Annotated in this window: 41 protein-coding genes and 1 other RNA gene (1 of these 42 running past the window's edge); 18 read left to right on the top strand and 24 right to left on the bottom strand. The window is 55.1% G+C overall.

Annotated elements, in window-relative coordinates; genetic code table 11:
• The 4 genes from EXW94_RS11040 to EXW94_RS11025 form a co-directional block, all read right to left on the bottom strand.
• The coding region (locus EXW94_RS11040; RefSeq protein WP_174340093.1) for a nucleotidyltransferase at positions 1-530 on the bottom strand (530 nt) is incomplete at its 3' end.
• 584 nt (positions 531-1,114) lie between these two features.
• Positions 1,115-1,531, bottom strand: coding sequence for a hypothetical protein (locus tag EXW94_RS11035; protein WP_174340092.1), 417 nt, complete (start codon positions 1,529-1,531; stop codon positions 1,115-1,117).
• A gap of 21 nt (positions 1,532-1,552) precedes the next feature.
• Positions 1,553-2,038, bottom strand: coding sequence for a hypothetical protein (locus tag EXW94_RS11030; protein WP_174340091.1), 486 nt, complete (start codon positions 2,036-2,038; stop codon positions 1,553-1,555).
• 42 nt (positions 2,039-2,080) lie between these two features.
• Entirely contained in the window at positions 2,081-2,407 is a 327-nt protein-coding gene (locus EXW94_RS11025; protein ID WP_000829091.1) for a hypothetical protein, read from the bottom strand.
• 173 nt (positions 2,408-2,580) lie between these two features.
• On the opposite strand from EXW94_RS11025, the gene EXW94_RS11020 reads away from it, so the two are divergent.
• On the top strand, positions 2,581-3,534 hold the full coding sequence (locus EXW94_RS11020) for a glutathione S-transferase family protein (RefSeq protein WP_174340102.1): 954 nt from the start codon (positions 2,581-2,583) through the stop codon (positions 3,532-3,534).
• Between the two features lie 231 nt (positions 3,535-3,765).
• Positions 3,766-4,131 (top strand): DUF805 domain-containing protein, encoded by a 366-nt coding sequence (locus EXW94_RS11015; protein WP_010435895.1) that lies wholly within the window; start codon positions 3,766-3,768, stop codon positions 4,129-4,131.
• A 75-nt stretch (positions 4,132-4,206) separates the two neighbouring features.
• Here EXW94_RS11015 and EXW94_RS11010 read toward each other — a convergent pair whose 3' ends face one another.
• Entirely contained in the window at positions 4,207-5,364 is a 1,158-nt protein-coding gene (locus EXW94_RS11010; RefSeq protein ID WP_174339330.1) for a DDE-type integrase/transposase/recombinase, read from the bottom strand.
• A 106-nt stretch (positions 5,365-5,470) separates the two neighbouring features.
• Positions 5,471-6,373 (bottom strand): DNA-binding transcriptional regulator YhaJ, encoded by a 903-nt coding sequence (yhaJ, locus tag EXW94_RS11005; protein WP_003862655.1) that lies wholly within the window; start codon positions 6,371-6,373, stop codon positions 5,471-5,473.
• Positions 6,374-6,477: 104 nt separating this feature from the next.
• On the opposite strand from yhaJ, the gene EXW94_RS11000 reads away from it, so the two are divergent.
• Positions 6,478-7,179, top strand: a complete 702-nt coding sequence (locus EXW94_RS11000) for a pirin family protein (protein WP_010435898.1) — start codon at positions 6,478-6,480, stop codon at positions 7,177-7,179.
• 62 nt (positions 7,180-7,241) lie between these two features.
• On the opposite strand, the gene EXW94_RS10995 is transcribed toward EXW94_RS11000, so the two are convergent.
• The 12 genes from EXW94_RS10995 to EXW94_RS10940 all read right to left on the bottom strand — a co-directional run bounded on the left by EXW94_RS10995 (position 7,242) and on the right by EXW94_RS10940 (position 22,393).
• The gene (locus EXW94_RS10995) at positions 7,242-8,543 is read right to left on the bottom strand and encodes a serine dehydratase subunit alpha family protein (RefSeq protein ID WP_174340090.1); all 1,302 of its coding nucleotides are present in this window, start codon (positions 8,541-8,543) and stop codon (positions 7,242-7,244) included.
• A gap of 20 nt (positions 8,544-8,563) precedes the next feature.
• Positions 8,564-9,895 carry an amino acid permease gene (locus EXW94_RS10990; RefSeq protein WP_120159666.1) on the bottom strand — a complete coding sequence of 444 codons (1,332 nt, stop codon included), beginning with the start codon at positions 9,893-9,895 and terminating at the stop codon, positions 8,564-8,566.
• 275 nt (positions 9,896-10,170) lie between these two features.
• The gene (gene pflB / locus EXW94_RS10985; RefSeq protein WP_174340089.1) at positions 10,171-12,465 is read right to left on the bottom strand and encodes a formate C-acetyltransferase; all 2,295 of its coding nucleotides are present in this window, start codon (positions 12,463-12,465) and stop codon (positions 10,171-10,173) included.
• Between the two features lie 15 nt (positions 12,466-12,480).
• The gene (tdcD, locus tag EXW94_RS10980) at positions 12,481-13,689 is read right to left on the bottom strand and encodes a propionate kinase (protein WP_174340101.1); all 1,209 of its coding nucleotides are present in this window, start codon (positions 13,687-13,689) and stop codon (positions 12,481-12,483) included.
• A gap of 30 nt (positions 13,690-13,719) precedes the next feature.
• A complete protein-coding gene (tdcC, locus tag EXW94_RS10975; RefSeq protein ID WP_010435911.1) occupies positions 13,720-15,051 on the bottom strand; it encodes a threonine/serine transporter TdcC in 1,332 nt (443 codons plus the stop codon).
• Positions 15,052-15,060: 9 nt separating this feature from the next.
• Entirely contained in the window at positions 15,061-16,050 is a 990-nt protein-coding gene (gene tdcB / locus EXW94_RS10970) for a bifunctional threonine ammonia-lyase/L-serine ammonia-lyase TdcB (protein WP_126815490.1), read from the bottom strand.
• Positions 16,051-16,146: 96 nt separating this feature from the next.
• On the bottom strand, positions 16,147-17,067 hold the full coding sequence (gene tdcA, locus EXW94_RS10965) for a transcriptional regulator TdcA (protein ID WP_108416148.1): 921 nt from the start codon (positions 17,065-17,067) through the stop codon (positions 16,147-16,149).
• A gap of 663 nt (positions 17,068-17,730) precedes the next feature.
• An RNA gene (rnpB, locus tag EXW94_RS10960) (RNase P RNA component class A) lies at positions 17,731-18,107 on the bottom strand.
• Positions 18,108-18,139: 32 nt separating this feature from the next.
• Positions 18,140-19,285, bottom strand: a complete 1,146-nt coding sequence (garK, locus tag EXW94_RS10955; protein ID WP_174340088.1) for a glycerate 2-kinase — start codon at positions 19,283-19,285, stop codon at positions 18,140-18,142.
• A gap of 76 nt (positions 19,286-19,361) precedes the next feature.
• Positions 19,362-20,252 (bottom strand): 2-hydroxy-3-oxopropionate reductase, encoded by an 891-nt coding sequence (gene garR / locus EXW94_RS10950; RefSeq protein WP_131635347.1) that lies wholly within the window; start codon positions 20,250-20,252, stop codon positions 19,362-19,364.
• A gap of 20 nt (positions 20,253-20,272) precedes the next feature.
• Positions 20,273-21,043 (bottom strand): 2-dehydro-3-deoxyglucarate aldolase, encoded by a 771-nt coding sequence (gene garL / locus EXW94_RS10945; RefSeq protein WP_010435924.1) that lies wholly within the window; start codon positions 21,041-21,043, stop codon positions 20,273-20,275.
• Positions 21,044-21,058: 15 nt separating this feature from the next.
• Positions 21,059-22,393: an MFS transporter gene (locus tag EXW94_RS10940; RefSeq protein ID WP_174340087.1), complete on the bottom strand. Its 1,335-nt coding sequence runs from the start codon at positions 22,391-22,393 to the stop codon at positions 21,059-21,061.
• 410 nt (positions 22,394-22,803) lie between these two features.
• Between EXW94_RS10940 and garD the strand changes: the two genes are divergently transcribed.
• The 8 genes from garD (at position 22,804) to EXW94_RS10900 (ending at position 30,852) form a co-directional block, all read left to right on the top strand.
• A complete protein-coding gene (gene garD / locus EXW94_RS10935; protein WP_174340086.1) occupies positions 22,804-24,375 on the top strand; it encodes a galactarate dehydratase in 1,572 nt (523 codons plus the stop codon).
• Between the two features lie 176 nt (positions 24,376-24,551).
• On the top strand, positions 24,552-25,406 hold the full coding sequence (locus EXW94_RS10930) for a tagatose bisphosphate family class II aldolase (RefSeq protein WP_174340085.1): 855 nt from the start codon (positions 24,552-24,554) through the stop codon (positions 25,404-25,406).
• 34 nt (positions 25,407-25,440) lie between these two features.
• Positions 25,441-26,712, top strand: a complete 1,272-nt coding sequence (gene gatZ / locus EXW94_RS10925) for a tagatose-bisphosphate aldolase subunit GatZ (protein ID WP_174340084.1) — start codon at positions 25,441-25,443, stop codon at positions 26,710-26,712.
• Between the two features lie 13 nt (positions 26,713-26,725).
• On the top strand, positions 26,726-27,193 hold the full coding sequence (gene gatA / locus EXW94_RS10920; RefSeq protein ID WP_174340083.1) for a PTS galactitol transporter subunit IIA: 468 nt from the start codon (positions 26,726-26,728) through the stop codon (positions 27,191-27,193).
• A gap of 28 nt (positions 27,194-27,221) precedes the next feature.
• Positions 27,222-27,506, top strand: coding sequence for a PTS galactitol transporter subunit IIB (gene gatB / locus EXW94_RS10915; RefSeq protein ID WP_021242240.1), 285 nt, complete (start codon positions 27,222-27,224; stop codon positions 27,504-27,506).
• A gap of 4 nt (positions 27,507-27,510) precedes the next feature.
• Positions 27,511-28,884 carry a galactitol-specific PTS transporter subunit IIC gene (locus tag EXW94_RS10910; RefSeq protein WP_108416141.1) on the top strand — a complete coding sequence of 458 codons (1,374 nt, stop codon included), beginning with the start codon at positions 27,511-27,513 and terminating at the stop codon, positions 28,882-28,884.
• A gap of 40 nt (positions 28,885-28,924) precedes the next feature.
• Positions 28,925-29,968 (top strand): galactitol-1-phosphate 5-dehydrogenase, encoded by a 1,044-nt coding sequence (gene gatD / locus EXW94_RS10905; protein ID WP_174340082.1) that lies wholly within the window; start codon positions 28,925-28,927, stop codon positions 29,966-29,968.
• Between the two features lie 110 nt (positions 29,969-30,078).
• Positions 30,079-30,852 carry a DeoR/GlpR family DNA-binding transcription regulator gene (locus EXW94_RS10900; RefSeq protein WP_100166503.1) on the top strand — a complete coding sequence of 258 codons (774 nt, stop codon included), beginning with the start codon at positions 30,079-30,081 and terminating at the stop codon, positions 30,850-30,852.
• Positions 30,853-30,907: 55 nt separating this feature from the next.
• On the opposite strand, the gene rsmI is transcribed toward EXW94_RS10900, so the two are convergent.
• Complete coding sequence (rsmI, locus tag EXW94_RS10895) at positions 30,908-31,771, bottom strand: 16S rRNA (cytidine(1402)-2'-O)-methyltransferase (RefSeq protein ID WP_063146524.1); 864 nt, start codon at positions 31,769-31,771, stop codon at positions 30,908-30,910.
• Positions 31,772-31,833: 62 nt separating this feature from the next.
• Here rsmI and EXW94_RS10890 point away from each other — a divergent pair, with 62 nt between their 5' ends.
• From EXW94_RS10890 to dolP, 4 genes are read left to right on the top strand one after another with little or no spacing between them, the layout of a single operon-like run.
• Entirely contained in the window at positions 31,834-33,975 is a 2,142-nt protein-coding gene (locus tag EXW94_RS10890) for a penicillin-binding protein activator (RefSeq protein WP_089599839.1), read from the top strand.
• Positions 33,933-34,328 carry a YraN family protein gene (locus EXW94_RS10885; RefSeq protein ID WP_120159677.1) on the top strand — a complete coding sequence of 132 codons (396 nt, stop codon included), beginning with the start codon at positions 33,933-33,935 and terminating at the stop codon, positions 34,326-34,328. Before EXW94_RS10890 ends, EXW94_RS10885 begins: the two co-directional genes overlap by 43 nt.
• Positions 34,329-34,348: 20 nt before the next feature.
• The gene (gene diaA, locus EXW94_RS10880; RefSeq protein ID WP_003861754.1) at positions 34,349-34,939 is read left to right on the top strand and encodes a DnaA initiator-associating protein DiaA; all 591 of its coding nucleotides are present in this window, start codon (positions 34,349-34,351) and stop codon (positions 34,937-34,939) included.
• Positions 34,940-34,948: 9 nt separating this feature from the next.
• Positions 34,949-35,524, top strand: coding sequence for a division/outer membrane stress-associated lipid-binding lipoprotein (gene dolP, locus EXW94_RS10875; RefSeq protein WP_089599837.1), 576 nt, complete (start codon positions 34,949-34,951; stop codon positions 35,522-35,524).
• 50 nt (positions 35,525-35,574) lie between these two features.
• Here the strand turns inward: dolP and EXW94_RS10870 are convergent, their stop codons facing one another.
• Together EXW94_RS10870 and EXW94_RS10865 are read right to left on the bottom strand one after the other, a co-directional pair.
• On the bottom strand, positions 35,575-36,612 hold the full coding sequence (locus EXW94_RS10870; RefSeq protein WP_174340081.1) for a permease: 1,038 nt from the start codon (positions 36,610-36,612) through the stop codon (positions 35,575-35,577).
• Positions 36,613-36,652: 40 nt separating this feature from the next.
• Positions 36,653-37,297 carry an NAD(P)H-binding protein gene (locus tag EXW94_RS10865; RefSeq protein WP_174340080.1) on the bottom strand — a complete coding sequence of 215 codons (645 nt, stop codon included), beginning with the start codon at positions 37,295-37,297 and terminating at the stop codon, positions 36,653-36,655.
• A 253-nt stretch (positions 37,298-37,550) separates the two neighbouring features.
• On the opposite strand from EXW94_RS10865, the gene EXW94_RS10860 reads away from it, so the two are divergent.
• The gene (locus EXW94_RS10860; protein WP_174340079.1) at positions 37,551-38,069 is read left to right on the top strand and encodes a type 1 glutamine amidotransferase domain-containing protein; all 519 of its coding nucleotides are present in this window, start codon (positions 37,551-37,553) and stop codon (positions 38,067-38,069) included.
• Here EXW94_RS10860 and EXW94_RS10855 read toward each other — a convergent pair.
• The gene (locus tag EXW94_RS10855; RefSeq protein WP_174340078.1) at positions 38,049-38,483 is read right to left on the bottom strand and encodes a YhbP family protein; all 435 of its coding nucleotides are present in this window, start codon (positions 38,481-38,483) and stop codon (positions 38,049-38,051) included. The two genes, EXW94_RS10860 and EXW94_RS10855, sit on opposite strands and share 21 nt — an antisense overlap.
• A 14-nt stretch (positions 38,484-38,497) precedes the next feature.
• Between EXW94_RS10855 and EXW94_RS10850 the strand changes: the two genes are divergently transcribed.
• Positions 38,498-38,827 carry a GIY-YIG nuclease family protein gene (locus EXW94_RS10850; RefSeq protein WP_174340077.1) on the top strand — a complete coding sequence of 110 codons (330 nt, stop codon included), beginning with the start codon at positions 38,498-38,500 and terminating at the stop codon, positions 38,825-38,827.
• On the opposite strand, the gene EXW94_RS10845 is transcribed toward EXW94_RS10850, so the two are convergent.
• The gene (locus EXW94_RS10845) at positions 38,814-39,317 is read right to left on the bottom strand and encodes a GNAT family N-acetyltransferase (RefSeq protein ID WP_010435964.1); all 504 of its coding nucleotides are present in this window, start codon (positions 39,315-39,317) and stop codon (positions 38,814-38,816) included. The two genes, EXW94_RS10850 and EXW94_RS10845, sit on opposite strands and share 14 nt — an antisense overlap.
• Entirely contained in the window at positions 39,311-39,835 is a 525-nt protein-coding gene (locus EXW94_RS10840) for an SCP2 domain-containing protein (RefSeq protein ID WP_042715095.1), read from the bottom strand. Before EXW94_RS10840 ends, EXW94_RS10845 begins: the two co-directional genes overlap by 7 nt.
• Before the next feature lie 220 nt (positions 39,836-40,055).
• Here EXW94_RS10840 and EXW94_RS10835 point away from each other — a divergent pair, with 220 nt between their 5' ends.
• Positions 40,056-40,674 carry the 5' portion of a peptidase U32 family protein gene (locus tag EXW94_RS10835; RefSeq protein WP_174340076.1) on the top strand. Its footprint extends 377 nt past the window's final position, so the window shows 619 of its 996 coding nt (coding positions 1-619); its start codon is at positions 40,056-40,058; its stop codon lies beyond the right edge, outside the window.

The following is a 40,674-nucleotide window of genomic DNA, read 5'->3' as shown; positions in this document are numbered from 1 at the left end:
TTCGAACCATAAGTTTCATCAGCGTCATAATTATTCACCCAGTCGATAAGCTCACGTGGCGCTGCTCTGGCCCACTCACGATTATCCTCAGTTGAATGTCTCTTGCCAACGGCCAATTCGTATTCGCCGTTATTGTACTTGCGGTAAATTGGGATATCGATATGAAGGTCATCAGCCTTGTAATCAGCAGTCACACAAGGTTTTTTGATCTTAGCATTTTTAAAACCTCGGCCTTCCAGCACTTCAAGTACAGCGAGTTTAGGCGTTATTGGGTTTTCCGGAGCCAGCTCCGCTTCGATTACGATTGCACGGTCAATATCGAAATCCTGCCCTTTTTCCCGGATCCCTGTGAAGGTCGCCAAAGACCCTTGAATGAAATCCTCAATAACCGGATATCCATCTTCTTTGAATCGTTCAACGATATCGGCAGTAATGCTATCGTCCTTGAGGCGGGCCGTCGTGTACTCCAGGTCCTTCCTTCCTAACTTGATAGCATCATGAAAATTCTTAAATTTGTTTTGAAGACTCATATTGGCCCCGCATTAGTTGTGAACATAACCTCAAATGGAGCCGCTTCGCTTGATTTCAAGTGATAAGGAAAAATTTAGTCTAATTCTGATTTACATAAGTAATAGTTTGCATTGTTAATTATTAACATTACTTTTCATCTGGTCTCACCCCTTCTTGCTTAAAGCGAAATTTACCTCAGAGTGCTACAAACTATCTCTGTAGGTGATGGTTCTCCGTGGCGGCGCAGAAAATCCAAAAAAAACCAGTGCTCACTGAATGGCAATGATATGGTAGATGTTTTAAAGACATGAGAGTCGCGTTCTGACGAAGATTTCGGTATAAGAAAATCACTTCAATGGCATTGATATACAAAGGAAAATCAAGAATTTCAAGGCTATAGCTGGGGATTTACATAGTTATGAACTAAAAATTAGCTCAAAAAAGTTTGATGAGCATTCAAAAAAATCATTTCAATACAATTGGTTATGATTGCTTTAGCAATAAGCTGAATTATGTACATCCATCAAACCCAGAATAGTTAAATAGGCCACTGCGAGAATCGAACACCGGCCTATGTACATATAAAGTCATTGCGCGAACCAAATCACCAGTAATAATTGTTACGTCTGTGGAAATAGTAAATAATTCCGTACCCGATCACATTTATTGCCAGGAAGATTACGAACTGCCAGAACGCGGTACCGTACCAACTAATGTTCATCTGAATAGGGAAGTCATCGCGAATGCCGGCGTTATAATCCAGCACCGGAAAAAGGCTGTACCAGAACATGCTAACCATAAACGGCGCTGTGAATTTGATTACGTTAAAATCTGAGTGGTGGCTCCAGAAAAGGGCACCAGTGACTGCCAGCGCCCAGACAACAATTTTGATGCCACTTTCAGTTGCTATGCCAAATGGTACATCAAACGTCTTCATGATCCAGACCGCAAAACCGACGAGCAGTAAACCACCCAGCACTACAAGCATCCCACCAATTTCATTATTACTTGAACGATTCATTTTTGCCTTCTATAAGCCTTTTTACACCAGATTTGATACCAATGAATAGAACAGCTCTTTAGTAAACGGGCGACGATTTCCTGCCCGGTTGTTACCATCAACGAGTGACCATACACCTGGTTCACTCTTACCGCCCCCAAATGAATCCTGCATGTACAGATTGAATTTCAAATTACGACTAACGCCAGTAAATCGAACCTCAACTTCGCCTTTCGACCCCATCAGATAAAGCGCTTCTGGACGAAATTCCAGGTGCTTATTTCCGTTTGAGATCTTCATGAAATCCATCGGGTAAGAATTTGTATTTCGCGTCGTAACATCATGAATATTCGTACGATTTCTTTCAATTTTCACAGGCATGTCTTCAAGCCATGAACGTAATTCGATGAAAAGAGTACGTACACTTTCCTGAAACTCTTTGATGTCATTGGCTTCTCGTGCCACACCAGCTTCTTGATCAGAAGCAGACTGGTGTAACATATTCATCAGGTCATCTTTGGAAGTCATTTTCAGTCCTTTACAATTATTCAACAAATAGTCTTGAAATATTCAGTCTGGTTTGAATGCATCTAGTGAACCGGGTTTCACAGTCAAACCGAACAACTCGTTATAGATCACCGGAACAATGCTAATGTTATCATAATGTTCCAACGCCATCATGACACCGAAGGCTTCACCCATATTGTCAGTCAGGAAGGCGTCGTCAAGATCACCGGTGTAAATGTCGGTGGGTTCGTAATCGCCATCAGTAAGGCTCACAAATGCACGTTTATCCTTGTTGAACAAGGCATAACCAACGACATTTGGATCGCCTGTTGTTAAGCCGTGTTTATCTTCGAATTTTTTAAGCCATTTATCGAGTTTACGTCTCTTCATTCCATTTATCTCAAAGGGGGGCCAGCACTGTTAAACCCCTTTCATGTATAAGGGTATCTCAGGATAACTCAGATTTTCGAGAGCTGCACCATCCCAAAATCGAGATACAAAATTAAACCATTGCATTGATATTCTTAATAATCGAGAGCTTTTTTTAAAAAAGTGTTGGGGTAATCTGGTATGACACCAAATCCACCGGGGGTCGCTTCAAGCGCTCTGTTTCGGCCTTCCGTAACTGGCTGACCGCCGACGGCGCACCTGGCCCGAGCGGCGAAGGCGGCTTCGCGGCAGAAAAAGACCGTTATCATCTCTATGTTTCTCTCGCCTGCCCGTGGGCACACCGCACGCTGATTGTGCGCAAGCTTAAGGGGCTCGAATCCTTCATTCCGGTTTCGGTGGTCAACCCGCTGATGCTGGAAAACGGCTGGACGTTCGACAGTGATTTCCCTGCCGCCACCGGTGACGACCTTTATCACCACGATTTTCTCTACCAGCTTTACCTGCGCGCCGATCCACACTACACCGGACGCGTCACCGTACCGGTACTGTGGGACAAGAAAAACCAAACGATCGTCAGCAACGAATCGGCGGAGATCATCCGCATGTTCAACACCGCGTTTGACGCGCACGGCGCCCGCGCCGGTGATTATTACCCGGTCGAGCTGCGCGATAAAATTGACGAGCTGAACGGCTGGATCTACGACAACGTGAACAACGGCGTCTACAAGGCCGGTTTTGCCACCAGCCAGGAAGCGTATGACGAAGCGGTTGGAAAGGTGTTTGAATCACTGGAGCGCCTGGAGCAGATCCTCGGCCAGCATCGCTACCTGACGGGCAACCAACTGACGGAAGCTGATATCCGCCTGTGGACGACGCTGGTGCGTTTTGATCCGGTGTACGTCACCCACTTTAAGTGTGATAAACACCGCATCAGCGATTATCTGAACCTGTATGGTTTCCTGCGCGATATCTACCAGATGCCGGGTATCGCCGAAACGGTCGACTTCGACCATATTCGCACCCACTATTTCCGCAGCCACAAGACGATTAACCCAACGGGCATCATCTCCATTGGGCCATGGCAGGATCTGGATGAACCTCACGGGCGCGACGTTCGTTTCGGATAAATATTCAGGGCATCAATCAATACCCAAAATAATTCAAGTTGCATGAAGGCGGCGACGCAGCGAATCCCCAGGAGCGTACATTAGTACGTGACTGGGGTGAGCGAGGAAAGCCAACGCCCAGGCAACTTGAAGTATGACGGGTAAATGCCCTTTTTTAATTCACAATCTCCATCTATCCTTACCTCGATCGCTTAGAAAACAAGTGATTGACTGACTAATGAGGCAAGGAAAATGGACTGGTATTTAAACGTACTGCGCAACTACATTGGATTTGGTGGCCGCGCCCGCCGCAAAGAGTACTGGATGTTCGTTCTGGTGAACTTCATCCTCGCCCTGGTGTTGAGTATTGTGGACAAAATTCTGGGCTGGGAGCGTGCCGGGGGAGAAGGCATTCTCACCACGATTTATGGCGTATTTATTATGCTGCCGTCCTGGGCGGTTCAGTTCCGACGCCTGCACGATACCGATCGTTCAGCCTGGTGGCTCTTGCTGCTGTTGATCCCGATCGTGGGCTGGATTGTGATCCTGGTCTTTAACTGTCAGAACGGCACGCCGGGTGAAAACCGCTTTGGTCCGGATCCGAAAGCTGGCATGTAAATCAGAGCCCGGTGGCGCTTTTGTATGACCGGATACATAGGTGACAGATCAGACCGGGAACATAGGTAACACTTTTCAGTCTATCCGGAGCACACTCTCGGTTTTTCGGTCGTAGTACGCAAGCGTTATTCCGTTAAAGATGATGGCCTCAAGGCCATCATCCTGTTCTTCCAGCATGATGTACTCATCAGTCAGCGCTTCACTCAGGAACACCGTCCCCTTTTTCCCCATATAGAGTGTCCCCCTCGATTTCACCCTGTAGACCGTACCGCCTTCCGGATACGCGTATTCAGGAACACGGCCATCCCAGTGTCGGTTCGAGGGGTGCCATACCGTTCCGGGCGTTGCACCCGCCAGAGCTTCATGCGGCCTTTCGTGGTTAAATTCTTCCCGGTAGTCACTGAACCACCGCTGTTGTTCTTCCATCGTCATGAAGGTGTTGCCCTGTTTCACCGCACTTTTCAGGGAGCGGTGCATTCGCTCATGACGGCCATTTTCTTCCGGATGCCCCTTCCTGATACGCTCAGGCCTGATGCCCAGCTTGATTAGCCAGACGGCAAGACGACTTAGTCCGGCTATCCCTGTTCCCGCGAAGGGCTGACCGTTATCGGTTCTGAGCACTTCCGGCAGACCGTATTCCAGGAACGCATCCGTCAGGCACTGTCTGACGAAGGGCTCACTCTCCCGGTCGGTTCCCCGGCAGCTCAGAAGATACCGGCTGTGATTGTCGGTCAGGGTGAAGGGATGGCAGTACTCTCTGCTCAGCAGCCTGAACTTGCCTTTAAAATCAGCGCTCCAGACCTGATTGTTCTCACTGATGGTGGTCAGGGGCTGGCGATTGCCCGGGGTCCTGCGTTTTCGCTTTTTATCCGGAACCAGGCCTTCACGCTTGAGGATATCGCCGATAGTGCTGGCAGCAGGTACGGTAAAATCGACATGATGATTGAGCAGCCACATCCGCAGTTTTTTCGGACCCCAGTCAGGGTGTTTTTGCCTCAGGGCCGTAAGCTGTCCGGCGATATCATCAGGAACCGTCCGGGAGTGGGAGTGTGGCGCGCGCGACCGGTCAGAGAGAGATGACAGGTCAGCGGGGTCAAAACGCTGAAGCCATTTATAGCCGGTTTTACGGCTGATGCCAAAAAGACGGCAAAGCGCGGAGAAGGAGTCCGTACCTGCATGGCAGGCACGGATAAAATCAAGGCGTTGCATAGGTCGGGTCTCAGTCCAGGGCATAGCGAGTCTCCTCTTCTATGCCAGTTATAACTGTTACCCATGTATCCGGTCTAAAGTGTTACCCATGTTTCCGGTTCATACCCTTTCGCTTACCGGGCCTACGATTTTATTTATTGTGGTGGGCAAAAAGCTTTGGTATTTCGCGCAGGCACCAGGATTTGGCTTCGCCCATGCTGTCGCGTCGCCACGCCATAATGATATCCACCTCGCTGGTGTATTCCGGGCTGACAACGCGCAGCCGCCCTTCCGCAATGTCCTTTTCAACAAAAGGATAAGGCATCGTCGCCACACCCAGCCCGGCCAGCAATGCCTGACGCTTATCTTCCAGCGACGTGACGGTTAAACGCGGCTGTTTATCCAGCAGCTGTACCGTTAACACCGGACGTTCACGGGCGGTATCCGCTACCGCAACGCCACGATACTTCACGCGCGTAACCTCCGAAAGCGGCTCCGGCTCCTGATGGATCGGGTGATCCGGCGCGGCGACATAAACGTTCATCACGCTATAGAGCTTGCGGGAGTTAATTTCTGACGAAGAACGGAAGTGCATGTCCGGCGCAATAACAATATCCGCCCTGCCCGTTTCCAGACGCTCCCACGCCCCTGCCAGCACCTCGGTAATGATCGACAGCTGCGTATTGGCTTTCGCAGCCAGGCGGTCCACCAGCGGGAACAGCGCTTCGGTCGGCACCAGCGCTTCGGTAACTAACGTCAGATGGGTTTCCCAGCCGCGCGCCAGCGCTTCGGCGTCCGTCGTGAGTTTATCCGCCGCTTCCAGCAGCACACGACCGCGTTCCAGCAGCATGCGGCCAACGTTCGTGAATTTTGTTCGATGGCCGGAGCGGTCAAACAGCACCACGTCCAGCTCTTCCTCCAGCTTCTGCATGGTGTAGCTCAGCGCAGACGGAACGCGCCCCAGTTCATCTGCCGCCGCAGCAAAACTGCCGCGTCGGTCAATCGCGTCCATGACGCGCAGCGCCTCAAGCGTCAATGCTCTCTCTTTAGCCATCTCGTTCTCATTCAGGAAATTTGAACATACCGGGCAGAATATCTGGCTAACAATGCAGCGTCCATACCTTTACCATTGTTTTAGTGTAAAGAGAGGTCAAGTTTATGATTACGACAAGAACAGCTAAACAGTGCGGACAAGCCGATTTCGGTTGGCTGCAGGCCCGCTACACCTTTTCCTTTGGACACTACTTTGACCCTAAACTCCTCGGTTACGCTTCATTGCGCGTGTTGAACCAGGAAGTGCTCGCTCCGGGCGCCTCCTTCCAGCCGCGTACGTATCCGAAAGTCGATATCCTGAACCTGATCCTGGAAGGCGAGGCAGAATACCGCGATAGCGAGGGCAATCATGTCCAGGCAAAGGCTGGCGAAGCGTTGTTAATTTCCACGCAGCCGGGCATCAGCTACAGCGAGCATAACCTCAGCAAAGACAAAACGCTGACCCGCATGCAGCTGTGGCTGGACGCCTGCCCTGAGCGGGAAAATCCGCTGGTGCAGAAGATAGATTTAACGGACGATAAACAGCAGCTGATTGCATCGCCGGACGGCAGCAAAGGCAGTTTGCAACTGCGTCAGCAGGTGTGGCTGCACCACATCGAACTGAAGAAAGGTGAACAGGCGAGCTTCCAGCTTCACGGTCCGCGCGCCTATCTGCAGTCGATTCACGGTACGGTGCATGCAGTGACGCACACGGAAGAGAAAGAAGCGCTCACCTGCGGTGACGGGGCGTTTATTCGTGATGAAGCGAATATCACCCTGGTGGCGGATACGCCGCTGCGCGCGCTGCTGATTGATTTACCGGTTTAGAGAACGCCCTCACCCTAACCCTCTCCCACAGGGAGAGGGAACCGATCGAGCCCCTGAACTCGCTACGCCTTACTCGCCATAATCTCAATAATCTGCCGGTCCGTTGCCTGCATTGAGCGGCAGGCTAACGCACAAAGGTTCGAAATGGACTGCTCCACGTCATGCGCCACAATGCCCTCATTGCCCGTCACAGCAGAATCATCCAGCGCCATCATCACCGCTTTCCAGGCGCTACTGACGCTGGTTGAGACCTTCATGGCGCAGCTGTTAGACGCTCCATCGCAGATCATCCCGCTGACGTCACCGATCATACTGCCTATCGCCATCGAAATAGTCTGGTAAGAACCGCCCATCAGCCACGCCATCCCCGCAGCAGCGCCCATCGCTGCCGTTGTCGCCGCGCAAAGCGCCGACAGGCGCGGAAGCTGGACGTGGATATAGATCGCCGACAGATGTGAGAGCATCAGCGCCCGCGCCAGCCGTTCGTCATCAGCCTGAAGGTGCTCAGCCACCACGACAACGGGCATGGTGGCCGTGATCCCCTGATTACCGGAGCCTGAGTTACTCATCGCTGGCAACGTCGCGCCGCCCATGCGGGCATCCGAGGCTGCGCTGGTACGAATGACAATGTCTGAGCCCAAATCCTGCGCCATCCATCCGCGCGAGCGCTGCTTACTGAGCGTTGCGCCAATGTGCAGCCCCCACTTCCCGCTGAGCCCTTCACGGGAGAGCGCATCGTTCAGTTGCCCTGCTTGCAGGATAAAGCGGATCGCCTCGAACGGCACCTGCTCAACAAATTCCAGGATCTGCGACAGCGTGCTGTTTGATAGCACCGCCAGAGGATCGGTATTTTCTTCAGTCAATTGTTCACCCAGCGTAAAGCGCGTTTCGCCCTGGCAAACCACTTCCACCACCCGCGTATGCCCACCGGCGATGGTCACCGTTGACGAGGTATCCCCGGCATGAACACGGGCGCGGGAGTAGAGGATCTCATCGCACGGTGCCTGCAGTTTGACCTGCACCTGTCCCGCCTCAAGCAGAGCTTTGGCGCGTATTAGCGCATCGGCGGTAGCATCTTTCAACACCTCCAGTCCGGCGTTCGCGTTACCGCCAGTCGCGCCCAGCGCCGCTGCAATGGGAAGACCGACCATACCGGTGCCTGGCACCGTCACGCCTAGCCCGTTTTTCATCAGGTTCGGCGATACCCACGCTTCAATCTGCGTGACCTCCCCCGGCAGATTTTCTGCGGCAATCGCACAGGCCAGCGCCAGAGAAATAGGTTCGGTACACCCAATCGCAGGTTTCACTTCTTCCTGCACCGCGCGAATAAATTGGTTCCATAAAGTTTGAGTTTGCTCAGACATCGTTACGACCTTATTTGCCCTCAGGAGAACGCGAGGAAAGGAGAAACACAAAGCAGCAACCCGGTGATGACGATAATCACCAGCGATACGCCTTTATATTTATGCAGTGCCGGGACTTTGTAGACCAGCCATGCAGGGATCAGGCAGCCCACCATGCCGAAGATGGGGCTGCAAATGGAGGTGAAGCTCAGTACCGGCGCGTTTAATACAATCGCACTCCAGGCCAGCAGGATGGCGAACAGCATAATCCCGCGCTGGACGGTGTTTTCATTGATTTTCTCTGCCGGCATTTTGCGGCGCAGGATGTTCATGACGATACCCTGCGTGGCCTCGCGAAAGCCGAGATAGACGCCGAAGAATGCGGTCATCACGGCAAAAATATTGAGGATCACGCTGACGATTTTGACCCAACCCGCGCCGTCACCGCTGATAAACTGCGCCGCAATCGCCAGAGCCGAAATGTTCTGCTCGTAGGCTTTAACCGCCTCATCGTGCCCCATCGCCAGGGTGAAAGAGACGGCATAGAAGAAGACCGTCACAAACAGCACACCAAAGGCAATGTTCATCGCCCGCAGCGCTTTATGGCGCGCAACCTCCACGGATTTTTCACGTGAACGATACGAGATCACCATCGGGCTTAAAGTCTGAATAAACAGAATGGAGGTTAAGGTAAAGGGCAGCGTAATAATGGCGTTTTTAATCAGCAGCCCCGCTGGCGGCAGCATGCCCACGTTGGCCAGATGCCAGAGCCCAATCATCGACAGCCCCAGCGCGGCCACCACCAGTAATTTGGTCAGCACCATCAGGCTGGAGACTTTAAACAGCAACTTTTCACCGCGCGACGAAATGGCCACCAGAATGCAGATCAGGCATAAACCGTAAAACGGATTGTCAGATAACAAACCGTCGGTCACGCCGAAGGTGTGCAAATACGAGGCGCTGTCGTTGGTAATGGCTGTGGAATAGACAAACATCCAGATCACCAGCATCACGAAATAGAGCGCGCCTAATAAGATGCCCCAGTTCTTACCCAAATAACCGCTAATGACGCTCGGGTAGTCTTTGCATTCCGGTGATTCCGCCAGGGTGTTAATAAACAGACGCTGGAATAAATACATGGCGGGATAGCCAATTATTGATGAGAGCAAAAATACCCACAGCCCCATTAACCCGACCTGGACGGGGAGAAAAACAATCCCCGCGCCGATAGCCATCCCGATACTCATGATGACCCAGCCCGTGTCGGTGCTGTCGAATTTAATTGCCGCTTGCCACTCGCTCTCGCTCATTCCCGCCCGCCTTGCCGCGGGGGAATCACTCACAATCACACTGCTGTTTGTTGCCGTATCCATTGGGCACTCGCTTATTTTGTAGGGTAAACAGTTGTTTTTATAGGTTTCCGATCGCCAGCGATTGCGATTCAGAGGGTTGCAGGTGTGTGTTATTGGTTTGGGAAGATCATATCCGGAGCGCGGGAGAAAAAAGTCACAAGTTTTATAGGGCTTTCCTAAAGCGAGAGAATAATATTACTTCGGGATAGCAGAAAGGAGAGTGAGTTTTCTAAAATTGACGGCGTTCACAAAATTAAAAGCCTCCTCATTTGAGGAGGCTGAAGATGAAGCCTGTATTACATCGCCTGCGTAAACGTCCTCGAAATCACATCCTGCTGCTGCTCGCGCGTCAGGGCGTTAAACCGCACCGCATAGCCTGAAACGCGGATCGTCAGGTTCGGGTAATTCTCGGGATGCGCAATGGCATCGAGGAGCATTTCCCGGTTCATGACGTTGACGTTCAGATGCTGCCCCCCCTCAATGGACGCTTCGTGATGGAAATACCCGTCCAGCAGCCCCACCAGGTTGGTTTTGCGCACCAGCTCGTCCTTGCCCAGCGCCTGCGGCACGATGGAGAAGGTGTAGGAGATCCCGTCCTTGGCATAGGTGAAAGGCAGCTTGGCAACCGAGGTTAGCGAGGCCACCGCCCCTTTTCTGTCGCGGCCGTGCATCGGATTCGCGCCAGGCGCAAACGGCGTGCCGCCGCGGCGTCCATCCGGCGTGTTCCCGGTCTTCTGGCCATACACCACGTTGGAGGTGATGGTCAGGATCGACTGGGTTGGCATCGCGTTGCGGTAGGTTGGCAGCGCCTGAATTTTTTTCATAAAGCGCTCCACCAGGTCGCAGGCGATGCTGTCCACGCGGTCGTCGTTGTTGCCGTACTGCGGATAGTCCCCTTCAATCACGAAATCGACCGCCAGCCCGGTATGGTCGCGCACCGGCTTCACCGTGGCGTATTTAATGGCCGACAGGGAATCCGCCGCCACCGACAGCCCGGCAATGCCGCAGGCCATGGTGCGATAGACGTCCCGGTCGTGCAGCGCCATCAGCGAGGCTTCGTAGCTGTACTTATCATGCATATAGTGAATGAGATTCAGCGCGCTGATGTACTGCACCGCCAGCCAGTCCATAAAGTGATCGAGGCTCGCCATCACGGTGTCGTAATCCAGCACGTCGTCCAGCAGCGGCTCGGTTTTCGGACCGACCTGGATCTTCAGCTTTTCGTCCACCCCGCCGTTGATCGCGTACAGCAGCGTTTTGGCGAGGTTGGCGCGCGCGCCAAAGAACTGCATCTGCTTGCCGATCACCATCGGGCTGACGCAGCAGGCAATGGCGTAGTCGTCGCTGTTGAAGTCCGCACGCATCAGATCGTCGTTCTCATACTGCAGCGACGAGGTAACGATCGACACCTGCGCGGCGTATTTCTTGAACGCGATCGGCAGCTGTTCAGACCAGAGGATCGTCAGGTTCGGCTCCGGTGCAGGCCCCATGGTGTGCAGGGTATGCAGATAGCGGAAGCTGTTTTTGGTCACCAGCGTGCGCCCGTCCAGCCCCATGCCGCCAATCACTTCCGTTGCCCAGATCGGATCGCCGGAGAAGAGCGTGTCGAATTCCGGCGTGCGCAGGAAGCGCACCATGCGGATCTTCATGATGAAGTGGTCGATCAGCTCCTGCGCCTGAACTTCATTCAGCCTTCCTGTCTGCATGTCGCGTTCAATGTAGATATCGAGGAACGAGGCCGTGCGCCCCAGCGACATCGCCCCGCCGTTCTGGGATTTCACCGCGGCAAGGTAGGCAAAATAGACCCACTGCACCGCTTCCTGGGCGTTCATCGCCGGGCGTGAGATATCAAAACCGTAGTTCGCCGCCATCTGCTGGATCTGCAGCAGCGCGCGCCTGTGCTCCGCCAGCTCCTCACGCAGGCGGATCGTGGCTTCCAGATCGTCACCGCGCTCCAGCCTGCCCTGCAGATCCGTAAACTGAAGTTCACGCTCGCGCACCAGATAGCTGATGCCGTAGAGCGCCACGCGGCGGTAGTCGCCGATGATGCGTCCGCGCCCGTAGCCGTCCGGCAAACCGGTCAGCACGCCGGATTTACGGCAGCGCATCATCTCCGGCGAATAGACGTCAAACACGCCCTGATTGTGGGTTTTGCGCAGGTCGGTAAACAGGTATTCGAACTGCGGATCCATCTCCCGGCCATAGGCTTCGAACGAGCTGCGGATCATGTTGATCCCACCGTACGGGTGCAGCGCGCGCTTGAGCGGCTTATCGGTTTGCAGACCAACGATCGTCTCCAGATCCTGGTCGATGTAGCCCGGCCCGTGGGCCGTAATGGTGGTGGCAATGTTGGTGTCAAAATCCACCGGGGCGTGGGTGGCGTTCTCCTGGCGAATGCCGACCATTACCTTCTGCCACAGCGCCGTCGTTGCTGGCGTCGCCTGCGCGAGGAAAGCTTCATCGCCTTCATAAGGGGTGTAGTTATGCTGAATAAAATCGCGGACGTTGACGGCGTTTTTCCATTCTTCACCGCGAAACCCGGCCCATGCGTCGCTGTAGGGCGCGACGCCCGTATCGATTGTTACTTTCATGTGTTTCTCGCTTTATCAGGCGTAAGCCGCAGCCGGGATAACCTTCCCAAGACGGAGGGCGTCCAGCGCGATCATTTTTTCTTCGTTGGTAGGGATTACCGCGCAGGCCACGCGGGACGACTGGGTGCTAATGACGCGCTCACCCGCGCTGCCCGGCAGGGCATTTTTGGCATCGTCGAGGATGATGCCAAACACCTTCAGATGTTCCGCCACCAGCGCGCGGACAAGCTTCGAGTTTTCGCCAATGCCGCCGGTAAAGACCACCCCATCCAGGCGGTGCAGGGACGCCGCGTGACCCGCAATGTGCCGCGCAATGCGGTGAACAAAGGTGTGTATTGCCAGCTGCGCCCGCTCATTGCCTTCGTGCCAGGCTTTCTCCAGCGCGCGTAAATCGGAGGAGATGCCGGAGATCCCCAGCAGCCCGGACTCTTTATTGACCACGCGCTCCAGATCCTCGAACGACTGACCGGTCTGCTGGGCAATCCACGCCATCGCGCCAAAGTCCACGTCGCCGCAGCGCGTCCCCATCACCAGCCCTTCCAGCGGCGTCATCCCCATCGAGGTATCGACGCTTTCGCCGTTGCGCACCGCGCAGATGGACGCCCCGTTGCCGAGATGGGCAATCACCAGGCCGCTGTCATCGGGGGACAGCCCGAGAAGCGTATGCGCCTGCGCGGCAACGTAACGGTGAGAGGTCCCGTGGAAGCCGTAGCGGCGCACGCCCAGCGCTTCAAAATAGCGGTACGGCAAGCCGTACAGATACGCCTGCGGCGGCAGCGTCTGGTGGAAGCTGGTGTCAAATACCGCCACCTGCTGCACGCCCGGGAACAGGCGCTCTGCCGCTTCCACGCCGCTCAGGTTGGCGTAGTTATGCAGCGGCGCCAGCGGGGAAACCTGGCGGATCTGCGCAATCACCTCTTCCGTAATCAGGGTCGACTCGCTGAAGAGGTCGCCGCCGTGCGCAATGCGGTGGCCAATTAAGGCCACGCTGCTCATCAGGTTACGCTTCTCCAGCTCCAGGGCGATGGCAGCCAGCGCCCCTTCGTAGTCCTGGTGAGCCAGTCGGACCGGCTCACCCCCGTTCACGGAAATAAAGGCCTTCTCGGTGTTGATCCCGTCCGCAATCCCCGTCATCAGGGCATCGCAGCTGCTGGCGTCGAGCACCGAAAACTTAACAGAGGACGATCCGCAGTTAATAACCAGTACTACCGGAAACTCAATCATCATGTGACTCCGCTCTTCCTGAGCAATGGGTTAGAACAGTTTGTAAACGATGTTCAGAATGGTCAGCAGGCCAACCACGGTAACGAAGATGTTCTCGGTACGGCCTTTGTATTTCGCCAGCGCCGGTGCTTTGCGGATGGCGTACATCGGCAGCAGGCACAGCAGAGAGGCGATGATTGGCGCGCCCATGGCTTCAATAAGGTCCAGAATGTTCGGGTTGGCGTAGGCCACAACCCAGGTGGAGCCCATGATGAAGATCATGCTGATGGTGTTCAGCTTGCCGACGGAAACTTTCTTCTTATCGCCCTTATAGCCGAACTTAAGGACCAGACCGTTCAGCCCTTCCAGCGTGCCGAGGTAGTGACCAAAGAAGGATTTGAAGATAGCGACCAGCGCAATGATGGACGCGCCGTATTCCAGCACGGTGGCGAAGGTAGATTTAGTGCCTGACAGCGACGCGAAGTGGTTCGCCAGATAAGAGAGCACCGGAATGTTCTGCGCTTTGGCGTCCGCCATGTTCTGCGGAGAGAGGGTGAACAGGCAGCTGAAGGCGAAGAACATCACCACGGCCACCATCAGCAGGCTGGCGCGGCCGATGATTTTGGAACATTTCTGCTCGGTAAACTCTTTCCCGAACTCAGGCTCGTACTCTTCGCGCTTGGAGACCACAAACGAGGAGACGATAGGCGAGAAGTTGAAGGAGAAGACCATAATGGAGATCCCCAGCCACACGGTGACCAGAATGCCGTCATGACCGGTGAAGGCGATATCGCTCAGGTTGACCTGGTCGATCACCGCCGAGTTCCAGTACGGGATCAGCGACAGGGAAATCAGCACCAGGCTGGCGATAAACGGGAACACCAGGAAGCTCATGACCTTCACCATCAGGTCTTTACCAAACCAGATAACAAAGGCCATCAGCAGCAGCAGGAACAGCGCCACAAAGCCACGGTTCAGCGCGGGCAGCTGGAGCTGGTTTTCCCAGAAGGTCATGAAGGTGTTGGTAATAGTGACACCGTAAATCCACAGCAGCGGGCAAATCGCAAAGAAGTAGAGGAAGGTGATCACCACCCCGCCGGTCTTACCGAAGTGCTCTTCTACCGTTTCGGTGATGTTACCCGAGACGTTACTGCCTGACAGACACAGGCGCGCCAGCGCCCGGTGGCAGTAGAACGCAATCGGGAACGCGAGAACCAGCATCAGCAGAATAGGGATCAGGCCACCGAAGCCTGCGCGAATGGGGAAGAACAGCACGCCCGCGCCAATGGCGGTACCAAACAGGCCAAGCGTCCAGGTGGTATCAGACTTACGCCAGGAGGACGTTTTTGTCTGGCCAACGATAATGCTTTCTGTGTTGCTCATAGGTCACCTTTATGCGTCAACGAAGCCGGTAATTTGGGAAACACGGGAGAGATCGATATTGCCGCCGGAAATAATGCAGACGGTTTTACGACCCTGAATATAATGGTCAAGTTTGCCGCTTAATAACGCCGCGCAGGCCAGCGCGCCAGCACCTTCTGTCACCACTTTATTTCGCTGAATGAGCGCGATCATGCTGTTGCGAATATCGTCCTCGCTGACCAGAACAATGTCGTCAACTAATTCACGAACAATTTCGAAGGTTAATTTACCGGGACGAGAAACATCGCAGCCGTCCGCTAATGTGCCGGTGACGCGATGGTTGACGATTTCCCCGGTCTGATAAGACGCAGCCATACCGTGAACGTTCTCAGACTGCACGCCGATAATATTAATGGTCGGGTTGATGGATTTAATCGCCGTGGCAATTCCGGCAATTAATCCGCCGCCGCCGATAGGCACAATGACGTTATCCACGTCGTATAAATCTTCAAGAATTTCCAGACCGATGGTGCCCTGCCCGGCAATCACTTTTGGGTCATCGTAAGGCGGAATAAAAATGCGCCCTTCCATTTCGACAATTTCGCTGACCTTGGCGATGGTGTCGTTAAAGTTCTCGCCGTGCAGCACCACTTCGGCGGAGTAGTCGCGCGTGGCGGCAACCTTGGATTTCGGCGCGCCCATCGGCATCACCACTTTGCCGTCGATACCGAGCATGGCGCAGGAGAGCGACACGCCCTGCGCATGGTTTCCTGCCGAACAGGCGACAACGCCTTTGCGTTTTTCAGCATCGGTGAGCGAGCTTAACTTATTAAACGCGCCGCGAATTTTGAATGAACCGGTGCGCTGCATGTTTTCAAACTTCAGGAATATCTCACCCTTACAACGTTCGCTGAGATAATTCGAGCGCGGCATACCGGTTTTATAGATTTTTCCTGCCAGTCGTTTTCTGGCATCCTGAATATCTTCAATCGTTACCGGGAGATCGTAAGTAATGTGCATAATATCCTCGTTATAATAATTCATTGTTTTCAGGCAAAGTCAGGGTATCAGAGCGTTAAAAAGCGTCGCTCCGGGTGTTTTAAATCATCATTATTTCTATCGTCGTTTTTCGATATTCATCGACGAATATTGTTTTGCCAGTTCAACTAATACTGACGCCGATTTTTTAATACTGTAATTTTTTGACCACACGGCGGCATAACGCGCCACGGGTAATTCATCTTCCACCGGCAGAACAATAAACTGGTCCGAGCCGAATGGCGCAATCATGTCACGGGGGATCACCGTCAGGTAATCGGCATTGAGGACAAGGTTATAAATGGTAACGACGGAATCGGTCTGGACGATGTTTTCAATGCTGATGTGGTTGTCTTGCAGGGTGGTCAGAAGTTCTTTGTAGTAGCCCATATCGGTTTGCGGCATCACCCACTGCTCGTGCGTGAGCGATGCCAGTGTCGTCGGTCCGGTGCACGTTCGTGATTTGCTGGCGACCAGCACAAACTCGGACTCAAACAGCGGCTCGACGTGCAGGTCCTGCAGCAGCATTTCATCGCTTAACGTGCCGATGGCAAAATCCAGTCGGCCGTCGCGGATAGCGGGCAGGAACGAAGAGAGCTGTGCTTCGTACATCGAGACGCGCGCTTTCGGGAACACTTCCTTGAATTTTTTGATCATCTCAGACAGGAAGGTGAAGCCTATCAGCGACGGATAGCCAAAGGAGACGTCCATAACGGTGCTAAAACTGAGGCTGTTGATCTCGCTCACCATGTTTTTCATTTCGCGAGTGATCGACTCTGAATACGAGAGCAGAACCTGGCCTGCAGCGGTCAACTTAACGCCCGTGTTTTTACGAATCATCACTTCAACACCGAAGTAGGACTCGATATCGCTGATGATTTTGCTGACGGCCGGTTGCGTCAGGCCCAGTTGTCTTGCCGCAGAACCTATGGAGCCACTTTTAATGACTTCCTGAAATACCACGAGGTGCTGTGTTTTCGGTAGAATAATAGTGTTCATAATATTCTGCGCTTATTTCCCTATGACGGGGCGAATTCTACCTAATAGTGTTTCAGGGGGTATGTGCTGTTACTCACAATTTGACTTTTCGCATCATTACCAACCTCGACAAAACACCATTAAAACACATATATATCAATGAGTTGATAATATAAAAACACACCAATACGCTGATATTAATCAACAAAAATGGCGGTAATAACTTTATTTTATGGTGATAACCACGGTGGATTTTTTGTATTTTAAAATATCAATAAAGACTATCTTTCAGACAATTAACGGCTAATAAACAACCATTTTCTATTTAAAACATTTTTGTGTTTTATCAAATAGAAAAATAATGATGTTGCCCGCGCATACAAAAGGGTCGAATACATCACACATTCACACTGGGAATGTTTTTGAATTCAATATTCACATATCAAATGTGAAAACTATAAACACCATTACCGCAACATCAGCAACAAATTAACAACACTGAGAAATCGTTATTTTTTAGCGGGAAATTTTGTGATTTGGATCGTATAGGGTAAATGAACGGATTCATTAACCACATAAACAGTGAAATGTGCTTAGCGTCGCAATTTTGATAATTGGTATCATTTGCCCACATGGCCAGATGACCAGAAAGCAAAAACCCCGCCGAAGCGGGGTTCTTTAAGAAGTTGAAGCTGACCGATAAGCCGGGTTCTGTCGTGGACAGTCATTCATCTAGGCCAGCAATCGCTCACTGGCTCAAGCAGCCTACCCGGGTTCAGTACGGGCCGTACCATGTGAACCCCTATTTGGCCTTGCTCCGGGTGGAGTTTACCGTGCCACGGACTGTTACCAGCCGCGCGGTGCGCTCTTACCGCACCCTTTCACCCTTACCTGATCCCGCTTGCGCGGGCCATCGGCGGTTTGCTCTCTGTTGCACTGGTCGTGGGTTTCCCCCCCAGGCGTTACCTGGCACCCTGCCCTATGGAGCCCGGACTTTCCTCCCCTCCGCCCGTCTCCCCCGAAAGGGACGACGACGAAGCGGCGACTGTCTGGTCAGCTTCGGCGCGCAGTATAGAGGGTTTGCGCGCCGCTGTCACCCTTGGGTGTGCATCCCCACCTGCAAAGTCGCGGCGATATTGCGTGAGGCGCGGTAAATGTTGTCATAGGCGCCGCGAAACGCCTCTTCCAGTGACCCAATGCTGGTCAGCACGCTGAACACGGCGTCAATGCCGTACTGGTGCACGACGCCCACGTCCTGGGTCAGGCTACCGGCAATGCCGATCACCGGCTTATGGTATTTTTTGGCGACGTTCGCTACGCCGACGGGCACTTTGCCGTGAATGCTCTGGCTGTCGATGCGCCCTTCCCCCGTCAGCACCCATGTGCAGTCGTGGATATGCTCTTCAAGATTGAGCGCCTGGGTAACAATCTCAATCCCGCTCTTAAGTTCCGCGCCGAGAAACGCCATCAGCGCTGCACCCATACCGCCCGCAGCACCGGCTCCCGGTACATGCTTCACGTCGATACGCAGGGATTTTTTAATCACGTCGGCAAAGTGGCTGAGATTGGCGTCCAGCTCGAGGATCATCCCCTCGGTCGCCCCTTTTTGTGGGCCAAAGACGCGCGACGCGCCTTTCTCTCCCACCAGCGGGTTGGTGACGTCGCAGGCGACGCGGATTGCGCAGCCCTTAAGCCGGGCATCCAACCCTGAGACATCAATACTGTTAAGCGCCATCAGGCTGCCGCCGCCGTAGCCGATCGCCGTGCCGTTGGCATCGCTGAGCTTCGCCCCGAGCGCCTGCATCATCCCTGCGCCACCGTCGTTGGTCGCGCTTCCGCCGATGCCGATAATAATATTGCGCGCGCCTTTATCCAGCGCGCAGAGGATAAGCTCCCCGGTGCCGCGTGAAGTGGTAACCAGCGGGTTGCGCTGTGCCGGAGGGACTAATGCCAGACCGCTGGCTGCCGCCATCTCGATAAACGCCGTGCTGCCGTCGCCGGACATTCCCCAGCAGGCATTCACCTTCTCCCCCAGCGGTCCCGTCACCACGGCATGATGTTCGCTACCGCGGGTGGCGGCGATCATCGCTTCAACCGTGCCTTCCCCGCCGTCGGCGACGGGAACAGAAACATAAAGTGCGTCGGGGAAGATTTCCCGAAATCCTTTTTCTATCGCCTGAGCTACCTCGGTGGCAGAAAGGCTTTCTTTATAAGAGTCTGGCGCGATTACGATTTTCATAGTTGTAGCCTGTTACAGCACGGATCCGGCCTGGACCGTAGGCCCGGTAAGCAAAGCGCCACCGGGCAGGACGTCATTAGCGAGCAACTTCCACTTTCGCCAGTTTTTCGTAGTAGCACGCGATGGCGCTATGGTCGGCGGTGCCCAGACCGTCCGCGCGCAGCGCCTGCATCATCTCCATGACTGCAGCGGTCAGCGGCAGCTGTGCGCCCACGCCGTGAGAGGTATCCAGCGCGTTAGCCAGATCTTTAATATGCAAGTCAATGCGGAAACCCGGCTTGAAGTTACGATCCATCACCATCGGCGCTTTCGCATCCAGCACGGTGCTACCCGCCAGGCCGCCACGGATTGCCTGGTACACCAAATCCGGGTTGACGCCCGCCTTGGTGGCCAGCGTCAACGCTTCTGACATCGCCGCGATATTCAGCGCCACAATCACCTGGTTCGCCAGCTTGGTGACGTTACCCGCGCCGATTTCACCGGTATGCACCACGGAACCGGCCATGGCTTTCATCAGGTCGTAATACTTGTCGAAAATCGCCTTGTCGCCGCCCACCATCACCGACAGCGTGCCGTCGATGGCTTTTGGCTCGCCGCCGCTGACCGGTGCGTCCAGCATGTCCACGCCTTTCACCTTCAGCGCCTCGCTGATTTCACGGCTGGCCAGCGGGGCAATAGAGCTCATGTCGATAACCACCAGGCCCGGCTTCGCGCCGTCGATAATGCCGTTCTCGCCCAGCGCGACCTCTTTCACATGCGGGGAGTTTGGCAGCATGGTGATGATCACATCGCACTGCTCGGCAACCGCTTTGGCCGTGGTTGCCGCTTCTGCCCCGGCTGAAATCACTTCAGCCACGGCGTCTGAATTACGGTCTAACACCACCAGTGAGTAACCCGCTTTGATGAGGTTCTTACTCATTGGTTTACCCATGATACCTAAGCCAATAAAGCCCACTTTCAGCGTCATAATCTTTTCCTCAGTGATAGTTATTTTTTAAAAGCGTCTGCTAATTTCTGCGTGGCGGAGCGGAACACGCCGAGATCGCTGCCCACGGCAACGAACGTCGCCCCCCACTCCAGATAGCGGCGGGCATCGGCTTCAACCGGGGCCAGAATGCCGCAGGGTTTGCCGTGCGCTTTGGCGCGAGCAAAGATGTGCTGAATGGCGCGCTGCACGTCAGGATGACCCGCATTGCCCAGATGGCCGAACGCAGCGGCCAGGTCGCTTGGACCGACAAAGATGCCGTCCACGCCGTCGGTGGCGGCGATGGCATCGACGTTATCCACGCCCTGCTGGCTCTCGATCTGCACCAGGATGGTGATGTTCTTGTTGGACTGGGCGAAGTAGTCCGGCACGGTGCCAAACATGTTGGCGCGGTGCGACACGGACACGCCGCGAATGCCCTCCGGCGGGTAGCGGGTAGAGGCCACGGCCAGCACCGCCTCTTCTTCCGTTTCCACGAACGGGATCAGGAAGTTGTAGAAACCGATATCCAGCAGGCGCTTGATGATGACCGGCTCGTTCGTCGGTACGCGTACCACCGGCGCGCTCGGGCTGCCCTTCAGCGCCATCAGCTGCGGAATAAAGGTGCTGATGTCATTTGGCGCATGTTCGCCGTCCAGCACCAGCCAGTCGAACCCGGCCAGTCCAAGCACTTCAGTGCTGATCGGGCTTGCCAGCGCAGACCAGCAGCCAATCTGGATCTGGTGCGCCGCGAGGGCCGCTTTAAACTTGTTCGGGAAGATATCGTTACTCATCGCTTATACCTTTGCTTATTTCTGCAATTCCATACGTTTGATGTCGCCTACCACGAACAGGTAGCAGAACATCGCCATCAACGCTGAACAGCCAACAAATACCAGTGCCGCGTTGAACGAATGCAGCTCACTGACCAGATAACCAATGACCAGTGGAGTCGCGATGGACGCCACGTTGCCAAAGACGTTAAATACCCCGCCGCACAGGCCAACAATCTCTTTTGGCGCGGTGTCGGAAATCACCGGCCAGCCCAGCGCGCCGAAGCCTTTGCCGAAGAACGCCAGCGCCATCAGGGCTACCACCAGCGTGGTGTTGTTGGTGTAGTTGCACAGAATGATGGACGACGCCAGCAGCATGCCGAGCACAATCGGCAGCTTACGCGCCAGGGTTATCGACTTGCCCTGCTTAATCAGATAATCCGAGAACACTCCGCCCAGCACGCCGCCAGCAAAACCGCACAGCGCCGGAATGGAAGCCACCAGACCGACTTTCAGAATCGACATCCCTTTTTCCTGCACCAGATAAATCGGGAACCAGGTAAGGAAGAACCAGGTGATGGTGTTGATAAAGTATTGACCAAAAAAGACGCCCAGCATCATGCGGTTGGTCAACAACTGTTTGATGTAATGGAGCTTCGGACCGCCTGCGACCTGTGCACCGGGCTTTTTATGGTCCATATCCACCACCGCGCCGCCTTCGGAGATGAACTTCAGCTCCTGCTCTGACATGCACGGGTGATCGGTCGGGTTATGGATATACTTCACCCATACGCCGGTCAGCACAAAGCCAATCACGCCCATCACGGTAAAGACGTGTTCCCAGCCCCAGGCGAAGGTCAGCCAGCCCAGCAGCGGAGAGAAGATGGCCAGCGAGAAATACTGCGCGGCGTTAAACAACGCAGACGCGGTGCCGCGCTCTTTGGTCGGGAACCAGGCCGCCACGATACGGGCGTTTGCCGGAAAAGACGGCGCTTCCGAGAAGCCGAGCATAAAGCGCATAATGAACATCGACACGCCCGCCCAGGCGAGCGGGAAGACATCCACAAAGCCCTGCAGGAAGGTGAACAGCGACCAGAAGAACAGGCTGTAGGTATAGACCTTTTTGGAACCGAACTTATCCAGCAGCCAGCCGCCGGGAATTTGCATCAGCAGGTAGGCCCAGCCGAACGCAGAGAAGATATACCCCATCGAGACGGCACTGAGCTGCAGCTCTTTTGCTACTTCCGTACCGGCAATCGACAGCGTCGCACGGTCAGCATAGTTAATGGCCGTGACGATAAAAATAATCAGTAATATTAAATAACGAGTGGGCACACCCTTTTTCGATTCTACAACGGTATCCAGAATCATATTTATTTCCTCAGGCACAGCGAAATTTATATTTATAATTTTAGAAAACATATTTCCTGATTATTTATCGATAGCAGGCAATATCAGGTAATTAACCAGACGCAATATCAATGTGATTCAGTATAATCACCACTTTATGGCATCGCACTGGATTAACGCTCAATTATCACACCTGAAATGAATAAGTTTTTGAGCATATGCACAAAGCACTGGGCGCTGCTGCACAGAATCACGTATTCCCAGCCACAGCGCGCTATCTCTCGCTTTAGGGGGTGATCTGGATCACATTCTTATATCTCAAGCCCTGACATTCTTTATTTAAGAAAGCAGCGTCTTTATTTCGGAAATAAGTAAATAAATACTGCATGGCTGCATTAATGATCAGACACTTTGCTGGAGAATAGTGAACAATGGCCGACATTGAAATTCGACAAGCATCGCCGACGGCGTTTTATATAAAAGTACATGACACCGATAACGTGGCGATTATTGTCAACGACAACGGCTTAAAAGCGGGAACCCGTTTCCCGGACGGGCTGGAACTGATTGAGCATATTCCGCAGGGGCATAAGGTGGCGCTGGTGGATATCCCGGCGCACGGTGAAATCGTGCGCTACGGTGAAATTATTGGCTATGCCGTTCGCGCTATCCCGCAGGGGAGCTGGATTGAAGAGTCGCTGGTTGAGCTGCCAAAAGCGCCGCCGCTAAATACCCTGCCGCTGGCTACGCGCGTGCCTGAACCGCTTCCGCCGCTGGAGGGCTATACCTTCGAAGGCTACCGCAACGCGGACGGCAGCGTCGGCACCAAGAACCTGCTCGGCATTACTACCAGCGTTCACTGCGTGGCGGGCGTGGTGGATTACGTGGTCAAAATCATCGAGCGCGACCTGCTGCCGAAATACCCGAACGTGGATGGAGTAGTAGGGCTGAACCACCTCTACGGCTGCGGCGTGGCGATCAACGCACCCGCGGCGGTAGTGCCAATCCGCACCATTCACAATATTGCGCTCAACCCGAACTTTGGCGGCGAGGTGATGGTCATCGGTCTGGGATGTGAAAAACTTCAGCCTGAGCGCCTGCTGCAGGGCACCGAGGATGTGAAAGCGATTCCGGTCGACGAGGCCAGCATCGTGCGCCTGCAGGACGAGCATCACGTCGGCTTTCGATCGATGGTCGACGATATTTTGCAGGTGGCTGAACGCCATCTGGACAAGCTCAACAAGCGCCAGCGCGAAACCTGCCCGGCCTCTGAGCTGGTGGTGGGCACCCAGTGCGGCGGCAGCGATGCGTTTTCCGGCGTGACCGCCAACCCGGCTGTGGGTTATGCGTCCGATCTGTTTGTGCGCTGCGGCGCCACGGTGATGTTCTCCGAAGTGACTGAAGTGCGTGACGCCATCCATCTGCTGACGCCACGCGCCGTCAACGAAGAGGTGGGCAAGCGCCTGCTGGAAGAGATGGCCTGGTACGATAACTATCTCGATATGGGGCAAACCGACCGCAGCGCTAACCCGTCGCCGGGCAACAAAAAAGGCGGCCTGGCCAACGTGGTGGAAAAAGCCCTTGGCTCGATTGCCAAATCCGGCCAGAGCGTGATTGTCGAAGTGCTCTCTCCGGGCCAGCGCCCGACCAAACGCGGCCTGATTTATGCGGCAACGCCTGCCAGCGATTTCGTCTGCGGCACGCAGCAGGTGGCATCCGGCATTACGGTACAGGTCTTCACCACCGGGCGCGGCACGCCGTACGGCCTGATGGCGGTGCCGGTGATCAAGATGGCGACCCGCACCGAGCTGGCAAACCGCTGGTATGACTTAATGGATATCAACGCGGGCACCATCGCCACCGGGGAAGAGAGCATTGAGGACGTGGGCTGGAAGCTGTTCCACTTCATTCTGGATGTCGCCAGCGGCCGGAAGAAAACGTTCTCTGATCAATGGGGATTACATAATCAGCTGGCGGTGTTTAACCCGGCACCGGTGACGTGAGTTTGCTGTAAACCTCGCTTAGCATGGCTTCGGCCATGCTTTTTTTTGCTTTCATTTCTTTCGCATTCTTCCCTTTCATTTCGATTCTTTCATTTTTAAGATACCAATCACAAAATAACATTCCGAAACCCTATATTGTCTTTCACATAAACAAAACGAAAGGTTTCGGAGGAAAGATGTTCATCATCTCGTCGAAAGCGATGCTGCTGAAAGCACAGCGCGAAGGTTACGCCGTACCGGCATTCAATATTCATAATCTCGAAACGCTGCAGGTGGTCGTTGAAACGGCCTCTGAGATGCGCTCTCCGCTGATCGTGGCGGGTACGCCCGGCACATTCAGCTATGCCGGAACCGGTAACGTGGTCGCCATCGCCAGCGATCTGGCCAAAACGTACAACCAGCCACTGGCGATCCACCTCGATCATCACGAAGGTTTCGACGATATCGCGCAGAAAGTCCAGAGCGGGATCCGCTCGGCGATGATCGACGGATCGCATCATCCATTCGCTGAAAATGTCGCGCTGGTGAAGAAAGTGACAGACTACTGCCACCGTTACGATGTGAGCGTGGAGGCTGAACTTGGCCGTCTTGGCGGGCAGGAAGATGACCTTGTGGTCGACAGCAAAGATGCGCTTTACACCAACCCGCTACAGGCACGCGAGTTTGTTGAATTAACGGGTATCGACTCATTAGCCGTCGCCATCGGTACCGCGCACGGCCTCTACACTGCCACACCGAAACTTGATTTTGAACGTCTGGCAGAGATCCGCAATCAGGTCGATATCCCGCTGGTGCTGCACGGCGCTTCCGGTTTATCTACGGCCGATATCCTTCAGGCCATTCGCCTCGGTATCTGCAAGGTCAACGTTGCCACAGAACTCAAAATCGCCTTCTCGAATGCCCTGAAAACCTATCTCGCTTCACATCCCGAAACCAGTGACCCGCGACATTACATGGTGCCCGCCAAACGCGCCATGAAAGAGGTGGTGCGTAAAGTGATTAACGATTGTGGTTGTGAAGGAAAGCTCTAAATACGAAAGCCTGAAGTCCTGACCTGGAGGAAACGTGAAAGATATTATTACCCGCCATAAAGCGGGAGAAGATCTCGGTATTTGCTCAGTTTGCTCAGCACACCCGCTGGTTATCGAAGCCGCATTGCGGTTCGATCTGCATACCGACAACAAGGTTCTGATTGAAGCCACCTCAAATCAGGTGAACCAGTTCGGCGGTTACACCGGTATGAAACCCGCTGATTTCCGTGATTTTGTTCTGAAGATCGCTAAAGAGGTGGGCTTTCCGCATGAACGTTTGATCCTGGGCGGCGATCATCTGGGGCCAAACTGCTGGCAAAACGAACCGGCAGACGCGGCGATGGAGAAATCCATCGCATTGATCAAAGCCTATGTCGCGGCAGGGTTTAGCAAGATCCACCTGGACGCCTCAATGTCCTGCGCCGACGATCCTGTTCCACTCCCGCCAGGGGTGGTGGCACAGCGTGCTGCCCGACTGTGCAAAGCCGCAGAAGAGACGGCCACTGAAGAACAAAAAGCGGCGCTAACCTACGTGATTGGTACTGAGGTTCCCGTTCCCGGCGGTGAAGCCAGCAGTATTAACAGCGTTCATGTTACCCGTGTGGAAGATGCCGCGCAGACGCTGGAAACGCATAGCGAGGCCTTTGCCGCGCTCGGTCTGGACGAGGCGATGACGCGTGTGATTGCGTTAGTTGTGCAACCCGGCGTGGAGTTCGACCATACGCAGATCATTCACTACCAGCCGCACGCGGCAGAGGCGCTTTCCGGCTGGATCCGCCAGACCCCCATGGTCTATGAGGCGCACTCCACGGACTACCAGACTCGTCAGGCCTATCGCGCTTTGGTTCGCGATCACTTCGCGATCCTGAAAGTCGGCCCGGCGCTTACCTTTGCCCTGCGAGAAGCCATTTTTGCCCTCGCACAAATGGAGAAGGCCCTCATCGCCCCTGAGCAACGCAGCCATGTGCTTGACGTGATCGACGAAGTCATGCTGAACGAGCCGGATTACTGGAAGAAGTACTACCGCCCAACCTGGAGCCAGGCAATGGTGGATATTCACTTTAGCCTGTCCGATCGCATTCGCTACTACTGGCCACACCCGCGCATTCGCCAGAGCGTTGAGAGGTTAATCGCTAATCTGAGCGCAACCTCCTTGCCTCTGGGGCTGATCAGCCAGTTTATGCCCGTCCAGTTCGAACGATTGTCGATGAATGAGATCGCCGCAACACCGCAAAATCTCATCATCGACAAAATACAGGATGTATTACGCGCCTATCGATTTGGCTGCACCCCTGAACCCGTCTGATGCCGGAGAGTGTATGAGTCACGTTTTTGTCCGTACCGGAATTGAGTTTGAAACCTGCCAGCAGGCGCTGGCGCATATTGGCGAGGAGATGCTGGCTAACGGTGTTGTACAGACCACCTACCCTGCCGCCCTTCTGGAAAGGGAGATGAACTACCCCACCGGCATTGCCCTTGAACGCCATGCGGTCGCTATTCCGCACTGCGAAGCCGTACATGCGAAACACCCCGCGATTTACCTGATTCGTCCGGACAAACCGGTGCATTTTCAGCAGGCCGATGATGATGGCGAGGTCGCCGTCTCACTCATCATCGCGTTAATCGTTGAAAACCCTGCGGCGCAAATGAAATTGCTGCGCCGCCTTTTCAGTGAGCTACAAAACCCGGATACGCTGGACATGCTGCTGGCTGCGCCCGCAGAGCGCCTGGCCGATCGTTTCCGGGAGACGATCCTTGAGCCTGTCGTCTGTGCCCAGGCTTCATAACATACTGATAATAAAAAAGGAGTGCCCTATGAAACGCAAAGTTATTGTTGCCTGTGGCGGTGCTGTCGCCACCTCAACCATGGCAGCAGAAGAGATCAAAGAACTGTGTGAAGCCCACCACATTGAGCTGGATCTGGTCCAGTGCAGGGTGACTGAAATCGAAACCTATATGGACGGTGCAGACCTGATTTGTACCACGGCGAAAGTTGACAGAGCCTTTGGCGACATCCCGGTGGTGCATGGCATGCCGTTTGTATCCGGCGTCGGCATCGAAGCCCTGCAGCAAAAAATTCTGACCATCCTCGAGGGGTAAGAACATGTTTACCGAAATCATGCGGTACATCCTCGATCTGGGGCCAACCGTAATGCTGCCAATCGTCATCATCATCTTCTCTAAGCTGTTGGGGATGAAGCTGGGCGATTGCTTTAAATCCGGCCTGCATATCGGCATTGGCTTCGTCGGGATCGGGCTGGTTATCGGCCTGATGCTTGACTCCATCGGCCCGGCGGCCAAAGCGATGGCTGAGCAGTTCCAGATTAACCTGCACGTGGTGGATGTCGGCTGGCCAGGTTCATCCCCAATGACCTGGGCATCACAGATTGCGCTTATCGCTATCCCTGTTGCCATTGGCGTCAACGTTATCATGCTGGTGACGCGGATGACGCGGGTGGTGAACGTCGATATCTGGAACATCTGGCACATGACCTTCACCGGTGCGATGCTGCACCTGGCAACCGGCTCTTACTGGCTGGGGATCCTGGGCGTTGTGGTGCACGCCGCGTTTGTTTACAAGCTGGGGGACTGGTTTGCCAAAGACACGCGGGACTTCTTCGGTCTGGAAGGGATCGCCATCCCTCACGGCTCGTCAGCTTACCTCGGCCCAATCGCCGTTCTGGTCGATACGATTATCGATAAAATCCCAGGCCTGAAGCGTATTCATTTTAGCGCTGACGACGTGCAAAAACGTTTCGGCCCGTTTGGCGAACCGGTCACGGTTGGGTTTGTGATGGGACTGGCCATTGGCATGCTGGCAGGCTACGACGCCAAATCCGTTCTCCAGTTGGCCGTGAAAACCGCCGCCGTGATGCTGCTAATGCCGCGCGTTATCAAACCGATCATGGACGGCCTGACGCCGATTGCTAAACATGCCCGTAAACGTCTGCAGGCAAAGTTTGGTGGGCAGGAGTTCTTAATCGGTCTCGATCCGGCGCTGCTGCTGGGCCATACATCTGTCGTCTCCGCCAGCCTGATTTTCATACCGCTCACTATCCTGATTGCTGTTCTGGTGCCGGGAAACCAGGTGTTGCCGTTCGGTGACCTTGCCACTATCGGCTTTTTTGTGGCGATGGCGGTCGCGGTGCATCAGGGCAACCTGTTCCGCACGCTTATCTCTGGCGTCATCATCATGGGCATTACGCTGTGGATTGCGACCCAGACCATCGGCCTGCACACCCAGCTTGCGCAAAATGCTGGCGCGTTGAAAGCTGGCGGGCTGGTGGCCTCCATGGACCAGGGCGGTTCACCCGTCACCTGGCTGCTCATCCAGTTGTTCACCTGGCAAAACGTGGTGGGGTTCATCGTGATTGGTGCAATTTACGTCACCGGCATCCTGCTCACCTGGCGACGTGCCCGCGTGTTTAGCGCGGCAGAAAAGAACGCCGCTACCCCGCAAAGCCAGACGGTGTCTTGATATCCGGGGAGCCATGCTCCCCTCTTTTTCTGGAGTGAATATGAAATCAGTGGTAATTCACGCTGAGGGCAACGTGCGCGTTGAAGAACGTCCAATCCCTCACATTCAGGCTGCGGATGATGTGCAGGTGCGTATTGCCTGTTCAGGATTATGTGGCTCCGATATTCCGCGAATTTTTGCCGGAGGGGCACATTATTATCCCATCACCCTGGGGCATGAATTTAGCGGTCATGTCGAAGCCTGTGGTACCGAAGTGCACGATCTCAAGGCAGGCGATCCGGTTGCCTGCGTGCCATTACTGCCTTGCTTTTCCTGTCCGGCGTGTAAAAAAGGCTACTTCTCGCTCTGCAAGCAGTATCAGTTTGTCGGATCGCGCAGCGAAGGCGGCAACGCGGAATATATCGTGGTGAAGCGAGCAAACCTGTTCCGCCTTCCTGCAGAGATGGCAATTGAAGATGGGGCATTTATTGAGCCCATAACCGTAGGGCTACACGCGTTTCATCTCGCTTCCGGCTGCGAGGGTAAGAACGTCATCATTGTCGGCGCAGGCACTATCGGCCTGCTGGCGATGCAGTGTGCACTGGCATTGGGCGCCAACAGCGTAACCGCGATCGATATCAACGACGATAAGCTCGCGCTGGCAACAACGCTGGGGGCAACTCAGGTGTTTAATAGCCGCGCTCTGGCCGCAGACGACATCCTCAACGCCTTGAGCGACAACCCGTTTGATCAGTTGGTTCTTGAGACTGCTGGCACACCGCAAACCGTTACGCTCGCCATTGATATCGCCGGGCCGCGGGCCCAGGTCGCTCTGGTGGGTACGCTGCATCATGACCTGAACTTACCTGCGGCGACATTTGGCAAGATACTGCGTAAGGAGTTGACGCTTCTGGGAAGCTGGATGAATTATTCGGCCCCGTGGCCGGGTGAAGAATGGGAAACCGCGGCACGCCTGCTCACAGAGAAAAAACTGCAGCTAAAGCCCCTTATTGCTCATACCGGCGATAGCGATAGCTTTGCGCAGGCCGTGCAGGGACTAAACGGTGCGCCAATGCAGGGCAAAATCATGCTGCGCTTCGCGTAGTGCTTCGAGCCAGCAACCTGAGCTGGCTCACATTTCCTTTCGAATATTACCGTACCCCTTTCGCATACCTTCGATTAGAATAGAGGCAGTTAATTATCAGGCATTTCAATATGAACTCATTTGAGCGACGCAATAAAATCGTTGACCTCGTCAACGCGCAGGGCAGTGTCATGGTGCTGGATCTGTCGAATATGTTTGGCATTTCAGAAGTGACGATTCGAACAGATCTGCGCCTGCTGGAAGAAAAAGGATTGGTCACGCGTTTTCACGGTGGCGCAGCAAGACCCGGCAGCAGCCTGGCGGAAAGCGAAAATCAGGAAGTGGTGCTGGAAGACCGTTATAAGCTGGCAAGCGACCCGAAAAAGCGCATCGCACAGGCTGCAGCGGCCATGATTGAAGAAGGGATGACGATCATTCTCGATAGCGGTAGCACCACCATGCTCATCGCCGAAGCACTCACCAAAAAAGCCAATATCACCGTCATCACCAACAGCCTGCCTGCCGCGTTTGCCCTCTCGGAAAATAAAGATATTACGCTCGTGGTCTGCGGCGGTACCGTGCGCCATAAAACGCACTCTATGCATGGCACCATCGCCGAGCGCTCTCTGACCGGGATAAGCGCGGACCTGATGTTTGTCGGCGCGGACGGTATTGATGCCACCAACGGCATTACAACGTTCAATGAAGGCTATTCGATAAGCAGCGTGATGGCTGCCGCCGCGCATAAGGTGATTGCCGTGCTGGACGCCAGCAAGTTCAACCGGCGCGGGTTCAACCAGGTGTTGCCGATGGAAAAAATCGACTGTGTGATTACGGATGATGGGATCGGAAAACACGAAAAAGAACTGTTGGGTAAAACGGGCACCGAGATCATCACTGTATAGTGTGCAGGCCGGGTAAGGCACAGAGCCGCCACCCGGCAAAACAGGCAGCAGGAGCTTACTCCCCCTGCTGCTCCAGCGCATACTTATACAGCGCATTTTTCTTCACGCCGTGAATTTCCGCCGCCAGCGCAGCGGCCTTCTTCAGCGGCAGTTCCGCCTGCAGCAGCGCCAGCGTGCGCAGCGCGTCGGCAGGCAGTGCGTCTTCCTGCGCTTTATGCCCTTCGACAATCAGCACCATTTCACCCTTGCGGCGGTTTTCGTCTTCCTTCACCCACGCCAGCAGTTCGCCCACTGGCGCGCCGTGGATCGTTTCCCAGGTTTTGGTCAGCTCGCGCGCCAGCACCACGTAGCGGGATTCACCCCAGACAGTCACCATATCTTCCAGGCTTTCCAGCAGGCGGTGGGTGGATTCGTAAAAAATCAGGGTGCGCGGCTCGGCTTCCAGATCCTTCAATACGTCGCGACGGCCTTTGGATTTAGCTGGCAGGAAGCCTTCATAGCAGAAGCGGTCAGACGGCAGACCTGCGGCGCTTAACGCAGCAATCGCCGCGCACGGCCCCGGCAGCGGCACCACGCGAATACCGGCTTCGCGACAGGTACGCACCAGGTGATAGCCAGGATCGTTGATCAGCGGCGTACCGGCGTCGGAGACCAGCGCAATGTTCTGCCCTTCCTTAAGTTTCGCCACCAGCGTTTCGGCTTTTTGTTGCTCATTGTGATCGTGCAGGGCAAACAAACGGGCGTTAATCGCGAAATGTTGCAGCAGTAAGCCGGTGTGGCGGGTATCTTCAGCGGCAATTAAATCAACAGCTTGCAACACAGTGAGCGCACGTTGGGTAATATCAGACAAATTCCCGATAGGAGTAGGTACAATATAAAGCTGGCCTTGAGAATTATCTGCCGTTTCGTGTTGTTTCATTGTTTCGTCCGTATTGCCGATTTAATATTGAGCATTGCGTAAAAAAAATCACTGGATACAGTATGGTACCGTTAACGTTTCTTCGAAAAAAAGCCACGCGCAGCGTGCCGCTTCTGCTCGCAGCCCTGATCTTTGCAGGCTGTGGCACCCAGGCACCCGATCAGACCGCTGCCCATATGCAGGGATCCGCTCAGGCTGATTCTGGCTTTTATCTGCAACAAATGTCGCAGAGCTCAAATGATACCAAGACCAACTGGCAATTACTCGCCATTCGTGCACTGCTGAAAGAGGGTAAAACCCAGCAGGCAGCCGAACTGTTCAATCAGCTACCGCAGGATCTTAACGACGATCAGCGCCGCGAGCAGGGTCTGCTCTCTGCTGAACTGAAGGTGGCGCAGAAAGATTATGCGGCTGCGAAGAAAATCCTTGGAGACATCGACGTCGGTGCGCTGGACAAAAACCAGCAGGCGCGCTTCTGGCAGGCGGGAATTACCGCTGAGCAGGGGCGCCCTTCCCTGACGCTGCTGCGCGCGCTTATCGCCCAGGAGCCGCTGCTCGCCGGTGCGGATAAACAGAAAAATATCGATGCAACATGGCAGGCGCTCGCCTCCATGACCCAGGAACAGGCGCAAACGCTGGTTATTAACGCCGACGAAAATGTTTTGCAGGGCTGGCTGGATCTGCAGCAGATGTGGTTTAACAACCGCAGCGACCCAACGATGCTGAAAGCAGGTATTACCGACTGGCAAACCCGCTACCCGCAAAACCCGGGCGCGAAAATGCTGCCGACCCAGCTGGTGAATGTGCAGAACTTTAAGCCAGCCTCTACCAGCAAAATCGCGCTGCTTCTGCCGTTGAACGGCCAGGCGGCGGTCTTTGGTCGCACCATTCAGCAAGGCTTTGAAGCGGCGAAAAACGGGACAACTGCCGTAAGCGGTAGTGCCGTACCGGCTCAGTCCGCACAGGCAGCCAACGTGAACGACGTTGTCAGCCCTTCTGCCGCTGAAACCAGCGACCTGACTGCAGCACAAGCGCCAGCGCAGGGGACAATGCAGAACCCGGTCACCGCGCCGACGACGCCACCAGCCGCAACGCCTGCACCTGAAGCAGTACAGGCTCCTGCGGAAACTCAGGCTCCCGTGACGGCTGAACAGCCACAACCGCAAGCCGCGCCAGCAGAACAGCAACCTGCCACGCAGCCTCAGGCCGTGGCAACCACCAGCGCCAACCCGAGTGCTGAGCTGAAAATCTACGACACCACCGCTCAGCCGCTCGATCAAGTGCTGGCGCAGGTGCAAAAAGATGGCGCGAGCATCGTAGTCGGTCCCCTGCTGAAAAACGACGTGGAAACGCTGATAAAGAGCAACACCACGCTGAACGTGCTGGCGCTTAACCAGCCAGAGAACGTGCAGAACCGTGCCAACATCTGCTACTTTGCTCTCTCGCCAGAAGATGAAGCCCGCGACGCGGCGCGACATATTCACGAACAGGGTAAACAGGCGCCGCTGCTGCTGATCCCGCGCAGCGCGTTGGGCGATCGCGTCGCCAATGCCTTTGCCGATGAGTGGCAGAAGATCGGCGGTGGCGTGGTGCTGCAACAGAAATTTGGTTCCGCCTCAGAACTGCGCGCTGGCGTCAACGGCGGCGCAGGTATCGCCCTTAACGGCAGCCCGGTCAGCGCCAGCCTGCCGCAGCAGCAGAGCGTGACCATCGGCGGCCTGACCATTCCGGCCCCTCCAACCGACGCGCAAATCAGCGGTGGCGGCAAAGTGGATGCGGCCTACATTGTCGCGACGCCGGAAGAGATTGCTTTCATCAAGCCGATGATTGCGATGCGCAACGGCAGCCAGAGCGGCGCAACCCTCTACGCCAGTTCGCGCAGCGCGCAGGGCACCGCGGGCCCGGATTTCCGTCTGGAAATGGACGGCCTGCAGTACAGCGAAATCCCAATGCTCGCGGGCAGCAACCCGCCGCTGATGCAGCAGGCGCTGAGCTCGGTACGTAACGACTACTCGCTGGCACGTCTGTACGCCATGGGCGTGGATGCGTGGGCGCTGGCAAACCACTTCACCCAGATGCGTCAGGTGCCGGGCTTCGAGCTCAACGGCAACACCGGCGATCTGACCGCCACTCAGGACTGTGTGATTAACAGGAAGTTATCATGGCTCAAATACCAGCAGGGGCAGATCGTCCCGGCCAGTTAAGCCGCAAAGCGACCGGCGATGCGTGGGAGTTAAAAGCGCGTCGCTGGCTTGAAGGCAAAGGACTGCGTTTTATCGCCGCCAACGTCCGCGGGCGCGGCGGCGAAATCGACCTGATCATGAAAGACGATCGGGTCACCGTGTTTGTAGAAGTGCGTTTTCGACAGTCCTCCCGTTTTGGCGGTGCTGCCGCCAGCGTGACGCTCGCCAAACAACATAAATTATTACAGACTGCCCACTTGTGGCTTGCCCGCCATAATGGGAGCTTTGATACTGTGGATTGCCGGTTCGATGTGATAGCCTTCACCGGAAATGAGATCGAATGGCTTAAAAACGCTTTTGGCGAAGACGCATAATTGAGATTTAAAGGGATAACGTGCTCGAAAGAATTAAAGTGTGCTTCACAGAAAGCATTCAAACACAGATTGCCGCGGCGGAAGCCCTCCCGGACGCGATCTCCCGCGCAGCAATGACGCTGGTACAATCTCTTCTGAACGGCAACAAAATCCTCTGTTGTGGCAATGGCACTTCAGCCGCCAACGCACAGCATTTTGCTGCCAGCATGATCAATCGTTTTGAAACAGAACGCCCGAGTTTACCTGCCATTGCACTTAATACCGATAATGTGGTCTTAACAGCGATTGCTAACGATCGTCTGCATGACGAGATTTACGCGAAGCAGGTGCGGGCCTTAGGCCATGCCGGGGACGTGCTGCTGGCCATCTCCACGCGCGGTAACAGCCGGGATATCGTTAAAGCCGTTGAAGCGGCGGTCACCCGCGATATGACCATCGTTGCGCTGACCGGCTATGACGGCGGCGAGCTGGCAGGTTTACTGGGGCCGCAGGATGTGGAAATTCGCATTCCGTCTCACCGTAGCGCGCGTATTCAGGAGATGCACATGCTCACGGTGAACTGCTTATGCGATCTGATCGATAACACGCTTTTCCCTCACCAGGATGATTAAGGAGTTCTAATGAAGGCTTTATCGACCCTTGCAGTCCTTATGTCTGCACTTCTACTTCAGGGATGTATTGCCGCTGCTGTTGTCGGTACCGCAGCTGTCGGCACCAAAGCGGCGACCGATCCGCGTTCTGTCGGGACACAGGTTGATGACGGTACGCTGGAGCTGCGCGTCAACAGTGCGCTGTCGAAAGACGAACAAATCAAGAAAGAAGCGCGTATTAACGTAACGGCTTATCAGGGCAAAGTGCTGCTGGCAGGCCAGGCGCCTAATACCGAATTAGCCTCCCGCGCTAAACAGATCGCGATGGGCGTAGAAGGGACAACAGAGGTGTTCAATGAAGTGCGCCAGGGCCAGCCAATTGGTTTGGGCGATGCGTCTTCCGATACCTGGATCACCACCAAAGTGCGCTCTCAGCTGCTGGGCTCGGACCAGGTGAAATCGTCAAACGTGAAAGTGACCACCGAGAACGGCGAAGTGTTCCTGCTGGGTCTGGTGACTGAGCGTGAAGGGAAAGCGGCGGCGGATATCGCCAGCCGGGTGAGCGGCGTGAAGCACGTCACCACCGCGTTTACTTATATCAAGTAATTCACACCTGACTGTAAGCCCGGTAAGCGCCAGCGCCACCGGGCTTTTTTTTACATCAACGCAATACTGCCCACAATCCCCCCACTCAACGCCACCAGCCCCGCCGTCAACCACAGCGCTTTCGCGGGGAATGACTTACGCAGCATGATAAGCGACGGCAGGCTGATCGCCGGCAGCGTAATCAGCAGCGCCAGTGCAGGCGCGGTCCCCATGCCAGCCAGCATCATGGTCTGAACAATCGGAATTTCCGCCGCCGTTGGGATCACGAAGAGGCAGCCTGCAACGGCCATCGCAATGACCCACATCAGCGTGTTGTCGATAGCGCCATCCGCATGCGGGAAGAGCCAGACGCGCGCCGCCCCCAATACCAGCACCGCCAGGATATAAACCGGGATGGTGCTCCAGAAAAGCTGCCACAGCGCGATACCCCAGCGCGCAAAAAAACCACCCTGCGGCTCGCTGATGTCCAGCTCAACGGCAGCGGTCTCAGGCGCGTTGTCCTTCACCAGTTTTTGCACCAGCGTCGCCACCACCAGCACCGTCGCCAGCCCGGCAACCAGGCGGATCGCAGCAAAATGCCACCCAAGCACAAAGCCCATAAAGACCAGCGTTGCCGGGTTGAGCAGCGGGTTACCCATCCAGAACGCCAGCGCGCCGCCCATCGACACGCGCTGACGACGCATACCCGCCGCAACCGGTGCGGCGCAGCAGGAGCACATCATGCCCGGCAGGGAGAAAATCGTCCCCAGCAGCGTGCCCTGAAAACGCGGCTGGCCGAGTGTTTTCACCAGCCAGTTACGCGGGATGAGCACCTGTATCAGCGAGCCCAGAATCACGCCCAGTACAGCGGCTTTCCAGACGGCAAGGAAGTAGACCATGGCGTAATCCCACGCCGCCTGAAGCGGGCTGGAATCAGCCTGAGCGAGAATAGATTTACCGATGCTGTGCGTTTCGGCGGCGGTGAAGGCTTTGCCGTAGTACGGCTGCCATTTCACATACCAGAGGCCAACAATGACCACGAGAAAGAAAAGTGCGGGCTTCCACCATTGAACAGGTGTTGCCGCCTGAGATGAAGACTGACCAGTCATAGCATTCCCCGGAGAGTAGTAGGTTATTAGCCGGGGGAGTTTACGCCTCGTCCTGGGCGATTTCACGCAGTTTTGCCGAAGGGATAATGTTGACCCCCGCTTTCAACGGTGCCAGCCCTTCGTTTAGCATCGCAAGGGCGACGTCCCGCGCCTCGATAGATTTCCAGTTGCCGGGAAGGATCTTAAACAGCGGGGCCAATATCGACTCGTTAAATCGGCGTTCGTCCCTGTGGCCGCTGAGCATCGAGGGGCGCACAATCGTCAGCTGCTCCCATTTCTGCGCGATCAGCGCATCCTCCATCTTACCCTTCACCTTGTTGTAGAAAAAAGGCGATCCGGCATTGGCACCCAGCGCACTGACCACCAGAAAATGTTTGGCCCCCAGTTTTTTCGCCGTGAGCGCCGTGTCCACCACCAGCGTGTAGTCGGCATGGATAAATGCCTCTTTGCTGCCCGCCTCACGCCGCGTGGTACCCAGACAACAAAAGGCGATATCAATGGGATCCTGGACCTGCGCCAGCGCGTCCGTCAGCTGCGGATCGTGCGGGTTAAATACGCCGGAGACGTCCGCCAGCGGCCGACGCGTAGGCGCTGCAATGTAGTTCACGCGGCGATCCTGAATCAGCAACCGCAGCAGATGATCCCCCACCAGCCCGGTGGCGCCCGTAATCAGTACCTGACTCATCGTATCCCCTTTACAGAATTGTCCGTTTGCGAACTCAGCGTGGTCGACCACACTTATACCCTAAATAATTCGAGTTGCAGGAAGGCGGCAAGGGAGTGAATCCCCAGGAGCTTACATAAGTAAGTGACTGGGGTGAACGAGTGCAGCCAACGCACATGCAACTTGAAGTATGACGGGTATAGAAGTCTGTTACAGGTAAGTATTTACCACAAGCGGAGAAAAATCAGTCTGAACCCAAAACAACGGAGGAAGCATGGGCAAGAAAATCGCAGTCTTGATTACCGACGAGTTTGAAGATTCAGAATTCACCTCTCCTGCAGAGGCGTTCCGCAAGGCGGGACATGAGGTCATCACCATTGAGAAAGAGGCGGGCAAAACGGTGACAGGCCATAAGGGCGAGGCCACGGTGACGATTGATGAGTCTATCGATAACGTTAGCCCCTCAGATTTTGACGCCCTGCTGTTACCCGGCGGCCATTCACCCGACTCCCTGCGCGGAGATGAGCGCTTCGTCACCTTCACCCGTAACTTTGTGAGCACCGGTAAGCCGGTATTTGCTATCTGCCACGGCCCACAGTTGCTGATCAGCGCCGAAGTCGTGCGCGGGCGTAAGCTTACCGCCGTGAAGCCGATCGTTATCGATCTGAAAAACGCAGGCGCTGAGTTCTACGATCAGGAGGTGGTCAACGACAAAGACCAGCTGATCACCAGCCGAACCCCGGACGATCTCCCGGCGTTTAACCGCGAAGCGCTACGCCTGCTCGGCGCGTAGCCAGTGCAGCTTCTTGCCAAAGCCCAGGGTGTTGTCGGTAAATTTCAGCTCATCGAGGCGGATTTCCCACACCGGGGCTTTTAGCGCAGCGGCAACGGGAAAGCGGCGCGTGTAGTGCCTACGATGCGCCTCGCTCTCTTCTCCCTCCAGCCGACGAATTTCACCTTTGAACTGCACGCCGCGGATCAGCGCGACCGTTTTCGGCTGGCCGTTTACCGTGCCCGCCACCTTTGCCTGCTGTCCGGTCATCTGCGCATGACGCGTGTTGTCTTCACTCATGACATAAAACGCCACGCGCTCAGGGTCGTAGTAGTAAAACGCATTTGCGCACCACATCTCACCCTCGTCACAGACGCACCAGGTGACAACATGCTGCTTCGCCAGCCAGCGGTTAATGGCGGCCAGTGTTTCCATTTTCGTTCTCTCTCATGCTATGGTGCGTTTACCTTAACATACTGAATCTGTTTACCGTGTGCTGGTTTCTCTATCTTGTCCGAACCGCTGATAACGCACTCTACACCGGGATCACCACCGATGTGGCGCGGCGTTTTTTACAACATCAAACGGGGAAAGGTGCAAAGGCGCTGCGGGGGAAAGGGGAACTGCAGCTGGCATTTTCAGCCGCAGTGGGCGACAGATCGCTGGCGCTCAGGCTGGAATACCGCATCAAGCAGCTCACGAAGTGCCAGAAGGAGCGCCTCGTCACCGGAGACGGCTCCTTTGAGGCGCTACGCGAGAGCCTGATTAAAAGCGATTGAAATGATCGTGGTAGTCCACCAGGCCATTGACGCCGTTGAGGGCGTCGTCCGCCAGACGGTGCACCTGGAAAGCGGATTCCGTACCCGGCCATCGGCAGCGCAGGTCGTAATGTGCGGCCTGCTCGAAGCCTAATCGACCATAGAACGCCGGATCGCCCAGCGTGACTACGGCGGCATAGCCAAACTCATTCAGCGAGTCCAGCCCTTCATAGACCAGCTGGCGCGCCAGACCTTGCCCGCGATAGTTTTCATCTACCGCCAGCGGTGCCATTCCTACCCACTGAAGATCGTCGCCCTGAACGATGACCGGGCTGAAGGCGACATAGCCGACAACCTGACCTTCATCATCGGTAGCAACCAGACCCAGCGTGATCAGGCCGTCTTCACGGAGATCGTGGACCAGTTGAGCTTCCGCATCGCTCTCAAAAGAGCGGCGCAATAACGCATCGATACCCGGTGCATCAATCCCAATTTCGACTCGAATCAGCATGGCTCACCTACTGAAGTGTGTTTACCGTCCGGCGGGGTTTTCAGCCCGGCCTCAACAAAATCTGCCATTTGCATCAACATCACGCGCAGCGCTTTCGGCATCTGCTCCAGCTCAATGGCATCCATTAAATTCTTCACGTACAGGCCAAGCTCCGTATCCCCTTCAATCACCAGACGGCGCTGGAAGAAGAGCGTATCCGGATCCTGCTTACGTGCGGCAATCATCAGCAGATCGCTGGCATCAGCGCTAAAGCTCACGTCCGCCTCTGCGGATTCACGCACGATCAGCTGGCCGTTCTCTACGGAGGTAAACCAGCGCAGCCCGATGTCGCGTACCTCAATGCTCAGCCAGCGGCCTTCCAGGAACTCCAGCTCGCCGTCCTGCAGTGCCTGGCGGAACTGCCAGCTCAGGACCTGCTCCAGCACCTGGCGCTTAAGCGCGAACGGTGCCAGCTTGACCGGCACGCTCAGCATAGATGGACCCAATTGTACGAGACGTGAACGCAGTTTCTCCAGCACGAGCTTTACTCCCTGATATCTGTAATCCCGCTATTTTGCCACATCCATTCCAGAACATAGCGGCGTAAATCAACAAACCGTCGTCCGGCTTACCTCATTATTGGTGTCATCAATACGCCATTAGCTGCCTTAAATCAAAAATTGTCGCCTGTGGGTTAATTAAAATCCCAGCTCGTTAACAATTTTGCGATCCCAGCGATCGAGAACATCAGGATAAATTATGGAGCTGCTCTGCCCTGCCGGAAACCTTCCGGCGCTTAAGGCGGCCATCGAAAATGGGGCCGATGCGGTCTATATCGGGCTAAAGGATGATACCAACGCTCGCCATTTTGCTGGCCTCAACTTTACGGAGAAAAAGCTTCAGGAAGCCGTTAACTTCGTTCATCAGCACCGCCGCAAACTGCACATAGCCATCAACACCTTCGCCCATCCTGATGGCTACGCCCGCTGGCAGCGCGCGGTGGACATGGCGGCACAGCTGGGTGCGGATGCACTGATCCTGGCCGACCTTGCCATGCTTGAGTATGCAGCAGAACGCTATCCGCATATTGAGCGCCACGTCTCTGTTCAGGCATCCGCCACCAACGAAGAAGCCGTGCGTTTTTATCATCAAAACTTCGACGTGGCCCGCGTGGTGCTGCCGCGCGTGCTCTCTATTCATCAGGTTAAGCAACTCGCGCGCGTCACGCCAGTGCCGCTGGAAGTTTTTGCCTTTGGCAGCCTGTGCATCATGGCCGAAGGCCGCTGCTATCTCTCCTCTTATTTAACCGGTGAATCGCCGAATACCGTCGGAGCCTGCTCCCCTGCCCGCTTTGTTCGCTGGCAGCAGACCCCTCAGG

The organism is Enterobacter sp. JMULE2, from assembly GCF_013337145.1.
Taxonomy (GTDB): Bacteria; Pseudomonadota; Gammaproteobacteria; order Enterobacterales; family Enterobacteriaceae; genus Enterobacter; species Enterobacter mori.
The sequence above is the reverse complement of the archived record's forward strand: the minus strand, read 5'-3'. Positions and strand labels throughout refer to the sequence as shown.

What these genes read in the sequence shown, in the direction of transcription:
- EXW94_RS11035 (WP_174340092.1), bottom strand. Translation starts at nt 1,531, where the DNA reads ATGAATCGTTCAAGTAATAATGAAATTGGTGGGATGCTTGTAGTGCTG.
- EXW94_RS11030 (WP_174340091.1), bottom strand. Translation starts at nt 2,038, where the DNA reads ATGACTTCCAAAGATGACCTGATGAATATGTTACACCAGTCTGCTTCT.
- EXW94_RS11025 (WP_000829091.1), bottom strand. Translation starts at nt 2,407, where the DNA reads ATGAAGAGACGTAAACTCGATAAATGGCTTAAAAAATTCGAAGATAAA.
- EXW94_RS11015 (WP_010435895.1), top strand. Translation starts at nt 3,766, where the DNA reads ATGGACTGGTATTTAAACGTACTGCGCAACTACATTGGATTTGGTGGC.
- EXW94_RS11010 (WP_174339330.1), bottom strand. Translation starts at nt 5,364, where the DNA reads ATGCCCTGGACTGAGACCCGACCTATGCAACGCCTTGATTTTATCCGT.
- yhaJ (WP_003862655.1), bottom strand. Translation starts at nt 6,373, where the DNA reads ATGGCTAAAGAGAGAGCATTGACGCTTGAGGCGCTGCGCGTCATGGAC.
- EXW94_RS11000 (WP_010435898.1), top strand. Translation starts at nt 6,478, where the DNA reads ATGATTACGACAAGAACAGCTAAACAGTGCGGACAAGCCGATTTCGGT.
- EXW94_RS10995 (WP_174340090.1), bottom strand. Translation starts at nt 8,543, where the DNA reads ATGTCTGAGCAAACTCAAACTTTATGGAACCAATTTATTCGCGCGGTG.
- EXW94_RS10990 (WP_120159666.1), bottom strand. Translation starts at nt 9,895, where the DNA reads ATGGATACGGCAACAAACAGCAGTGTGATTGTGAGTGATTCCCCCGCG.
- pflB (WP_174340089.1), bottom strand. Translation starts at nt 12,465, where the DNA reads ATGAAAGTAACAATCGATACGGGCGTCGCGCCCTACAGCGACGCATGG.
- tdcD (WP_174340101.1), bottom strand. Translation starts at nt 13,689, where the DNA reads ATGATTGAGTTTCCGGTAGTACTGGTTATTAACTGCGGATCGTCCTCT.
- tdcC (WP_010435911.1), bottom strand. Translation starts at nt 15,051, where the DNA reads ATGAGCAACACAGAAAGCATTATCGTTGGCCAGACAAAAACGTCCTCC.
- tdcB (WP_126815490.1), bottom strand. Translation starts at nt 16,050, where the DNA reads ATGCACATTACTTACGATCTCCCGGTAACGATTGAAGATATTCAGGAT.
- tdcA (WP_108416148.1), bottom strand. Translation starts at nt 17,067, where the DNA reads ATGAACACTATTATTCTACCGAAAACACAGCACCTCGTGGTATTTCAG.
- garK (WP_174340088.1), bottom strand. Translation starts at nt 19,285, where the DNA reads ATGAAAATCGTAATCGCGCCAGACTCTTATAAAGAAAGCCTTTCTGCC.
- garR (WP_131635347.1), bottom strand. Translation starts at nt 20,252, where the DNA reads ATGACGCTGAAAGTGGGCTTTATTGGCTTAGGTATCATGGGTAAACCA.
- garL (WP_010435924.1), bottom strand. Translation starts at nt 21,043, where the DNA reads ATGAGTAACGATATCTTCCCGAACAAGTTTAAAGCGGCCCTCGCGGCG.
- EXW94_RS10940 (WP_174340087.1), bottom strand. Translation starts at nt 22,393, where the DNA reads ATGATTCTGGATACCGTTGTAGAATCGAAAAAGGGTGTGCCCACTCGT.
- garD (WP_174340086.1), top strand. Translation starts at nt 22,804, where the DNA reads ATGGCCGACATTGAAATTCGACAAGCATCGCCGACGGCGTTTTATATA.
- EXW94_RS10930 (WP_174340085.1), top strand. Translation starts at nt 24,552, where the DNA reads ATGTTCATCATCTCGTCGAAAGCGATGCTGCTGAAAGCACAGCGCGAA.
- gatA (WP_174340083.1), top strand. Translation starts at nt 26,726, where the DNA reads ATGAGTCACGTTTTTGTCCGTACCGGAATTGAGTTTGAAACCTGCCAG.
- gatB (WP_021242240.1), top strand. Translation starts at nt 27,222, where the DNA reads ATGAAACGCAAAGTTATTGTTGCCTGTGGCGGTGCTGTCGCCACCTCA.
- EXW94_RS10910 (WP_108416141.1), top strand. Translation starts at nt 27,511, where the DNA reads ATGTTTACCGAAATCATGCGGTACATCCTCGATCTGGGGCCAACCGTA.
- gatD (WP_174340082.1), top strand. Translation starts at nt 28,925, where the DNA reads ATGAAATCAGTGGTAATTCACGCTGAGGGCAACGTGCGCGTTGAAGAA.
- EXW94_RS10900 (WP_100166503.1), top strand. Translation starts at nt 30,079, where the DNA reads ATGAACTCATTTGAGCGACGCAATAAAATCGTTGACCTCGTCAACGCG.
- rsmI (WP_063146524.1), bottom strand. Translation starts at nt 31,771, where the DNA reads ATGAAACAACACGAAACGGCAGATAATTCTCAAGGCCAGCTTTATATT.
- EXW94_RS10890 (WP_089599839.1), top strand. Translation starts at nt 31,834, where the DNA reads ATGGTACCGTTAACGTTTCTTCGAAAAAAAGCCACGCGCAGCGTGCCG.
- EXW94_RS10885 (WP_120159677.1), top strand. Translation starts at nt 33,933, where the DNA reads ATGGCTCAAATACCAGCAGGGGCAGATCGTCCCGGCCAGTTAAGCCGC.
- dolP (WP_089599837.1), top strand. Translation starts at nt 34,949, where the DNA reads ATGAAGGCTTTATCGACCCTTGCAGTCCTTATGTCTGCACTTCTACTT.
- EXW94_RS10870 (WP_174340081.1), bottom strand. Translation starts at nt 36,612, where the DNA reads ATGACTGGTCAGTCTTCATCTCAGGCGGCAACACCTGTTCAATGGTGG.
- EXW94_RS10865 (WP_174340080.1), bottom strand. Translation starts at nt 37,297, where the DNA reads ATGAGTCAGGTACTGATTACGGGCGCCACCGGGCTGGTGGGGGATCAT.
- EXW94_RS10860 (WP_174340079.1), top strand. Translation starts at nt 37,551, where the DNA reads ATGGGCAAGAAAATCGCAGTCTTGATTACCGACGAGTTTGAAGATTCA.
- EXW94_RS10855 (WP_174340078.1), bottom strand. Translation starts at nt 38,483, where the DNA reads ATGGAAACACTGGCCGCCATTAACCGCTGGCTGGCGAAGCAGCATGTT.
- EXW94_RS10850 (WP_174340077.1), top strand. Translation starts at nt 38,498, where the DNA reads ATGCTATGGTGCGTTTACCTTAACATACTGAATCTGTTTACCGTGTGC.
- EXW94_RS10845 (WP_010435964.1), bottom strand. Translation starts at nt 39,317, where the DNA reads ATGCTGATTCGAGTCGAAATTGGGATTGATGCACCGGGTATCGATGCG.